Origin of the sequence: uncultured Aquimarina sp., assembly GCF_947500065.1 — a bacterium.
Lineage (GTDB): Bacteria > Bacteroidota > Bacteroidia > Flavobacteriales > Flavobacteriaceae > Aquimarina.
On the sequence record NZ_CANMQT010000004.1, the window covers coordinates 115,343 to 173,013 of the forward strand.

Consider the following 57,671-nt stretch of genomic DNA (forward strand, 5'->3'; position numbering starts at 1 on the left):
TTCACTAGGATCTCCATCGAACATAGGCTCACAAATATCAACACCTTCTGCGGCCAAGGCAATCTCAAAACTATCCGTAGCACTACACATAGCAAACATAAATCCACCTCCTACTACGTAATCTCTAATCTTTAACGCAACTCCTAATTTTTCTTGGGAAACTTTTTGATATCCTAAATCATTAGCTAGTTTTTCCGCATTCGCTTTTTCTCTTATATACCAAGGAGCTGCTCTATAGGAAGCATAAAACTTACCATACTGCCCTGTGAAATCTTCATGATGAAGGTGTAACCAGTCAAATAATATTAAATTATCTTCTAATACTTCCTTATCGTATATCGTTTCATATGGAATCTCAGCAAAAGTAAGAACCATTGTTACGGCATCATCCCACGGTTGATTCCCTTTTGGAGAATATACGGCAATTTTTGGAGCTTTTTCCAAAACAACAGCTTCCATATTCTTAGATGGGCTACTAATTTCTGCTAGAATTTCTTCTGTTTTAGCATTGCTTAATAATTCATAAGAAACGCCTCTTATAGTACATTCTTTCCTAATATTTTCTGTATCAGGTAAAAGAAAAGAGCCTCCTCTATAATTAAGTAACCACTTTACTTTAAGATCCTTACTAAGTGTCCAATACGTAATCCCATAGGCCTTTAAATGATTTTGCTGACCTTCAGCATCCATAGGTATTAATACATAGGAAGCATAGGATTGAAAAGAAAGAAAAAATAATAAACTATAAACTATAAACTTATACTTTATTTTAGAAAGGAACGTCGTCATCATCATTAGAATCATTTATGCTACTCCCGAAAGCCTCATCTGCACTAGGAAGATGTTTTGTACTAAAAGGATCTTCTTCTTCTTTACCGTCATTCATTTTAGAATGAAACTCAAAAGGAGTACTAAAGTCATCTAAGTTATCAAATTTACCTAAGTGACCAATGAATTTTAACCTTATATTTTCTAAACCACCATTACGGTGCTTAGCTACAATAAATTCTCCTTGACCTTGGGTAGGTGATCTTTCTTCATCATCCCATTCATCAATCTTATAATATTCAGGTCTAAATATAAATGCTACAATATCCGCATCTTGCTCAATCGCTCCAGATTCCCTTAGATCACTCAATAATGGACGTTTACTTCCTCCACGCGTTTCTACAGCACGCGATAGCTGCGATAATGCAATAACTGGTATATTTAATTCTTTTGCTAATGCCTTAAGGTTACGAGAGATTGTCGAGATTTCCTGTTCACGATTTCCGTTCTTACCACTTCCACCTGCAGTCATCAACTGTAAATAATCTATTACAATCATTCGTATTCCGTGCTGAGAAGCCAAACGTCTTGCTTTAGCTCTTAAATCAAATATAGAAAGAGAAGGTGTGTCATCTATAAAAAGTGGTGCTTTTTCTAAATCTTTTACTTTTACGTTAAGTTGTTCCCATTCGTGTTTTTCTAGCTTACCAGTACGTAATTTTTCTGAAGAAAGACCAGTTTCAGAAGAAATCAAACGTGTAATTAATTGTACAGAGGACATCTCTAATGAGAAGAATGCAACAGGAATATTAGCACCAACAGACATATTTCTTGCCATTGATAATGTCAAAGCTGTTTTACCCATACCTGGACGTGCCGCAACAATAATTAAATCACTGGGTTGCCAACCTGAGGTCAATTTATCTAACTTATCAAAACCAGAAGGCACACCACTCATTCCTTCTTTATTTGATATTTCCTGAATCTTTTTCTTAGCTTGAATTACTAAATTCTGAGCACTCTCTGTTGATCTTTTAATATTACCCTGAGTTACTTCATACAATCTCGACTCGGCCATATCCAAAAGATCGAAAACATCTGCAGTCTCATCATAAGACTCTTCAATAATTTCGTTAGATATTTTAATTAAGCTACGCTGAATATATTTCTGCAAAATTATACGCGCATGAAACTCAATATGTGCTGAAGATGCTACCTTTTGAGTTAGTTGTATAAGATAATATTCCCCACCTGCTAATTCTAATTTTGCATCTTTCTTAAGCTGACTGGAAACCGTTAATAAGTCAATTGGTTCTGAATTTTCGAAGAGTTTGAATATTGCTTCAAAAATGTATTTATGAGATTCTCTATAGAATACATCAGGATTAAGGATGTCGATAATTTCATCTACACCCTTCTTATCAATCATCATTGCTCCAAGCACAACTTCCTCTAAATCAGTTGCTTGAGGAGGTATTTTTCCTTTTTCCAGCGAAATTACGTTCCCCCGACCGTAATTAGATTGCTGAGTTTGCTGTACTTTTTCCATAACCACGAATGTAAAAAAATTGTAAAGAGGCGGACCTTATACAAAGGTAATGAATGTTCACCGGTCTTCAACAAATGGACTGTTGATAACTTAATTATATTGTTAATAAGCATAAAAAAATCTGAAGTCAAAAACTTCAGATTTTTGTGTCAAGTGATTTATTAGGGGTTAGCCTTTAAAGACTCCCATATTAGCATATTTATCCATACGCTTTTCAACCAATTCTTCTGGTGATAAGTTTTTCATCTCATCAAAAGAAGATAAAATTGTATCTCGTACGGTTTTGAATGTTTTTTCACGATCACTATGTGCCCCACCAAGTGGTTCTCTTACGATTTCATCAACTACTTTGAGTTTGGCACTGTCTTTTGCTGTTAGTTTTAATGCTTCTGCCGCAATTTCTTTTTGCTCCCAACTTCTCCATAGGATAGAAGAACAATTTTCTGGAGAGATCACAGAATACCATGCATTCTCTAACATTAATACTTTATCACCTACTCCTATTCCTAAAGCTCCACCACTAGCACCTTCTCCAATGATAATAACAATTATAGGCACCTTAAGACGAGTCATTTCCAGGATATTTCTAGCAATAGCTTCTCCTTGGCCTCTTTCTTCAGCTTCTAAGCCTGGATAAGCACCAGGAGTATCTATAAAACTAACTACAGGAATACCAAATTTTTCCGCACTTTTCATTAAACGAAGTGCTTTTCTATATCCTTCAGGATTAGCCATACCAAAATTACGATATTGTCTTGTTTTGGTATTATATCCTTTTTGTTGTCCTATAAACATGAAGCTTTGGTCTCCAATTTTGCCAAGACCTCCTATCATAGCTTTATCATCCTTAACATTACGATCTCCATGTAATTCTAAGAAAGAATCTCCACAGATTGCATTAATGTAATCTAAGGTATATGGTCTAGATGGATGTCTGGATAACTGGACACGTTGCCAAGCTGTAAGGTTCTTATATATTTCCTTTTTAGTCTCGTTCAACTTCTTTTCGATTTGCTTGCAGGTGTCAGTAACATCAACGTCACTTTCCGCTCCTATAGCGCAAGCTTTCTCAAATTGTTCCTCGAGTTCTTTTATGGGGAGTTCAAATTCTAAATATTCCATATCAAGAATATATTTATTTTATTTTAACTAGGGTTAGCGGACAAATATAAAACAATACTTGTTAAACTAGTATTAAGACCTTTGTCTTTTTATTTTTTTAATGTTTTTAAATATTCCATTTAGCACAACAGTGCCTAATATAATAAGGGCTCCGTAATAAAACCCAGGGTTCATTTTTTCTGAATCACCAAAAATAAAAAAAGCCAGTACTATTCCATAAACTGGTTCTAAATTAATTGTTAGCATCACTGTATAAGGACTTAAGTATTTCATTACCTGAACAGAACCAATAAAAGCATAGGCTGTACAAAAAGATGCCAAAATAATAAGGTATATCCAATCGGATGTTGACAATTGAAAGAAAGAAACAGAAAAACCATCATTCTCGTTTCCAAAAAAGGAAATCCCTATTAAATAGATGGTCACAAAACCTACTCCACTTAATAGTTCGTAAAAAGAAATCATCGACGGCGAATATTGTTGTGCTATTTTTCCGTTTATCAAAGAAAAAACTGAAGACAAAAATGCAGAACATATCGCATAAATAATCCCTAAAAAATAATCTCCTTCTACATTAAAAATAATGTATAAACCAGAAATCACCATAAGACCAAATACAACTTCATACCAAATTAATTTCCTTTTATAGAAAATTGGTTCTAAAATTGAAGTAAAAAATGCTCCGGTAGAAAGAACAGCTAAAGTTATAGAAACATTAGATACTTTTATTGCTGCAAAAAAAGTAATCCAATGCAATGCAATGATTGCTCCAGCTACACATAAAGTAACTAAAAGCTTTTTAGAAATGTTTATGGAAATTTTTCTGAAATAGATGTAGATATAAATAAACCCTGAAGCCATTAACATTCTATACCAAACTAAAGGCAATGCATCAATAGAGATCAATTCTCCTAGTATCGCTGTAAAACCCCATACAAATACGATAAAATGAAAGTGCAGATAGTTCTGAAGCTTAACGTTTGGCATTATACAATAGATAAATTGCTAAAATTCCAAAAGAAACATTCGGAAACCATACCGCTACTAATGGTGGAAAATCAGATTGGTTAGCCATAGTACCTAATACTTTATCAAAAAAGATGAAAATAAAGGCTAACGAAATACCTACAGCTAAGTTAATCCCCATTCCTCCTCTTCTTTTCATAGAAGAAACTGCCACACCTATTACTGTAAGAATAAATGCTGAAATAGGAATACTCCATCTTTTATAAGCTACCACTTTATAACGATTAATATCTGAAGACCCTCTTTTGCTTTCTTTTTCGATAAACTTACTTAATTGCATATAATTAAGTGTTTCCGCAACATAGGTTACTGGTGTAAATTCATCAATATTAAATGGCAAAACTGTATCCTTCTTTCTAGCTTTTTCTATAATATCCCCATCTTCCAATATAGTACGTTTTACAAAATCTCTTAATTCATAAATACTGTCCTTAGAGGTAATTGTTCTTGCTGAAATTTTAGTCACTAACTTATTTCCATCAAAGTATTCTAATGTAAAATTAGTTGCCTTTTTTTGAAGTGGTTTAAAATCATTAGCATACAAAAAAATACTATCGTTTAATTGTCTATATACATTTCTGGTTTCCTGAACTTTTTTACCCTTTTTTAGATAAGAATATTTAAATTCATTAAATCCCTGACTTGCCTTAGGTGCTAAAAACAATCCCATTGCTAACGCTCCTAAACAAATAATAATCGCTCCTATTATATAAGGTCTAAGGAATCTCCAAAACGAAACTCCAGAACTTAAGAAAGCAATAATTTCGGTTTTATTAGCTAATTTAGAAGTAAACCAAATCACTGAAAGAAAAACAAACAATGGGAACAATAGGTTTGCAAAATAGACCGTAAAATCAAGATAATAAGATACAACCGCAGTAAAAGGAACTTTGTGTTCCAACATATTATCAATCTTTTCCGAAAGATCTACTATGATACCAATAGGAATAAATAAAAGAATCATTGCGAAAAATGTTCCTAGATATCTTTTGAGTATGTACCAATCTAATATTTTCAAATTATAATCTTTTATCCATTTGTTTAACCATCATATTTTTCCAGGAATAAAAATCACCCGCCAAGATATGTTTTCTAGCTTCTCGAGTCAACCATAAATAGAAGCCTAAATTATGTATTGTTGCTATTTGTTTTCCTAATAATTCATTTACCGAAAAAAGATGTTTCAAGTATGCCTTAGAATACTCTGTGTCTACATATGTAATTCCCATTTCATCTATAGGCGAAAAATCATCTTCCCATTTTTTATTCTTCATATTCATTGTACCATGAGCAGTAAAAAGCATTCCATTACGAGCATTACGAGTAGGCATAACACAATCGAACATATCAATTCCCAATGCAATATTCTCTAATATATTAATAGGTGTTCCTACGCCCATTAAATATCTCGGTTTATCTTCCGGTAAAATTTCTGTTACTACTTCTGTCATTGCATACATTTCTTCAGCCGGTTCTCCAACAGACAATCCCCCTATTGCATTGCCTTGGGCTCCAGCATTAGCAATATACTCTGCAGACTGTTTTCTAAGGTCTTTATAAGTACTTCCTTGTACAATCGGAAAAAAAGTCTGATCATATCCATATTTAACCGGAATTTTTTCGAGATGTTGCATACATCTGTCTAACCACCTGTGCGTCATATGCATACTTCTTTTAGCATATCCATAATCACAAGGATATGGCGTACATTCATCAAAAGCCATGATAATATCTGCTCCTATAGTACGCTGTATTTCCATCACATTTTCTGGAGTAAACACATGATAAGAACCATCAATATGAGATTTAAATTTAACACCTTCTTCCTTAATTTTACGATTTGCAGATAAAGAATATACCTGATATCCTCCACTATCGGTAAGAATATTTCGATCCCAATTCATAAACTTATGCAATCCTCCTGCCTTTTCCAAAATCGGCGTCTGCGGCCTGAGATACAGATGATATGTATTTCCCAAAATAATATCAGGGTTAATATCATTTTTCAGTTCTCTCTGATGCACTCCCTTTACGGTACCAACAGTACCAACAGGCATAAAGATTGGAGTTTCAATAACTCCGTGATCAGTTGTTATTTTTCCAGCTCTTGCCTTGCTTTGAGGATCAGTAGATAATAGGTCGAATTGCATAATTTTTATTTCGTAGAGCGCAAAGATAACTAACTAAAACTACTTTGATAAAGTGAAGATTGCGAAAACTTTTCGTTATTAACAATAGTATCTTGATTAAAAGGTGATCAGACATTTTGCCACGGTTATCAAAACCTTTATTTTTGCGCCTTAATCATTAAGCCAATTAGCATAGCAATGCCAAAAACACAACAATTAGAAGATTTTGTAACTCAGGTTCGTAGAGATATTCTGCGACAAGTTCACAAAGTAAACTCAGGGCATCCAGGTGGTTCTCTGGGATGCACAGAATTTTTTGTAGCTCTTTATCAAGAAATTCTAGAAAGAAAAGATGGTTTCGATATGGATGGAAAAGAAGAAGATCTTTTTTTCTTATCTAACGGACATATCTCTCCAGTTTTTTATAGTGTATTAGCGAGAAGTGGGTATTTTCCGGTGGAAGAGTTAAACACATTCAGATTAATTAACAGTAGACTTCAGGGACACCCTACCACACATGAAGGTCTTCCGGGTATCCGAATTGCTTCAGGATCTCTTGGACAAGGAATGTCTGTAGCTATCGGAGCTGCGCAAGCAAAAAAACTGAACAATGACAACCATATTGTATACAGTCTTCATGGAGATGGAGAGTTACAAGAAGGACAGGTTTGGGAAGCAGCTATGTATGCTTCTGGAAAAAAAGTGGACAATCTTATCTCTACTATCGACCTTAACGGACAACAAATTGACGGATCAACGGATGATGTATTGCCTTTAGGTAGTCTTAGAGCTAAATTTGAGGCTTTTGGTTGGGATGTTATGGAAATTAAAGAAGGAAATAACATTACAGCTGTAATCGAAGGCTTAAAGGAAGCAAAAAGCAGAACTGGAAAAGGAAAACCAGTTTGTATATTAATGCATACTGTAATGGGTAATGGAGTAGATTTTATGATGCACACACATGCTTGGCACGGTAAAGCTCCAAATGACGAACAATTAGAAATAGGTTTAGCACAAAACCCTGAGACTTTAGGAGACTATTAAGGCATACAAAAGAGATTTCTGTAAAACAGAAATTACTTAAAAAAAATATTCATGAAAAAATATATAGATACAGGAAAAAAAGATACTCGCTCTGGTTTTGGAGTTGGTCTTGAAGTACTTGGAAAAACAAACGAAAATGTTGTAGCACTTTGTGCGGATCTTATAGGTTCTCTAAAAATGGATGCATTTATAGCAAACAATCCGGATCGTTTTTTTCAGATAGGAATTGCTGAAGCTAATATGATGGGAATTGCAGCTGGATTAACTATTGGAGGCAAAATACCTTTTACTGGAACATTTGCTAATTTTTCTACTGGTCGAGTTTATGATCAGATTCGTCAATCCATTGCTTACAGCGGGAAAAACGTGAAAATATGTGCATCTCATGCTGGTTTAACACTGGGAGAAGATGGTGCAACACACCAGATTTTAGAAGATATTGGGTTGATGAAAATGTTACCAGGAATGGTAGTAATAAATCCTTGTGACTTTAATCAAACCAAAGCTGCTACTATTGCAATAGCAGAATATGAAGGTCCTGTATACTTACGTTTCGGAAGACCTAAAGTAGCTAATTTCACTCCTGAAGATCAAAAATTCGAAATAGGAAAAGCTGTTCATTTACAAGATGGTTCTGATGTAACAATTGTAGCTACAGGTCACCTTGTATGGGAAGCATTAATAGCTGCTGAAGCTCTACATGCAAAAGGAATTAGCGCTGAAGTGATTAACATCCATACTATAAAACCACTTGATAACGAAGCTATCTTAAATTCGGTTAAAAAGACAGGTTGTATTGTTACTGCAGAAGAGCATAACTTCTTAGGAGGTCTTGGAGAAAGTGTATCTAGAGTACTAGCTCAAAACTACCCAGTTCCACAAGAGTTTATTGCTACTAATGATACTTTTGGTGAAAGCGGAACTCCAGATCAACTTATGGAAAAATACGGATTAAACGCTGAAGCTATAACAAACGCTGTAGAAAAAGTTATAAAGAGAAAATAACATTCAGCATTTAAACACAATTAATTCTTAGAGCCTTCCATAAAAAAATGGAAGGCTTTTTTATTGGTTATTAGAATAATCTGATGCTATTGTCGTTATAAAAGAAACACTGACCTCTACCAAAAAATAGTTAATTATTTTATTCATCTTTTAAAACTCATTTAAAATGAAAAATGTATTAGTGTTTTTAATTCTTTTCAACTCCTTCGGACTTATCGCACAAGAAAAAGGAATTAACTTCGGTGTAAAAGCTGGTCTTAATTATGGAGATAATGGTAAAATTGAATTCAATGATGTCACCAATGCTGGTAGTAATTTACTATCAGAAAATGCTGATGATCGCGTAGGTTATCACATTGGTCTTTTTTTAAGAGGAGATATTACCGAAAATTTTTATCTAAAACCTGAATTACAGTATACCCAGAACAGTAGTTCTTACTCTTTTAACAACAGAAAATTAGACTATAATCTAAAAAAGTTGGATCTACCTATTTTAGCAGGAATATACCTCCTAGGACCTTTACATGTTTTTGGTGGTCCTTCTTTACAGTACATTGTAGATAACGACTTAGAAGATGTACGATTAAGTGAAGTTAAAAACGAGTTCACTGTGGGTGTTCAATTTGGAGTAGGACTACAGATAAGACGTCTTAATATCGATCTAAGATACGAAAGAGGAATTAGCAAAAACCAAGCTCAGGCAATTGACGAAAATACTGGTCAGGCCATCAGAGTGGATTCCAGACCAAATCAATTTATACTAAGTGTAGCTTTAGATTTGTAATTTCCTAAAAATAATATTTAAAAAAGCCCGGTAAATTTACCGGGCTTTTTTAAATATTATTTTTAGTTTTTTTCATCAGAATCATCCGCATCTAGATGATTTTTTATTCCATCACCATCATCATCATAAAATGTTATTTCATCCAATTCAATAAAACCATCTCCATTAGCGTCATTAACTGTTATTTCATCTCTGGTTAATGTTCCATCATTATCATCATCTGCATCCAAATAATCTGGAACTGTATCAGCATCTGTATCATCGTCTTGATCAAAAACCAATCTATCACCATCAATATCTTCTAGATAAGAAGGTATTCCATCATTATCATGATCGGATTGATTAACTCCATATAACTGGATGTTAAAAATAAGTGGTGAATATAACGGAACTTCTCCACCAGGTGCAGAGGAAGAAAAATATCCTAAACCAGAAGGGAAAAAGACTGTGAAATTACCAAAATCCATATTATAAGTTGCCGTTCCATCTCCATTAGGATCTGGCATAATAAAATTAGAAGCTCCTTTAAAATCTACAATAGATTCTCTCCACCCTTCGATAAGTGCTAATTGATCAAACCATAATGGTGTAACAGCATTGTCAAATACTTTTCTGTCAAGATCATTATTATCTACTGGATCTTTCTGATCAATAATACCATCACCATCAGAATCGGTTTTCCCAGAATCCGTACCTGGTACATCATCATCATCTGCATCACTATCATCTGCAATTCCATCTCCATCTCTATCCGTTCTAACCTCATCATCAATTGAATCCGCTTGTCCATCACCATCCGCATCAACATCTGCTTCGTCTGGGATACCATCACCATCCTCATCTTGATTATCATAAAACAATTCACCTCTATATGTTACAAAGGTAGAATCTGCAAATGTAGGTTGACGTTCAGTTGCAGCACCACTATTTAAATTCAAAACATATATAGTATAATCTACATCTTGTTCTGTAGCAGTATCTTCTCTAGTAATCGTTTTAGTTTCAAGAAACCCTGAATCCCATATTGACGTTTCGCTACTATTGGCTCCAGCTATAGTGTCAAATTTTGTTACAGTATACTCAGGAATATTATCATTGTTTAAATCTACCCCAACTTCAGTATAAAAATGAGTTTTCAAATAGCTTTGAATTATTGGATCTTCATCTGCTTGTTGTTCTGCCCTGTCTCTAGGCGGAACACTCTCAATACCATTATCATCATCACCGCTACAGGCATAAAAGCCCGCCACAACAACACCTATGGCAAAAATATATCTTCTTATATTCATCTGATTGCTTTTTTGAAGGCGCAAGATACAATTTTCTTGTACTTTTGCTTAACTATTATTAGAGATAAAACGTATTTTTTAATCATTTTTTATGCGAGTTGATAAATATTTATGGTGCATCAGATATTTCAAGACACGTAGTATTGCTACAAAGGCTTGCAAAGAAGGTAAAGTTCGCGTTAATGGAGATATTATAAAACCCTCACGAGAAGTATACCCTACAGATAAAATAACCGTTCGCAAAAACCAGATCCACTATGAACTCGTTGTACTAGACACACCAAAAAGCCGACTTGGCGCTAAGCTAGTCGACATATATCGTAAAGACGTTACTCCAACAGAAACGTTGCAAAAACTTGATCTTTTAAAATACTCCAAGGAATACCACAGAACAAAAGGTTTAGGTAGACCTACTAAAAAAGACAGAAGAGATATTGATGATTGGTTTGAAGAACCTACTGATAAGGATAGTGAAGAATGAATTTAGATTCACATTTCTGGAGTAAAAAATACAAGCAACATCAAACTGGATGGGATATCGGATATGCAGCTCCTCCGATTATTTCATATTTTAACCAAGTAGAGAATAAAAATATTAAAATATTAATTCCCGGATGCGGAAATGCTTATGAAGCAATATATTTATTTGAAAAAGGGTTTAGAAATATATACATATTAGATTTTGTAAAAGAAACACTCAATAAGTTTGAAGAAAAGGTTCCTGATTTTCCCAAATCTCAGATACTACATACCGATTTTTTTAATTTAGAAGATCAATTTGATGTCATTGTAGAGCAAACATTTTTCTGCGCATTATTACCTGATCAAAGAAACGAGTATGTTACTAAGATGAAATCTTTATTAAACCCAAAAGGAAAACTAATCGGTGTATTTTTTGATATTAAATTTGAAAAACTAGGCCCTCCATTTGGAGGTAATAAAGAAGAATATCAAGAGTTGTTCTCCTCTCATTTCAAAATTAAAAGATTAGAAAAATGTTATAATTCTATTCCTCCACGTATGGGTAACGAACTGTTTTTTATATTTGAAGTCAATTGAAGAAATTAATACTATAATTACTTATGCAAGCTAAAAACAATATTATCCTAACTCACGAACAAATTCAGCATAAGATTAAGCGGATTGCCTATCAAATTTACGAGACGAATGTAAATGAAAATGAGATCATTATTGCTGGTATTGCTGAAAACGGTTTCATTTTTGCGCAACGCCTAAAAACTATTTTAGAAGACATTTCTGATATTGCTATTACTCTATGTAAGGTCACAATGGATAAATCTTCTCCTCAGAATACTGTTGAAACTTCGATTTCGGCATCAGCATATGAGAACAAATCACTTGTTTTAGCTGATGATGTTCTAAATTCTGGTACTGCTTTGGTTTATGGTGTAAAACATTTTCTAGATGTTCCATTAACCAGATTCAAAACAGCGGTTTTAGTAAATCGTAATCATAAAAAATATCCAATTAAGGCAGATTTTAAAGGTATTTCCTTATCCACTTCATTGCATGAGCATGTAAACGTCACCTTTGGAGAAAATGATCTTGCGATACTAGAATAAAGCTTTTTGCGCTTCCACTACAATTTCTTCGACTGTTTTATCGTCAGTAGAAATCACAAACTCTGCCTGATTATAGTAAAATGATCGTTCAAAAAGATGTTTCCGAATAAAATCCTTAAGATCATCTTTAGAAGTTATATGTGCTATTAATGGCCGTTTTTCCTTTTCCAAGAATAATCTATTAACTAATTCCTGTAAAGAAGTTTTTAGATAAACACTCTTAGCGCTTTTATTATTTTTGATTAATTCTAGATTCCCTGCAAAACAAGGAGTCCCTCCACCTAAAGAAATTATAGAATTGTTTTTGGTTTCTAGAACCTCTTTTAGATATAAATTTTCTTTTTTTCTGAAATATATCTCTCCTTTATCTTGAAAAATTTGATTTATTGATTTTTTTTCTTGAGTTTCAATATAATCATCCAGGTCAAGACAATTCATTTTCAATTTAAAAGCTAAATCCCTGCCAATGGATGATTTACCAGATCCCATATACCCCAATAAAATGATGTTCATAAATTAAAATTTAAATTATTTATGCCTAAAAAAAAGGGCATTTAAAATAAAATGTAAATTTATATTAAATTCTTCTTGAAAAATAAATTAATGATAGTATATTTGCACCCGCATTCAAGGAAAAAAGAATGTATGACCTGGTAGCTCAGTTGGTAGAGCATCTCCCTTTTAAGGAGAGGGTCCTGGGTTCGAGCCCCAGCCCGGTCACAAACAAATGAATAATGATTAAGTTTTAATGATTATTTATTAAAAAGTTCTTTTAAAATATTTGATAATTAATTTATCAATGACCTGGTAGCTCAGTTGGTAGAGCATCTCCCTTTTAAGGAGAGGGTCCTGGGTTCGAGCCCCAGCCCGGTCACTAAAAAAAGTATCACATTTCCCTGTGGTACTTTTTTAGTTTTATAGTATATTATAATTATGCATCTAGTTTTGCCCAGGTGCTGGAATTGGTAGACAGGCATGGTTGAGGGCCATGTGTCCATTAGGGCGTGTGGGTTCGACTCCCATTCTGGGCACTTTTATTTTTATTCCTCAAAATAAATACACGTCGTTTGGTCATTTTCTTTATTCTAAACGTTTATCAAGAATACAAATTTTTCAATTTTGAATTAAAAACCCCTGAATTTTTAGGGTAATTGACTTTTATAGTATTAGCTAAAACATCCGTCTGATAAATTCATAAAAACATTCCCGCTATTAAGATTTGTTCTAAATAAATTTGCCGTTTTAAGTGAGAGCACTACTTTTGCAAAAAAAATCCTTTAAATAATAAAATTAAACATATTTATTATTCACCTCATGCTATTTTGGTTGGCTGGTGATGACGGATTATGCAAAACCTTACTATTTTCTAACACGAATTACTATACTATTAAATATCATAACAAATGAAATACATTTATCTACTAATAACATTACTTATCGTATCGTCTTCATGCAAGAACGATAAAAAAGGTCAAGATTCTCAAGAAAAAACAATCGCAAAAAAAGAGGTTGTTAATGTATATACGCATAGACACTATCCGGCTGATCAAGAATTATTTGCCAATTTTGAAAATCAAACAGGCATCAAGGTGAATGTAGTAAATGCTAAAGCAGATGAATTAATTCAGAAAATGTCTGAAGAAGGAGAGCAATCACCTGCAGATGTTTTAATCACTGTAGATGCAGGAAGATTAGTAAGGGCAAAGGATAAAGATTTATTACAATCTATTGACTCTAAAAAATTAAATGAAATTATTCCAACTAATCTGAAAGATGAAAATAATCAATGGTTTGGCTTAACAAAACGAGCACGTGTTATTGTATATGCAAAAGATAGAATTAAACCAGAACAATTATCAACCTATGAAAACCTAGCTTCATCAACATGGAATAAAAAAATATTAATCCGATCTTCCGGAAATATTTATAATCAATCTTTACTAGCTTCTATAATAGCAAATAATGGAGAAGAATCTGCAAAAGACTGGGCTACCAAAATAGTAGCAAACATGTCTAGATCTCCAAAAGGAAATGACAGAGATCAAGTAAAAGCTGTCGTAGCTGGAGAAGGTGACATTGCAGTAGTAAATACTTACTATATTGGTAAATTACTAAATTCCAAAAATCCTGAAGAAGTTAAGGCAGGTAATGGGGTTGGAGTCTTTTTTCCTAATCAAGAAGATCGTGGCACGCACATTAATATAAGTGGTGCTGGAGTAGCTAAATATGCCCCAAATAAAGATAATGCAATCAAGTTTATTGAGTTTTTAGCTAGTGCTGAAGCTCAAGAAGTATTTGCAAAAGCCAATTATGAATACCCTGTAAACAAAAAAGTAAAACCTTCAGAATTGCTTCAATCTTGGGGATCATTCAAAGAAGATACATTAGCACTATCTTTATTGGGTAAAAACAACAAGAAAGCTGTCATTCTTTTTGATGAAGCTGGTTGGAAATAAATTTTGAAATTACTTAAGGATATATATTTAAAAAGAGATACTAACAAATGGTCAATATTTACATTGGCCATTGTTGTTTGTATTGCCATACCTATTCTCACTATATTTTTTAAATTATTTTCTGGACCAGGTGAAACCTGGTCACATCTAGTAAAGCATGTGCTAGCTGATTATATTCTTAATTCAATATGGTTAGTTATAGGGTGCTCCATATTGACTTTGTTTTTTGGCGTTTCTTCTGCTTGGATAGTTAGTAGATATGAAATCCCTTATCGAAAGTTTTTAGAGTGGATGTTAATTCTACCTTTAGCTATTCCATCATATATAACAGCCTATGCATATGCCGGAATATTTGATTATGGAGGCTCCCTGGAAATACTAATGAAAACAATCGGTATTTCTTCATTCAAGTTAGATGTCATGAATATTTTTGGGCTTATACTTATTTTAAGTCTTTCTTTATTTCCATACATATATGTAAGCGCCAGAGCCATATTTCTATATCAATCAGGAAGACTTATAGAAGCCTCAAAGCTATTAGGTGCAACTGAGCGAGGTACATTTTTTAAAATTGTTTTACCTGTAGCCAGACCTGCTATTGTAGGCGGATTAATACTAGTTTTAATGGAAGTGCTAAATGATTATGGCGCTGCAAAATATTTTGGCGTTAGCACATTCACTACTGGTATTTTCAGATCTTGGTTTTCTCTAGGAGAACCATCAACAGCAGTATATCTATCTGCGATACTTCTTTTTGTAGTATTTATCCTTATTTACCTGGAACGTCTTCAGCGTGGAGCTAAAAGTTATTACAATTCTTATAAAAGTAATAACATACTAAAGAAAAAAACTGTCACTACAAAAAGACAGTTATTGTTATTATGTATTGTTAGTATTCCGATAGTATTTGGTTTTATAATTCCTCTTTCGCAATTAATTTATTGGTCATTCTTAACCTATAAAGATGTTATATCATCTTCATTTTTCATTATTGCGCTTCAAAGTTTAGGTATTTCTTTTTTAACCGCTTTTTTTACGGTATTCACAGCATTAATGATATTATATTTCCCTAAATGGAACCGATTAAAAGCATTAAAAAAGGTTTCTAGAATAACAATCTTAGGGTATGCAATACCGGGCGCAGTTATTGCAGTTGGAGTAATGATTCCTTCCCTTACGCTAGATAAGTGGTTCATAAAAATCGTAAAAGATTTATGGAATATCAAGATAGGATTACTAATCAATGGTACCATTTTAGTTCTTTTATATGCCTACGTTATTCGGTTTCTAGCTGTTGCGTATAATCCAATAGAAGCGAATCAATTAAAAATAGGAAAATCACTATCAGAGTCTTCTAAATTATTAGGAAAAGGAAACATTAGAACATTTTTTAATATAGAATTACCTTTATTAAAATCAGGTGTGATTGGTGCTTTTATTTTAGTTTTTGTTGATGTAATGAAAGAACTACCATTGACACTCATCTTAAAACCTTACCACATAAACACCTTAGCTGTTAAAGCATACGAGTATGCCAGTGATGAGCTTATTATGGAATCAGCCTTACCTTCGTTATGTATTATAGCTACCGGTATCGTCCCCATAATAATACTAAATCGATTGATATTAAACGAAAAATAAAACTGGGTGAGTAACATTTTAAAAATAAAACAATTATCAAAATCTTTCAATAATGGAAAAGATTTGGTTATCAACGATATCAATTTATCAGTTAAAAAAGGTGATACAATTGCTATTGTAGGCGAAAGTGGTAGTGGAAAAACTACACTCACTCGATTAATCTCTGGGTTAGAAACTCCTGATAGTGGTACAATTAGTATCAATAATACTGAAGTTGCTTCTGAGCATAGTTTTATTCCTCCTGAGAAACGAAATGTTGGACTTGTTTTTCAAGATTATGCATTGTTTCCTCATCTAACTGTTTTTAAAAATATTGCTTACGGCCTTTCTAAATCAGAGAACAAGAAAACAAGAGTCTCTGAAATGTTAACATTAGTAAACTTAACTGGCTATGAAAATCGATATCCACACCAATTATCTGGAGGACAGCAACAAAGGGTCGCTCTTGCACGAGCATTAGCACCAAAACCTAAACTACTATTACTTGACGAACCATTTAGCAATCTAGATGTAATGCTGCGAGTTCAACTTAGAAATGAGATTTTTGATATTATAAAAAAAACCGGAGTTACTGCCATATTTGTAACACATGACACACAAGATGCTATAGCTATTGCTGACAAAATTATAATATTACAAGAAGGAAAAAAAATACAAAAAGGGTCTATCAAAAAACTATACAAAAAACCTAAAGATTATTATGTCGCCTCTCTTTTTAGTACAATTTCGCAATTATCAGAAGAGGATTTAGCCTGTTTCGGATACAATACAAAAGAAGAAAACAAAAAATACGCAATTCGAGTTAATCAATTTAAAATCAACATCCCATCAGATTTCAACCTGAGTATAAAAATTAACAAGACTGTTTTTATGGGAGATCATTTTATGCACACCACTACGCTACCCAACAATACTGTACTAAACTTTACATCCGAAGATAAATTAATAGATCAAGTAACTATTGGGTTTGACACAGATACAATTTTATCCTTTACTAAAAAAGATTATTAATCTCCATCATTATCTGTAGAAGTAATGATTATAGACAAAACACTTCTTACATCCACACTAAATAATATTCCAAGTTCATCTAATTTTTTGTGTAATACCTCCACTTCATTTGGATTAGTTGTAATTGCTTCAAATAATGACACTGGTATTCCGTCTATAGATTCATAGATCTCATCAATCTTATTTTTAATAGCATTGTTCAACTCATTATTCTTAATAACCGAAAAGACATAATCAGAGATTCCTAATCCATTGGTTTTAAAATAAACCCGTTCTACACTTTGTATATTTTCTCTCAAAATCTCTAGAGAAGAGTTACTAAAATATGCTTGGGTAAGTTCTGGGTTAGTGTTTTCTGAATTCTCTAACCCTGCTGGTTTTCCAATTTTTGTAACTTTACCCGTATCTATAAGATTAAATAAACCATTGTAAAGTCTATTAAAAGAACCATCAATTGCTGTAGCTTGACTATTAACAAACACGCTTGCATAATCTTCTCCAGATTCTTCCCACACATTTAATAATCGACTTGCTTGATTTTTTAATTCTAAAGCTATAAATCTTAAATAATTCTGTCTATTATCTGATAGTGTAAATTCCTGGTTTGTATTCCCCAAAGAATCTTTAAAAACCAAATATTCTAATCCTGATAACGTTTTAGCTTGAGGACTAATAGATGTTATTAGTTCTTCATTAATTTCTGTATTGTCAACAATAAAACTTTCTATCGCGTTAGGTAGCGTTGGCCAATTGTATAACGCTTGATGAAAAAATCGATCTCGTACTTCCCCTATATTGAAAGCGTAAATAGAAGCATATGCAAGTGCAGTGCTTTTCCATTGATTTCTTACCGTTACCAAATTAGTTTCATTAATATCGTTAAGATATACCTCAACAGCCAAATTAAGAGCATCAGTTTGATTCTTAAATTCGTTTACAGAAAGTAGAATATTATTTGTAGCTACATCGTCTAAAAACTCTCTTACTTCAAAATTATTTGTATTCGTTTCTGGATCGTCCTCATTACAAGAAATTATACAACCGATAAGTACTAAAAATATGATTTGTATTTTTTTCATTTTAATAGCTATTGTTTCAATCTAATTATAAAGAGTTTATAAAATCAATCAATTGTTCTCTTTCTTCTTGAGCAAGATTTACAAAATCTTGTTTACTCTGTCCTGCTTCTCCTCCATGCCAAAGTATGGCTTCTTCGACATTTCTTGCTCTACCATCATGTAATAAAAATGTATGATCATTTACTGTAGCAATTAGTCCTATTCCCCAAAGAGGTTGGGTTCGCCATTCTCGGCCATCCGCCTTAAAATCTGATCTATTATCTGTCAATTCTTCGCCCATATCATGTAATAAGAAATCAGAGTATGGTTTTATTGCAATGCCTCCTAATAAAGGACTAAAAGGAAAGCTAGTGGTTTTCTGATTAATAGCATGACATCCTATACAGTTCAATTCTTCAAAAATTTTCTTTCCTTTAAGCACTGACTCGTCTTTAAAATTTCTTCTATTAGGCACCGCAAGGTTAGCTTGATAAAATTGCACATTTTCTAATTGCGTATCCGTTACCTCTGGTTCTCCTCCATTAGGCGCTTGCATACAATCTAATTGTGGAGACGGACAGTTATTCTCTGGAAACATAGATGTAGTCAATCCCATATCACCATGAAAAGCAGAAGTAATCTGTTGTTTTAATGTTGGAGAGTTCGCTTTCCAACCATATCGCCCCAATTGCAGACTATTAGCTTCAACATCCCAAACATAATTTGCTTTACCCGATATACCATCATCATCTGCATCAAACTCATCTTCAAATTTAGTAATCTCAGTATCAGGTAATGCACTTATAAAACCCAAACCGATTGTCTGTTGAGCAACTCTAGGAGACATCAGCACATTGTTTAATGCACCGAATTGCGCATCTACAATAGTATAAATCGGTTTTTGAAGTTCATATGAAGTACCATCAGAATAAGTCCCCGATATCGTTTCATAACTAACATTTACTTTTGCTTCGTAAGGGATTCCATTATTAGCTCTATCCTGTATTTGTAACCCATATTCCGGTACTGGATTCGCAAAACCCAAAGCACCCTGTCCAGCCAAGCTAATACGCATTAAAAAACCTCTAGATGTAGCTCCATTTTCTAATGGACGACCTCTTCCGTCTTTAAAATGACAAGCAGCACAAGCACGTGCATTAAATGTGGGACCTAATCCATCTCTTGCCGTAGTAGATGCTGGAGACGAAACCCAAGATTGATTAAACAAAGAATTACCAGTTGCAAATTTAGCTTGATCCTGAAATGATAATCCTTCAATTTCAAAACCAAAAGCATTACCACTTGTAGAATTCACACCCAATACTCCAGTTAATAACTCTTCACCTTCCTCGTACAAAACCTCTGAAACATCTATGTAATCATCATCTCCTGAACAAGCTATACTTAATACAACAATTAATAGCAAAAAATACTTTTTCATCCTTAAAATATAAAAACCAACAAGTCCTAAATATGATATTTAGGACTCATTAGCGAAAACTAATTTTCAATATAAAACTATAGGCTAATTCCTATTGTTGTTGCCGACGCACTAATAATATCTGCCCATTCTTGTAATGCTATAACACTTTGTAAAACAACTCCTGGAGTTGTATCGGTAGTATTCTCCTGTGTTATTAAGAAATCAAAAGGCTGTGCATTATTAGCAACTGCATTTACCTTTTCTATAGCATTATCAGATGCGTCTTTTAATACTTGCGCTTGATTCTCATCTGCTTGTTTTACTAAATCATAAAATGAAGCTCCAGAAATAGTCGCATATTGACCAAAGATCACATTATAAACTCCTTGTGCGTTAGCGAATATGTCTCGATCTGTATTGTCAGAAAAACAAGAATGTTCATCTTCCTGACCAGAAGCATCAATACCATCAACAGAATTTAAAGGAGCGATAATTCTTTCTGAACTTAATTCATCTCCTGCAATAAAAAATGCGCCATTAATTAACTGCTTTAATGCGACATCCTCATCTAATGCTAAGAAAACCTCGTTATAAGTTCCTCCGACATTCCAAGTATCCACAAGCTTTTTAAGGTCATTCACTAAAAGGCTTGTTACCACTTTAAGGTATTCTCCTCTTCTATCAGCATCATCTGCTGTTGTATAATCTGTAAACAATCTCAAACCTGCTTGATTTTCACTCGGGTTTGTATTATCCTGTCCCCATAGTAGAAATTCAATAGCATGCCAGCCAGTACTTATAGATTTATCACTATCTTCTTCGTTTAATGAAATAAGAGTAGCTTCATCGATAGTTATACTTGTATTACTAATGATACTTGTATATGTACCCGCAAATGGTTCAGTTCCAGCTTCAATATAATCTACATAGCCTTCATCTATTGGCCAAGCATTTAGTTGTCCTTCATTTCCAATTCCCCAAGGTGCGGATGCAGATTCGTCGGTATCAATAGGGCCATTAGCTTCCCTATATGCTTCTGTCTGGCCATACGCTTCTCGAACATTTAGCCAAGCTGTTTTTGCTAATTCAAAATTAACTTCTGATGGTGTATCTACAAAAGTATTAATAGCTGTTTCCATTGTTACAGCCCCGTTATAACTATCAAGGTAAGATTGATATACTAGATTACTATAATTTGCTATTACAGCTGATTTTGTAACTGGATTAACCGTTGTTCCTTGATCATCATCATTAGAACAAGAAAATATACTTGCCAAGATTGTAGCTGAAAAGAATAGGTTAGTTAGTGAGTTTTTCATTACTTATTATTATTTAGACTTAATTTAAATAGAGTGCAAATATATTCAGCTAAACATATAAAACAAATTTATTTAGATTAAATATAAATAACAAAGTGTTAAATTTTAAATTAAGAAACAAATACCAAAAACACATAATTATCTTAAAACCAATAACATAAAATAAAATATGTTTAAATATTACTAGAAAGCTAGTATTATTACTATATTTATAGTTTTATTACTAAAAACATAGTTATATTTGCAATATGAAAGACCTAACTAAGGCAGAAGAACAGATTATGAGATATCTATGGAAGCTCGAAAAAGCATTCTTAAAGGATATTGTTGAACAGTTCCCTGAACCTAAACCCGCTTATACGACTATATCAACAGTTATTAGAACTTTGGTAACCAAAAATTTTATAAGTTTTACAACATACGGAAGAATAAAAGAGTATTATCCTCTTGTTTCTAAGGAGGTATATTTCAAAAATCATTTTAAAGGAGTAGTAAAAAATTTCTTCAGTGGCTCTATAAGTAAGTTCGCCATGTTTTTTACTAATGATGAGGATTTAAATGTATCGGAATTAGAAAAAATGAAACTTCATATTCAAGAAAAAATAGATGAACTAAAAAAAGAGGATGAATAATTTTTTAATATATCTAATTCAAGTAAGTTGTTGCTTAGGTGTATTATACACTGCGTACTACTTACTCTTCAGAAAGTTAACTTTTCATAAAATCAATAGAGTTTTATTGCTTCTTTTATTACCAATTTCTCTATGTTTTCCGTTTCTAAACCAAATGGAGATTCCCATTACCAACCAATCGATAGTAATACCAGATTTTGATGAGTTTTTAGAGTTGAGTCAAATAATAAATGAAGATGTTCAGACAGATATTGAATATCTTGAAAAGGAATGGGATCCAATTCATTTGCTGTCTTTAGTTTATGGTGTGGGTATGTTTATTTGCCTGCTAAGATTACTACTGCCTATTTCACAATTATACAAATTAAAGAAAAGATCTAAAACTTTCGTTAAAGATGGGTTTTGTTTTATTGCTGCAGACACGCCCACTATATTCTCCTGTTTTCGTTGGATTTTCATCCCAAAAGATAAAATAAATGCAATTGATCAGGCAATACTTGAACATGAGAAGGTTCATGTAAAACTTGGACACACTATCGATCTCATGCTAACCGAAATATATTTAGTTGTATTCTGGTTTAATCCTTTTTCATATTTATTTAAGAAATCTATTAGGTCCATTCATGAGTTTCAGGCAGATAAATTAGTTATCAATAATCAAATCAAAAAATCACATTATTTGGAACTCTTGATTAAAAATCTGGGAGCAAAACAAAACGTACAATTACATAGTTATTTCAATCATTCATTAATCAAAAAACGAATAGACATGATCACAAAAACCAATTCCAATCAAAAGAATATTATCAGGTATGCCTTCCTACTCCCGATACTGGCAATACTTTTTATGGCATTTATGAAACCTGAACTTAGTACTACCCATATTACAGAATCGGTAATAACTGAAGAAATCATAATCAACATTCCTCCATCTATCTTTCCTATTCAAAATGGATCTGTAGATGACATTACTGCTATTTATGGTCCTGGATTTAATCATCCCATAAAGAAAAAGAAAGTATTTCATCATGGAATTGATATTAGAGCTAAAGTAGGAACTCCTATTCTAGCTACTGGAGATGGTACTATTGCCACTGCAAAAAACAAGGGGAATTGGGGGAATCTAATAATTATTTCTCACGCAGACGGTTATCAAACCTGGTACGCACACCTGCAAGGTTTTAATATTGAAGAAAACCAGCAAGTCAAAAAAGGACAAATCATAGGTTATAGTGGAAATACCGGATTATCTACTGGACCTCATCTTCATTATGAAGTACAGCGTAATGGAAAAAGATTAAATCCTATGGATTTTCTTAAATAAGAAAAATAAAATAAGAAAAACAGGCAAGTATAAAAAATACCCTTGCCTGTTTTAACATATAAAACTAACTCAACTATAGACTAAAATTAACTCTTGCAAATAAAAATCTTCCAGAATATCCAAACTGCGAAGTTCTTCTAGAATATACAAACTGATCACCTGCAGTTCCTCCTGCTCTGTTCTCATCAGGATACACATCTAATAAGTTATTGGCACCAATAGTAATATTCAGGTTTTCTAAAACCTTTGCAGAAAAAGAAAGATCTGTAACGACTTTTCCTCCATATACAGCATCATCACTTACTACAGCACCATCTACTCTTGGATCCCCATTAAAATCATCTGGATCCGTTACTTCACCAAAGAATACATTTCTAAGTAAAACATCGTATTTCCCAAAAGATAAAACATTTGTCAAACTCAGTTTGGTTCTTGGTTGAGCAAGGGTTAAAAATGCTTCTTCTTGCCCATCAAAGAAACTTCCACTTTCTCCTGCATTAGCAATTCGCCGGGGAACTCTTATTTCTTCTACTTCGGTCTTCGCAAATGTGGCTGACAAATCATTCTTAAGCACCATATCCTCTCCAAAATTTGCTTTATGAGAAATTACCACATCTACTCCCTGAGATTTGGTATCAATAGCGTTCACAAAAAAACGTGCACTGGTTGCTCCTGAATTTTCAAATATCTGGGTTAATTCAGCATCTCCTCCATTTCCGAAACTTCCGCTATATACAATTCTATCATCTATATTGATTAAATAAGCATCTGCAGTAACAGTGAAATTCTGAACTTTAGCAGTAAAACCTAAACTAAAACTACTTGATGTTTCTTCTTTCAGTTTTGCTATCCCAATTAATGCTGCTGCTCTACTATCATTAGTAAAAGTTCCTTGTTCAAAAGGTTGATTGTCTACAAAAACTGTACTGGTTCTACTAAAGAATTGTTGGTGCAACGATGGGGCTCTAAAACCTGTACTATTCGCTCCTCGAACTGAGAAGTTTTCAGTTATTTTATAGCGAGTCGCTATTTTATAATTAAACGTATCACCAAAATCAGAGAAATTCTCATATCTAGCTGCCAGACTTACCAGCCATTGCTCTGTAAAATCAGCTTCCAGATCAATATAACCAGCAATACTATTTCTGTATTTGTCAGTTTCATTATTAGGATCATATCCCCTAAAAACTTGCGATCCACCACCAAGTACTGCTCCTGTAAAATTATTACGTACTAAATCTGCATCGGGAGTTGTACCTGTTACAATATTACCATTAACATCATAACTTGTATAAGAAGCTTCTTCTCCAGCAGTAATTGTATAATTTTCTACTTTATATTCCGCACCCATTGCGACATTCAATCCGCTAAAAATTTCTTCATAAAACCTGCCAATATCCAGATTAGTAGTGTTCTGCATAAAACTTAAGGCTCCTGCATCAAAACTTCTAGGTGTTGCTACTCCTAAGGTTCCGTTACTAGAGTTACCAACAGTAATATCAAAGATGTTAATACCATACGTATTAGAGAAATCTACACTCCACTCTTTTACTTTTCCTTTGATTCCTACAGCAATAGATTTATCTACAATATCTGTTCCTATATTTGGTAAAAAACCATTTGGAAATGCTGGGGTATTTGCTCTACCATCACCTTGTGCTGGTCTTCTATAAAACCCAGATGCCAAACCTTCTCTATAACTAATTCCACCAAAACTGTAGAATTCTGCATCTTCTCCAAGAGGAATTGCCATGTTAGCAAAGAATTTTCCTTCTCGTAATTTGGCAGTACCTACTTTAAACCTAAAATCTGTACGCGTCAATCCTCGAGCCGCCAATTCATCTTCATCCGCATCAAAATCTAATAACCCTCTAAAAGTATCTATGTCTGTTGCATCTGTAACATCTAATGCTGCAATCTGATCTCTAGTCGTCTGATCCAAATAAGAAATATTTTGAGAAGCTGTTTGATAATCTGCTAAGGTCATTTCTGCTACATTTCCCCCACTAGCAGCAAATACTCGTTCTGCTCCATGAAACCCCCTAAAAATATCACCTTGATAATCCCGATTACGCAATGCAGGTTCTCTTGTAGATAAGGATCCTGTAAAATTAATATATCCACCATTCTCTCCTATTGGCAACCCATAATTGACATCCAACACCACTTTTTCACCATCACTTCCACCATCAAACTGATTAGAATTTTTGCTAAAATTAGCTCCTGTAGTTAGTGTAACATCTAATTTGTTTGTTCCTTTCTTTAAAACAATATTGATCACCCCTGCAATAGCATCAGAACCATATTGTGCAGCTGCACCATCTCTTAATACTTCAATACGTTGGATTGCTGCTGTTGGGATCGCATTTAAATCTGTACCAACACTACCAGCTCCTACGGTTCCGTTTACATTTACCAATGCTGTATTATGTCTTCTTTTTCCATTAATTAAAACTAATACCTGATCAGGCCCTAATCCTCTTAATGAGGCTGGATCAATATGATCTGTTCCATCAGAAACTGTTTGGGTTTGCGAAGTAAATGATGGTGCTACATAATTAAGAATCTCATTAACTGAGGTCTGTGGACCTTGTGTAGCAATTTGCGTAATATCAATAACATCTATTGGCACTGCTGTTTCTGTTGCAGTACGGCTAGGATTTCTAGATCCTACAATCACTACATCGTCCAATTTGGCGGATGCATCTTTTAAAGTGACCGAAACAAAATCTTTTCCTGTTGTATCTACTTCTGCTGTTTCAAAACCAACATAAGATATCACCAGAATAACATCATCATCCGATAAATTAATAGTGAAATTCCCTTCAAAATCAGTTTGCGCACCAATGGTAGTTCCTTTTACCAAAACATTAGCTCCTGGTAGTGGACTTCCATTAGAATCTTTTACATTTCCTTTTACTTCCCGAATAATTTTTTCCTTTTCTTGTGTAAATGGTTTCTTTTTTAATATCACCTGTTTTCCCATAATGGAATATGAGATATTGGTATTATCAAAGAGTATTGACAACACTCTATCTATGGTTTCTTTCTTAACTTTAATCGAAGTCTTTTGATCTAAATTGACCTCATCATTAATATAGAAGAACTTATACGAAGTCTGACTTTTAATTTCTTCTAATACATTGGTAATTGCTGTTTGTTCTAAATCCAGTTCTATTTGACCCTGCGAAAAGCCAGAAGTTGCCATCATCTGAAAGATGGAGAAACTAAATAAAACTAGTGTAAGCCTCATTTTTAATACGATTGATTTGTGCGCTAAGTGTGAAAATAGCGTACGGTTACCCTTTTTTTTCATAATTTTGAAAAGTTTGGTTGTTAGTACTCATTTAAATAATAATCAGACCGTAAGGGGAAGTGTTGCAGCACTTCCTTTTTTTTTACGATTGATATAACATTAATGTCAAATCTAGCCTGCTGAAAACTTTTTATAATTAGGCATTAACACTATTCAGCAGACTAATCTTGACCATTGTCTCTTACTTAGGGGGCGATAACAATTCGTTTATTCTCTATAGTGTAGGTAAAATCTATAGTTTCTGAAAACACGTTTAGAATCTGTCTTACATTTTCTACATCAAATTCTCCTGTAAATCGTGTGTTATTTAATCTCTCATTCGTGCTAACGATTTCTACGTCATAAGTTCTTTCTAATCTTTTTATTACTGAAGTAAAAGATTCATCCTGTATGATCATTTTTCTATACATCCAAGCAGTGTATACTTCTGTATTCACCTTCTTTTTATCTAAATCTTTATTCTGTTTTGTATACACAGCCTGATCATTGGGAATTAGTGTTAAAAGCTTTTTATGATCATCTGAATTATTAATTGCTACAGACCCTTCTACTAATGTAGTTTTTACAGTAAGATCTTCTTGGTACGAAGAAACATTAAACTGTGTTCCTAATACTTCTACATCTACAGTTCCTGTGTTTACTATAAAAGGCTGCTCTTTATTAGTAGTAACATCAAAAAAAGCTTCTCCTTCTAGATATACCAACCTATTAGGTTGCGAAGCCGCAAAGTTTTTAGGAAACTTAAGTGTACTGGCTGCGTTTAACCAAACTTTAGTTCCATCAGATAAGCTTAGCTGAAATATTTTTCCTTTCGGAATGGATATTTCTAAATACTCTATTTCCTCACTATTTTCAGTATTAGATACTACTAGCTTATCTCTATCCTTTTTTCCTATGAGTTTGCCATCAGCATTAACTATATCTGTCTTATCATCAAAATCGATATACGTTACAGTGCCATCCTCTTGTACTATTTTGATTTTATCTTCTTCTAAAGATTCTGTGATGACCACATTATTGTCATTTGTTATAACTACAGGATTAGACTTGACTGCATAATATGTTATAACCAAAATACCTGCAAGTACAGCTGCGTATTGCATCACTTTTTTTAGTGAATGCAATGAACGAACTTTACCTTTTTCTTGCTCTCCTTTCTGGATATTCTTTACAAAACGATCATATGCTTTATTTGGATCTACCGAAATCTCTTCTTTAGCTACACTCCAATTAGCTACTTCTTTCTTAAAAATATTTTTATGTTCTTCATTTTCTTCTACCCATGATTTTAGTATTTCTCTATCTTCAGGAGAAATGGTATTCTCTAAATATTTTTCTATTAGCGTTAAGTAACTTTTCATCAATATATATTGCTTTTCAATCTTCTCTACTTATATGATGCAGGAAAAACAAAAATCCCTTAGTCAAAAATTAAAAAGTTTAAAAAACATGTATTAAAAAAATGAACTTTTATAAATTTCAACCCAAGCTGGGATAACAATAAATATGGAAAAACTAAAAGCATTTATACTATCGCTTAGCCATTTAAATTCATCGCTAAATTTTATTTTTTTACATTAGCAAGAGATTATAGATATGAAACACAAAGATGTACATATTGATCAGGAATTGATACAACGCCTTGCTAACGGGGAACATTTAGCATACAAGATTGTCTTTACCAATCATTATAATGAGCTCACTAATTATGTATACAAGCTCACTAATGATAGCACGTTAGCTGAAGATTTGACTCAAAACGTATTTATGCGATTATGGGATAAAAAAGCTACAATTACCATTACATCTTCTTTAAGAAGTTATCTTTTTAAAAGCTGCCATAATGAATTTTTAATGTATTTGAGACAGCAGAAAAAAGAAATTGATGCATTAGATGTCTTGAAATGGGAAACACTATTGGCTATTCATTCTTTACAAGAAAAAGAGCAACAAGAAGCTGATTGGCAAAAAATAGAAAAGGCAATCGAAAAATTACCTACCAAGTGTAGGCAAGTTTTTAAATTAAGTCGTCTAGAACGAAAAAAGCATAAAGAAATTGCTGAAATACTAGGGATTTCTCCTAAAACGGTTGAAGTTCATATTCGTAAGGCGATGCTTTTTTTAAAAACTAATGTTTCTAGTTTTTTTATATAATAAACTTCAGCCAGTTTGAGGTATACCGACCGAAGTTCAAAAAAACCTATTTGGTTTTAATTTCTAGTCTTAACCATTATCTAGGATATAGCTTTATAATAACTTGTTTATCAGTTCCCGGCATTAAACCAGTATTTCTAGTCCATACACTCCCATCTTTTTTGGTCATGGTATAGGTTCCTGGTTTTGCAAAAGCTCCAGGCCCATACATCATAAAAGATTTAAAATTAAAATCAGAAACCCTTCTTGGTTTTGGGGCTTTTCTGAAATTATGACTGTTTCTTGGATTCTTTAGGTTTTCTAAATGAAGATTGACAAAATCATCCCTTTTGGGGTGTGATTGTTCATGATACAATCCTAGGGCATGAAAAAGTTCATGAATAATTGTAGCTTGACTAAGACACCCTCTTCCCAAAGATAAATCCTGAGGACCGTGGTTAGTTACCCTACCCAGCCTAGACCAACATCCTTCTAAACTCTGTATAAAAATATAAGGTTCGTTAAAATCAGTTTGCCTAAAGGTTATGGAGCCTATATAATTTTCAATCCTATCCATAGCTTTACGAATATTATCTTTTTCAGCCTGCGTGAATTGTGTACTATAAATATGATAGGGCACAATAAACTTACCAGTACCATTCTTCTTTCTCCACCTTTTATTTAGCGAATGTACATCGGCACCAACTCCTTTTGCATCAGTATCTACATTTGTGTTTTTTATATCTTCGGGACTTAGCACCATATCCCCCATAATATAATTACCATTTACATAAGGGATTTCTACTTCAGATCCAAAAAGTTTTGTTTTTCTCATCTCTACGTTATCTGGTAATGGATATCCTTTTTCGATATCTGCCTGATCATAAAAAGAGTCTTCTATTACTATATTCTCATCTTCATTTATATTATTAATTTCTTCTATGATGGCTTGATCCACTTCTTCTTTTTGACAACTGATTACCAAAAAGATGATTACTAAATATAAAAAGCTTTTGTTTTTCATAATTTCTGTTTGTGTTCGTAAATGATTTAATTTCACAAATTATCTAATCTTAATGCTTATATTTATCTATCCCTGCTTTTAGATATTTTCAATAAGATTTACAAAATATACTCGATCAAAAACAACCCATTTCTTAAATTTGAAATATCCATTCCTCAAGCTCATTTTCATTATTTACAATCGCTCCCATTTCGATTTCATTATTTTTATTTAACAGATAAGTGGTAGGTGTACTTTGGATATGATAATCCATAAATACTTTTTCATTTCCTTTTAAAATTTCAAAATAATATTTTTTCTCATCTAAGGTTTTTTGAGTATCCTTTACATTTGAATCAAGTTTTATGACCACCACATCAAACGAAGTACTATATTTTTTTGCAAACTTGTTTAGTTCAGGATAATAATCCTCACAGTATGAGCAATCTTCTCTGGTAAAAACCAATAATTTCTTTTTTTCTTTTGTTAAATCGTCTAATCCTACGTTAGAATCTTTCTGATTTTTCAAAATGAATTTTGGAGCCATTATTAAAGAATCTGATTCTTTGTTTACTTTTTGTTCACTTTTATATTTTACAGATAAATCATTTTCTACTTTATTCAACTGTAAAAATACGTGGTCTATATTCTTTTCAATAATGTTTATTCTAACAATACATACAACACTAATTATTATTAAAATCAATGGCAGTAAATAAGGTTTAATTTTCATTTGGTATGTCATTTATTAAATAAAAAGTGATTTATATTCAAATCACTTTTTATTTTTATTTTGCTTAAATATTAATTTTAATAATTTCTACAATTCTTTCTTTCTATCCAAAATTCATAATACTCATCATCCCAATGTACAATATCATAAACTTTATTCCGTCTAATATCATTTGGCCAAAGATCATAGGTATGTTCTCCTTTCGCTAACCAATTACGCGTCCATTTTCCATTTTTATAATAATCAACCTTAAAGGCAGAATTCTGAATCTGTGTGTAAACTTTTACTTTAGTTCTTGTTGCCACTTTTTGGTACTTTAAATACATATCACATTTCTTACCTGCCGGAGAAAAAGCGCTAGCATCCCAAACAAAGTTTTGAGTATTCGTTGATGTTTTTCCTTCCGAAAATGTTGCAGTGCTAGAAGTAGACCCACCTACTGTGTAGTCGTGACTCATGTCCGTACCAATACCAAAGACTTTTGCGCTAATCTTAATACCAAATTTATAGTTCCAATTGCTAGCCGTGGTACTAGCCCTTGACAAAGATACGGTTGTCGCTTCAGCAGTTGTTCTAGATACAATTCTATCTAAAGAAAGTTCTTTGGTTGGATGACCAAATCCTAATCTAGACTCTGCAGTTCTTACAGGTCCCTTGGTTACTTGAGTCGTACTATTTTCACTTTCTTTGTATACAGCCTTTACCCAAAGTCTTGGTTTCCAGCAATAACCATTTTTTTCAGACGGTTTATATTTAAACACCTGGTACAACCCAGTATCTTCATACTTCCAAATTGAAGCACCTCTACAACCCGAATTTAAAGATTGTACATAATTACCTATACCTGCGGCCCATTTTTCCTCTGCTCTTCCAATAAAATCATGTCTTTCAAACAGTCGTTTATGATCATCAAGAGACATTGCTTTTTTTCCTAAAAATGTAAAACCGGATGACTTAGCATTATCATTATTGTCTTTAGTTGACCTTAAAAAGTCTAAATACTGATCACTTGTCATTAATTCTTCTGTACTACTACTAGGTTTTTTGACCATTACATACCGTTTTGATGTGTAAATGTCTTCATCTATATTTTCACTAACCTCATTTGCTTCAGGCATTTGATCAATTAGTTCCTCTTTCTGACAGGATGCTCCAATGAGTAAAACACTCATAGCTATTATTCTTATTCTATTATTTTTCATAATTTTAATGTTTAATGAATTAATGATTTTTTTTATTTGATTTTCGGAAACTTCCTATAAAATAAAACCAACGTTGTATGCTATTTTATACCCTTATGATGTACAACTTTTTAAAATCCCCTATCTTTTTTAGAAAAAAATTGATTATAATTGAACTTTCGTCTTAAAAAACAAATGTTTAATTAGTTTTTTAAAAAAGATTCTTTTAATTAATTTATTATTCTAATATCCTAAAATTCATACATTCTATTAAGGGATTTATTGCTAACCTATTTATGTAGTAAATGATTAAAAAAGCCTGCTCTCACTTAATTTGTATAATTTTCTTTAGTTCTCCAATTTTATTATTTGGTCATAAAATAATACTTGCCACCAGCACAAATTCAGCTGCAAATACTGAAGTTAAAAAAGAAGAATTAAAGTTTATTAACTCCAATATGTTGAAAAATGAGATTACACCCCAAGACACATTTATTAAATCAAGCATAAAAAACAACAGCCCTAAGAGCAATAATATTTCTACACAGGATTCTATAAATAGTTTCTTAAGTGATTACGGACGATTAATGTTTTATTATTATAATCACAAAAGCGAAGACAGCTGTCTATACTATGCGCAAAAAACTCATGATCTCATTATCAATCATAGCTCTAGTATTACTGCTCAACGAAAAGTAAAGGCCTATCATCATCAGGCCTATATTTTAGAAAAATATTACGGGTATAACCCAAAAATTATTAACCTCTATGAACAAGGGTATGAGTTAGCAACAAAAATAAATGATATAAGAGGTATTATGTACATTAGCTTGCAAAGGTTCGATCTTACTTTGCAAAATAATCCGAATAAAGAAGATCTGGATGTACTCCTTCATGAAATGCTAATATTTCAAGAAAAGTTTAAAGATCAGCCTCATTATGCTGATCGTATAAAAAGAATGATGGTATCGATTTATGTTGCACTTAAAGACTATAAGACGGCTCAACAATGGATTCATAAGACTAAATCGACAACAAAGCATTATGATAAAATACTTGCTAAAAAACTATATAGTTACTTTTTATACAAAACTGATAGTATTGACAAGGCGATACAAACAATTAAAACCCCCATCAAATTATTTAAAGATTCTATTGCCTATGGAGACGATTTAGCCCATAGTTATTATTATAATTTTTTGTTTTACAAAGAAATTAAACAAAATAACCTTGCATTACAGAGTTTAGAAGACGCAATAAACACTTCCTTATCTAGAGTATCTAAAGTTATCTATATAGATTCTCTAATTTCTTACTCAAAAAGAAACCAAACTACACAGAACCTAAATGAACTAATTGTACAAAAAAAAATATTATTAGATAAGATTAACAATCATGAATTAAACACTGGGAATGATTTTTTTATAACAAAAATCAAGGAAAAAGATCTAGAAACAAAAAACATAAAACTACAAGACTCCTCGGATGAAAAAACAAGATTGATCTACGTATTAGTAATTCTATTGTTAATAGCTTTTCTTTTTATACTGTATTATAAAAATATTCAACAATTAAAGAAAAAAAATCAAACTATTAGTGATCTAGAACATAGAGAAGCTGAACTATTAGCAAATCAAGTACAACAACGTGAAAATGAACTACAACTAGTAACGATCCAAATGGCAGGCAGAGTAGAAAAACTTAAGCAATTACAACAAGTTATTGATAAAATGGAAGGGACCCAAGCCGAAATCAGATCAACAAAAATAATGATTAAGGATTTGATTAAAACTGGAGAAGACATATCAGGAATAACAACTCGCCTTAAATCTCAATATCCAGGAATATACAGTAACCTAAAAAAATTACATTCCGAACTATCAGAAACCGAAATTAAATATTGTTTACTTACCAAACTTGGTTTATCCATGAAAGAAACTGGAAGCATATTAAATGTATCACCAAACACTGTAAAAAATGCGCGTAATCGTATTAAAAAGAAAATAAACGTTACATCAGAAATGTCACTTAATGAATATCTAAATACTTTAAACAACCGCAAAAGAAATAAGTAAAACCATATTTTACGGAAGTAAGTTAATCCTCCTTAAAGTCATTTTTATTGCTAGAATTAAATTTACAAATTGCACATAAGTCTAGGTATACTCTTGTCTACAAAATTTTCATATCATAGCTGTAATCCTTATACTTATCAAAAGAATTATCCCTCCCATCCTTAAAGAATTTTACAACTTGCATACCTTTTGATAACCTCTTTTTAATAATCTGCATACCCTTTGATAACTATGATTATCAATAAGAATGTTAACGAAATCATAATTTGGAGCAAACAAAAAAAGTTTCTTCATGGAAAAGATTAATTCAGACAGTTATTTGCTAGAAAGATTACAACAAGGGGATCAACAATCTTTTCAACAATTATTTGATCTTTATTATAGTAAATTACATGCTTATCTTAGAAAACTTTCTAATGACAGCAATCTATCAGATGATCTACTACAAAATGTCATGATTCGTTTATGGGAAAAAAGAAAGTCCATAAGGATAAAAAGTTCCTTGAAAAGTTATTTGTATCGGTCATGCCATAACGAATTTTTAATGCATATCCGTAAACAAAAAAAAGAAGTCGATTTGTTAGACACCTTAAAATGGGAAGCATTATCTCAAAATCACATTGAAGAAAAAGAGGATCAAAATAAAGCAAATTGGCAAAAAATAGAACACGCCATAGAACTACTTCCCAGAAAATGTAAAAAAGTTTTTAAACTAAGTCGTTTGGAACAAAAAAAACATAAAGAAATAGCCACACTATTAGGTATCTCTACTAAAACTATAGAAAACCAGATTACAAAGGCAGTTAAATTTATCAAAACCAATGTTTCTAGTTTTCTATTTTGACCGAAAAAACAAACAATCAATTAAAAACTACTTGTTTTAAAAGTTTTAACTCCTCTTTTCGAAATCTTTTTAACAATTATGGTTAATAATTTAACAAGTAATATCTCTCAAATACCTACTTTTTTATTTAAATTTGTTTAACCTTTATTAAAAAAGAGTGAACAACATTAGACAAAATTTTAGTATTAAAGATTTAGAGAACTTATGTGGCGTAAAAGCACATACGATCAGAATATGGGAAAAAAGATATAATCTTTTATCTCCCGATCGTACGCAAACCAATATACGAACTTATAGTCTACAAAGTTTGCAGAAGTTACTAAATGTTACTTATCTTGTTAATAGTGGTTATAAAATATCCAGAGTTTCTAAACTCAATAATGAAGAAATTGATGAATATGTAAGACGAATAGTATCTGATAACAGCACTAAGAATCAAGCTATTAATTCATTAAAAATTTCTATGCTCAATTACGATTTACAATTGTTTTTAGGCACCTATGAACAGTTATCAGAAAAAAGAACATTCCGACAAATATTTACTGATGTATTTATTCCGCTATTGACAGAAATCGGATTATTGTGGCAAACCAATACTATTAGCCCTTCTCATGAGCATTTTATCACAAACCTGATTAAACAAAAATTATTAATTAATATAGAAAAACTTCAATATTCAAAATCTACGAAAACCGACAAAGCATTTATCTTATATTTGCCAGAAAATGAAATACACGAATTGGGTTTACTATATATAAATTATGAAATTTTATTAAAAGGGTACAAAGCTATATATTTAGGTCCTAGCATTCCTTTAGATAGCTTACCCAATATGTTATCATTTCATGAGAATACCACTTTTCTATCCTATTTTACAGTTAGACCTGAAAAGGATAAAATAGGTGAATATGTTCGGAAATTTAATGAAATAGTATGCTCCAAAAGAGAAAGTGAGTTCTGGATGCTTGGTAAACAAACTATGCATATTTCTCATAACAGCGCTCCCAATCATCGCTATTTTTCATCCATAATAGACCTCATTAAAGAATTATAATACATTTATAAATCAACCACTATGTCACAAAAAGTAGTAATCATTGGTTCTGGCTTTTCATCCCTTTCTGCCTCATGTTATCTAGCAAAATTAGGGTATGATGTGGCTATATATGAAAAAAATGATACTGTTGGTGGTAGAGCAAGACAATTAAAAAAAGAAGGTTTCACATTTGATATAGGCCCTTCTTGGTATTGGATGCCAGATGTATTTGAAAAATTTTTTAATGATTTTGATACATCTCCTTCGGAGTTTTATACACTAGAAAAATTAAATCCAGCATATAAAGTATTCTTTGAAAACAAAGAAAATATCATTATAGAGGATACCTTAGAAAAAATCTATGCAGCTTTTGAAAAGGAAGAAGAAGGAAGTTCAGATAAACTAAAGAAGTTTATTACTGCTGCGAAAAATAATTATGATATAGCTATAAAGGAAATAGTTTATAGACCTGGAGTTTCACCAATGGAATTGGTAACCAAAGAAACTATCAAAAAAATAGGGCAATTCTTTAGTACTATTTCCAAAGAAGTAAGAAAAGAGTTTAAGAACAAAAAATTAATTCAGATTCTTGAATTTCCAGTATTATTTCTAGGAGCAAAACCAAGCGATACTCCTGCTTTTTATAGTTTTATGAATTATGCAGATTTTGGATTAGGAACTTGGCACCCCAAAGGAGGAATGTATCAGGTAATTTTGGGAATGAAAAAATTAGCCGAATCATTAGGAGTTCAGTTTTTCACTAACGCTCCGGTTGACAAAATTTTGGTTGAGAATGGTGTTGCCGAAGGAGTTGTTGTAAATAATTCGGAAATCAAAGCAGATATTGTATTGTGCGGAGCAGACTATCATCATGGTGAGACTTTACTAGATCCTAAGTATCGACAGTATTCCGAAAAATACTGGGATCGTAAAACATTTGCACCTTCTTCTCTACTCTTTTATGTAGGATTTGATAAAAAACTGAAAAATATACATCACCATAATTTATTCTTTGATACAGATTTTGATCTACATGCCAAAGACATTTATGATGATCCTAAATGGCCTGAAGAACCTCTTTTTTATGCCAATTTCACATCTGTAACGGATTCTGGATCAGCTCCTAAAGGAAAAGAAAATGGTTTTTTCCTTATACCCTTAGCTCCGGGAATAGAAGATACTCCAGATTTAAGAGACACTTATTTTGATAAAATAATCACTCGTTTTGAAAATTTAACTGAGCAAAGTGTTCAAAATAATATTATATTTAAAGAATCCTTTTGTGTTCAAGACTTTATAAAAGAATACAATTCATATAAAGGAAATGCTTATGGAATGGCCAATACGTTATTACAGACTGCATTTCTTAGGCCTAAGTTGAAAAGTAAAAAAGTACAGCATCTTTTTTTTACAGGTCAACTAACTGTTCCTGGACCAGGAGTGCCGCCATCACTAATTTCTGGTAAATTGGTAGCAGGATTAATAGAATCACAATGTAATCTATCAAGTAAACCAAAACTGCAAATTGTTTGATGTGATAATCATTATACAATATTGTTTAATAGACCTAATCTTAATTTACGGATTATATCCTAAAATTAAATAAAACCTAAAATCTCACTGATGAAAGCTTTATTTGACACCGTTTCTTATAGTTGTAGTAAACTTGTTACTAATTCTTACAGTACTTCTTTTTCTCTAGCATCTAAAATGTTATCGGACTCTATTCGTCAAGATATCTACAATATCTATGGATTTGTAAGATTAGCAGATGAAATTGTAGATAGCTTTCACGATTATGATAAAGAAGTGTTATTTAATGATTTTGAAATCGAAATGTACAAAGCCATTAAGAATAAGATTAGTCTGAATCCAATTCTTAATTCATTTCAGCAAACGGTACATCGATATAATATAGAACCTGCATTATATGAAGCTTTTATGAAAAGTATGCGATTAGATCTTCATAAAACCAACTATTTAACCAATATTGAGTATAAAGAGTACATTTATGGTTCTGCAGATGTAGTTGGACTTATGTGTCTTAAAGTATTTGTTAAAGGAGATGATCAAAAATATAATGAATTAAAAGAAAGTGCAATGCATTTGGGTTCCGCTTTTCAAAAAGTGAATTTTTTACGTGATCTAAAAGCAGATTTCGAAGACCTAAGTCGTACCTACTTTCCTGACACAGATCTTAATCAACTGGATGAAGCTTCTAAACTAAGAATCATAGAAGAAATTCAGAAGGATTTCGATAAGGGTTTTGAAGGTATTATGAAATTACCTGTTGAAGCAAAGTTTGGAGTATACACCGCATATATATATTATAAAAAATTACTCAATAAATTAAAAGCTACTCCTTCTGTAGAAATAAAAAACACCAGAATCAGAGTACCTAATTATCAGAAATTTGGACTACTAGCTAAATCGTATTTTGATTACAGATTGAACCTAATTTAATAATACATTTAAAGAAATTTATCTAAGATGAATATTCTGATTTGGATATCAATTTTTATAGCTACTTTCTGCTTTATGGAATTCATGGCATGGTTCACCCATAAATATGTCATGCACGGGTTTTTATGGTCATTACATAAAGACCACCATCACAAGGATCACAGTAGTTGGTGGGAACGCAATGACCTTTTCTTTGTGTTTTATGCAGTAATCAGTATGTCCTGTATTATGCTTCATGATCCTATCACGTTTTGGGTTGGAGAACCTATAGGTTTTGGAATTTTAGCCTACGGTATTGCCTATTTTTTAGTGCACGATATTTTCATTCATCAACGATTTAAACTATTCCGAAAAGCAAATCATTGGTATGCAAAAGGTGTAAGAAGAGCTCATAAAATGCACCATAAACATTTAGGTAAAAACAAAGGAGAATGCTTCGGGATGTTATTTGTTCCTTTTAAGTATTTTAGAAATTAAAATTATTCCTTTAATAGCTGATCTATAGTACTCCTTACTTTATCGGTATTCCAGTCTGCAGCTCCTATTTTGTGAATAACAATGTTGCCATTTTTGTCCATCAAGTAGGTTCCAGGAATAGGTTTATGAACAAAAGGTTTAGGATGCGCTGATAGGGCTCTATAAATTGGATAATTATAGCTTTTATCACTCATAAATTTATTTAGCTCGGGATCATCATCTTCCGTTAAAAAAACAAAAACCACTTTATCCTTATAATCATTATACAACGCTTGCAACGAAGGCATTTCTGCTATACAAGGAGGACACCAGGTTGCCCAATAGTTTAACAATACCACTTTACCCTCAGCGGTATTAAAATTCATTGATTCTGTATTTACTCCGTGAAGTTTCCAATCGTAAGAAGCTACATGTGCTCGTTCTTCTACAGCTACAAGGCTTGGACTAAACGAAAAAATTCTGGTAAGAAAAATTTGCATCATCCCTCTAGTATTCGGAATAAAAAATAATAATAAAATGATTACAAAAATAAGGTTTGATATATTCTTTTTATTGAATTTCATAGAGGATCAGGTATATATTACCACTTCTGTTTGTCACTAAAAAATGGCTTCCTTACAAAAATATATAAATAAATAAAGCGCAATCATAGATTGCGCTTTAAAACTAACAAAAAAACAATAATGAACTATTGTGTTAAGCTTTCTAAGAGAAGAAAAGCAACGTTAAGTTCACATTATCTTCAATGACAATTATTTCTTTTTCACTTTTAATATTATTAATTTCTTGTTACTTGAATAGAATTTGATAAGCTAAAACAACCTTTCAGGTCGCTTGTATTCATATCCATTGCTAACCCTTCTACTCCATTCTCATATCTTAAGTACCAGATAAAACACACTCCAGCTCCAGCTCCATCAAAATCAACTGTTTCTACCATAGCTAACGTTGGAGGTAATCCCAAAATCTTTCCTTGATCATCCGTAATAACCCAAGTACTATTAGGTCCAACTGCATTCGAACTATCCAATGTTATCCCACTTACCATATCGGGTGTTCCATCTACCATAAAAGTAAAAGGACCTCCAGATAATACTCCTGCACTTGTGTTACAGTTTCTAGTTACTGTAATAGAATTAGAAAGATCAAACATACCAGTAACATCATTGGCATTCATTCCCATTTCCAGTCCAGTAACAGTTCCATTATATCGTGCATACCATATCAAGCAAACGCCTGGTCCTGCTGCATCAAAATTCACTCCTTCTACAGCTGCCAAGGTAGGTGGTAATCCAAGAATATTCCCTTGATCATCAGTTACGATCCAAGTACCATTATCACCAAAAGCATTGGCATCATCTAATGTAATCCCTGATACCATATCTGCGGTTCCATCTACATCAAATTCGAAAGGACCTCCAGAAATAACTCCAGCATTTACAACTTGGTTACGAACTACAGTAATTGAATTAGAAAGATCAAAATCTCCAGTAACACTGTTAGCGTTCATACCCATTTCTAATCCGGTAACTGTACCATTGTATCTAGCATACCAAATAAAACAAGTTCCTACACCTGCGCCATCAAAATTCACACCTTCTACCGCTGTTATTGTAGGTGGTAATCCTAAAATATTCCCTTGATCATCAGTTATGATCCAAGTACTATTCTCTCCAGATGCACCTGCGGCATCTAATGTGATTCCTGATACCATATCAGCATCTCCATCTACGTCAAATTCGAAAGGGCCACCAGAAATTTCACCGGCATTAGCGACAACCACACTATCATCATCGTCACTACAGGAAACTGCGATTAATCCTATCGCTAAGATTCCTATCATTAATTTTTTAAACATTGCTTTTTGTTTTATGATTATTATTACTGTAAAAATAATTCCATAAAACTTTTTAAAATGTTAGGTAGCTAACACTAAGCAACATTTTTCAAACGAATCTCTTTTCTATTGAAATCAATTTGTTTAGATTCTTTTAATTCATTCATAATGATATTTAGTGTAGGTCGAGATGTTCCGATTAGATTCGCAATATCTCTTTGCGTATATGGATGTAGTATTACTGTATCTCCGGTATTAGGACAGCAATATCCAAAATCTTCTTTGAGTTCATCAAAGAATTCTAATAATCTCGTTTTGGTATCCTTAAACAAAAGAAGTTGTAATCTTCTTTCTAGACGCTTAAAACGCATACCAATAAATTTATAGATTTTGAGACTAAAAGTCTGATTATCCCTCATTAGATCATGCATTGTTTGCACTCCAATTGGGCAAATAGAAGTAGTGTTATCCACAGATTGAGCAAATTCAGTTCTTCTATCTTCACCCAAAATTGCTTTTTCTCCAAAAAGCTCTCCACGTGTAAGGATTGCCTTTACTACTTCATTACCATCTTCAGAATAATAACCAATTTTCACTTTTCCCTTTTCGATAAGATATACCTTGTTAGCAGAGTCTTTTTCGAAATAGATGTAATCGCTTTTTTTGTAAGCGTCAAAGTCGTGATCTTTCTTATACTTTTTAAACTTATGAGGACATAATACCTTGAAGAGATTGGCATCCTCAAAAAACCAGATTGCACTCATGATGATTGTGTTTTTTTATAAGTTAGTTAGATATCAAATAATTGATATCAAAGAATATGTCGTTATTAAAACACGATCCTTACAGAAAAATTCGTGAGATTTTGTTTTCATACAAAAACGAATATTCTTCTATTATAATAACAACTTCTTCAAAGGAAACCCTAAATATCCAGGCATAAAAAAACTCCCAAGAGATATCTTTTGGGAGTTTTTATTATTATGTATTTTAACTTATGTTAAAATTCGTTTTCGGATAACAGATAAACTTTCATTAATCATCAATTTACCATCTTTAAAAACTGTCTGAAACAATCCCTGAGTTTCTTCTTTTACCGTACATTGATCTTTAAGAACAATTGCTCCATTAGACCGGAAAAGTTGCATCAACCCTTTTGCTGATTTTTTGGTTCCATCGTCGGTAATAGGGTCTTTAAAAATCTCTCTTCCTTCTCCGTCCACTTCAACATAGGTTGCCTTCATAGCAAACCCAAAAGTATCTCTGGTATTATATTGATAGGTAAAACTTCCGATTCCCAATACTACATTAGTAGATGCAAATCCTTTTTGTTTAAGGCGTTCACAAATCTCGGTTGCTCTATCAATAGTAATACTATCTCCATAAATAGCTCCAATTTTAGGATTTAGCACTTTATACCCTTGCTCATTAGTAGTCCCGCCAAATTCATCCCAAAGTAACCCAATAACTCCTTTAGCGATTACCGGGTCCTTATGTTCGCAACCACAGATGATATCCACAGGATCACCAGAATCTGGTCTGATCACCAGTTTACCATCACGTTCCAAAATTTCATTTTTTAACTTAGGGAGATATTCTGTTAGTACTTTCCAAAGATCCCATGTATCAGATACTACAGATAAAATGCCAGTAGGGTACGTTTCTAATAATCTTCTGAAGGTACCAATCTCATCATCTTTACTACCAGCACACATCACACTATGCTCTGTAGCATTCACACTCCCAATTACTAACTCTTTGGTAACATCGGCATTATAATACATCTCATATGCTTTTGCTACTGGTAATGTGTCACTACCTGAAAAAGAAAGCGCGTGTCCCATACCACTAAGAATTGCAGATTCTGTACCAGACATTCCTCTCATAGAGAAATCGTGACCTTGCCAGGTTATAAACTCTAGGTTTTCTTTATCTGTTTCTGAAGCATACTTACTAAGAATTTTTTGATATTGTTTTGCAATAGTAGCAGAGGTACATGGTTGCCATATAATACTAGAAAGCAGAGTTTCTAGATAATTTGTCAACCAAAAGAATTCTGGTTTTGTATTTACCAATGTAAACATCGGTACTCTAATCGGTACTTCTGTACCTTCAGGTAATCCTTTTATTTCAATAGGTAGATATCCTAAATCGTGCAACGCAGAAATATGTTTAACATCATAGTCAATACCTAAATAATGATCAACATATTTTTTATATTCTAAAACAACCTCCTCTTTTGGAAGATTAAAGAAACTATCGTTAAATCTTTTTATTAAATATTCTTTTACAAAATATTGCAATCCAAAGAACACTACATGATTAATCCCATCTATCCTACTCTTTCTTGGAGTCCAATTAGAATACACTAAGGTAGTTCCATCTGGATATTGTTCTTTATGACCTAATTTGTAACCGTCTGTTAATAGTAGTGGATTCATATAGCTATTTATTTTGCGTTAATTATACGCAAATATAGTTTTTATTTTTAATTTGATAAAATTTTATAAGAATTTTCTTTTAGATGATTCCAGCAGCTAATTCGAAAAATAAGCTAATCCTCACGTATGTTATTCAGATACTCCTTAAAAACTTCCTGAAATTTAATAAGATTTACTTTTTCTTTTTTAAGTTTCTTTCCATTTTTATATTCTTCATAATAGGAGTCGTTTTCCTTCTCAAAGAAACGTACACCAGTGGTTATATCTCCATTATTTCCAATTATAAGATATCCTCTATATATCTCTGGTTCCTTTGAGCGAATATCTTCTTCTCGCTTCATCTCAATTATAGAAGCATCTACTAAAGCTTTAAAAAAAGCTTGTACATTTTCGGAAGTAAATGTATTAGGTTGTTCAAAATAAATATTTGATATATTTATTAAATCTAACCTAGAAGGGTATTCTTCAAAACCACTAGTACCATAACCATATATGTCATTATTTTGATCATATAAGAATAGTGTACTGTTTACTGGTAGGTTTTTGCTTTCGCCTTTTATAAAATATTTAGATCCTATATGCTTTCCATTTATATCATAATCAGCAACCCAACCACTCTCCTTTCTTGATAATCGAACTTGCAATTTCTCTCCTGCAGCGTCTAATGTAGGTGATCCTATAAGAATAGTATCTGCTATTAAAACCATAGAAGTTCTTTGATAATAATGCATTGCAAATACATCAACATGTAATTCTGTTATATTATAATTCTCTATTTTCTTAGAGAACATTACAGAAGATGCTTCTTCGTATTCATATCCATTTATTATTTGACCATTTTCATAAACGGACTTGATGTTTAATTTTGGTTTGTATAGATTCTTTTCATATTCATTATATTCTTCCTCACTCATCTCAATTTCTACCATCTCCGATGATTCATCTATCTCACCTTCTCCTCCTAAAGCCATTTGATAAATATCTAAGGAATATTGAAATTTAGCTTCTCCGTTCTCATAATAATCAACTCTTGGAAATTCATCATTTCCTTTTGAAAAATATCCATTAAAGGGCTGACCATCTTTATAATAACCTTGATATACTTTCTGAGGTTTATCTACAATTACAAAAGAATCATACTCAATAAAATCTTCCATATTTTGAGAATTTATAGTATTAAAAAAGAAAATATACCATACTAAAAGAAAAGGAATCTTACTATTGAAATTGCTTATGTGTCCTAATGAAAATTTCACAGTTTTTATTTTTAGTATTTCGAATGATAAAAATCGCTACTATTTTCTATAAAAACCACCCTGTTTTCAGGTAAAATTAAACGGATTAGTTTCGTCCTTTTTCATCTGGATACAACGAAGGTAATGGATCACTTTGCCAAAATTCTTTAGTATCAATATCGAGTATAGTGACTTTACCCTTAAAAGCAGCTCCTGTATCGATATTCCATAGATTGTATGCTTTTATTGGTGTTTCTATTTTATAATCAGTAGTAGGTGTATGTCCAATATAAATTTCTTTGTAATGATTAAATCGTTTGGGAGAAGTAAGCATCTCTTCTAACGTTTTTTCTTCTACTTTATCGGCTAGTAAGGCTGCTTCCCAAAGCGTTCTATCCCAATAATAATTAGATTCGTACTCTTCTTTACCGACACCATGCATCGAGGTAAATCCAGCGTGGATGAAAAGTCTATTTTCTGCGTCTATATGATAATTCTGTAAATCTTCAAAAAACCGTTTATGCGAATTATTGGCTAACAAACCTGATTGGATATAACTGTTCATTGTCTCTTTTCCTCCGTGAGCCAACCAAACTGGATTGGTAGCTCCTTTATCTAGCCATAAACCGCACCATAAATCATGATTCCCTCTAATAAAAACACATTCATTGGATACTGAAAGATCTATTAATTTCTGTATGGTTTCTGCAGATTCACTCCATCCATCGACATAATCTCCTAAGAAAATCAACTTGTCTTCTGGCGTAAGTTCTGCTCTTTCCAAAACCTGTATTAATGCTTTATAACCTCCATGAATATCTCCAATTACTAGTGTTCTCATTCTATTACATTGTTTTAGCACCTAATTCCTCTACACGACAACTTAACCAATCATATTCAGGTAATTTCTTTAATTTTTCTTTGAATAACAGAGGCACCTTATTTATTCCTAAATAAGTTCCACAGATTTGCCCTGTAATAGAACAATTAGTATCCGTATCTCCTTCAGATTCTATGATCTCGTCAAAAATAAAACTGATATGATTATTTTTTATCTTACTAGCAGCAAAAATGCAAAAGGGAATTGAATTCACTACATAACCATCATTTCCATATTTTTTTGCAACTTCTTGTATTGAAATACTATTTTCTAAATCACTTAATTCTAAAATTCGTTCACGAACATTTGAAGAAGGAAGTTGATCCGCTACTAGTTTGAGTAAGCTGATATCATTTAACCAATTTCCATTTAGAATTGTTCTTATAGAAATAACAACCGCAAGCGCTCCAATATATGCTTCTGAGTTCTTATGTGTAATTGAACAGATGTCCTCAATTCTATTTCTTTTTATCTTATCAATAAAAGCTAAAGGCGCAATCCGCATAGCCGCTCCATTTCCTGCAGCATACTCGCCTCTTCTTCCTGTTTGACTCCAGTCTATACCTATCTGGAGTTCTTGAAAAGCTTTTAAAGTAGAAGCTCCTATTCCTCGAATTATTCCCTTTGAAAAATAATTCACAAAATACTTAGATAGTACTTCTGGTTTTAATTCCAAATCTTCTAACAACGCTTCACAAGTTATTATCGTTAATTGTGTATCATCAGTTATTCTCCATTCTGGTAATTTAAACTTTGGTTTCCCAAACGGATAGAAAGTTTTGTCATCCAATGGCTTTTTTGAAATATTTTCAAACCCACTTCCCATAGCATCACCAATTACGCCCAAAAACATAGAACCTAGAAACTTTTCTTTTTTAGTAATCATACTTTAATCTAGACGATACATTATATCAGTTCTTAATACATATTTTGTTCCTGATAAGATAGGTTTTCCTTCGTGACGCAATGGATGGTGAAACAATAGTGCTTCTCCTAATTTTGGTATAATTGTAACTCCTTCTTCAAAATAGGTTTCACCTCCTACAAAATCGTCATTTAAGTATATAAGAAATGAGAAGAAACTACATTCCTTCTCATTTCGTTTATAACTACCGTCTCGATGCATTTTAAATCGTTGCCCGTCTTCATACTTATAAATGCGAAACATTTCATTAAGGCCATTCGCTTTATAAACCCCAAAATTCTGTACCACATAAGGTTCTAATTGTTTCCATATCTTATCCGCTAACAATTGATCTTTGAACATAATTCGCTGATTGTTGCGAACTCCTTTTACCATCACTTGTCTACCATCAATAGAGACTTTAGCCTCTTCGAATGAAACCTGTTCTCCTTTCTCTATGAAATGATCACACATTTCTTTTGAAAGAAAATCTTCAATTAAAAATATTTCAGGATGTAGTACTTTCTTGGTCATTACTTTTACTTTTTAAACTCGATATACTCTGGAGCAACTGTATCGGTTAACCAGACTCCATTATCGGATTGATAAAATTCAATACCGTTACGATGCATATCTCCCGATCGAACCGTTAGTATGATCGGTACTCCTCTTCTGGAACCTACCTTCATTGCTGTTTCTAGTTCTTCGCTAAGATGTACATGATGTCGGCTCATTTTTAGTAAGCCTTTTCTTCGTATATCTTCTCTGAATTTCCCTACTGTTCCGTGATATAAAAATTCTGGTGGCTGAACAGTTGTATACTCCAAATCAACTTCTATAGAATGTCCCTGATTTGCTCTGATTTTCGTTTCGTCATCATTGAATGCAAAACGTTTTTTGTCATTGGTAGCAACAACTTCTTTTAGCGTTTCTATATTCAGTTTATTACGATATTTATTCGCTTTGCTTATTAATTCGCTTACATCTGCCCAACCGTTTTCATCTAATTGCAATCCTATTTTTCCTGGATTGTGCCTTAGGATAAGGCTTAAAAATTTACTTATTTGTTTAGTATTTGTTTTCATTTTTGTTTCTTTTGGCACTCTGAACTTTTCGAAGGGCCCAGCGTGACACTTTAACTCAATTCCTGAGTTTTATTTATTATTCTTTTTAATTCTTCATTTCCAGGAGGAGTATATTTCTTTCCAAAATATACTTTTGTCATCCTGATTTCTCCAACAATATGGTTATTAAAATCTTCTAATTCTTCTGCCGGAATCCATAGCTCATTATGAGTTGGGCCTCCTACATTTTCCACTTTATATTTTTTAACAAACGATTCTTCTATATCGAAAGCGGTTACAAAACCTGAATATCCAGATCCTTCATCATCCAAGTTCCATTTGGTTGCTATTTCTATCGCATATGCTTCATTCATCACAGGATAGAAAATAGGTTGCCAACTCAATCGCGGAGGAAAATATGTCCATCCACCTGCATGAATTAACTCTAGTTCTTTTAATCCTACAGGTCTATATAATGTTGTTGTTTTCATTTCTAAATTGGTATCTGTCTCTTTTCTCTATAATCATCTAAATTTGCTCTATATTCAGACAATTTAGCCGTAAACTCTACTACCGTATTTGTATTTTTTATATTGTCATAATATTTATTCTTCTTCATAACCTTTTCTAGTTCAAAACACCAATAGATGGTCATTAATGGATTAATCCATAACTCACTCCCTTTTGTTCTATTGGTTCTATGATAGTTACCGTAATTCCCTTCTAAAGCACTAATGATAGAATTAGAGACAATACTTTCCATTCCTTTCATTTTACTGTCTACAAAATCGATGGCTTCTTTATATTTCTGTCCTTCGGGCATTGTGTTTAGTACTTGAAAAGATCCTAAATATGCTTTCTCTTGATCCAATTCTGCCAAGTTTTCTAAAAATCTATAATGTGAAACTCCATGAAAATGATCTACTCCAAACCCAACACTTACTAAAAGTTTCTTATCTACATTCGTCTGAAAAGCTGCCGCCATAGAACAAATATCTTCTTGCGGAGTTCCTAGGCCTTCCTCATCACCAAACATTAAACAATCAGTTCCACCATCCACTAAGACCAATGTATCTATTTCGTGTTTATCTACTAAAAACTGATATGCATCTTTAAGTGGTTGGACCGCTATTCTTTCAAAAGCGTAAATATCCACTAAAACTCCTTGAGATTGAAACCATAACTTAAGATACTTCTCTGGAAAATATGCTGGTATCGTATACACCTGATCTCCAGATCTTATTTTGTAACAAAAAGGAAATACGGATTCTGAATTAGTATCATTTAATCTCGTAAACGAATAATTAGCTATAGTTACTTTTTTACCTTGCTTTATCAAACTAAAATACAATGGCAAAGCAGCGTAAATGTCAAAGCCTCCACCCATTCCTGCCAACAATACATTATTGCTTTCTTCTACTTCCTGAAAAAAAGGTATTTTATCTAGTGTATACATAGTTTTATTATTTTATCCTTAACAATTTATCATATAGCTTATAATTCTCCTCATCAAAGCAAACAAAAATCACCTCTTCTATTTCATCTGAATTAAAGTCATTAACCGTTTCAATAGCAATTTTGGCGGCTAGCTCTTTAGGGAACTTATAGATTCCTGTACTGATGTTGGGAAAAGCAATTGTTCTTACTCCATTATCCATCGCTAATTGCAATGAATTGACATAACAACTTCTCAATAGCTCTTCTTTTATTTTTCCTCCAGTATTCCATACAGGTCCAACGGTGTGGATTACATATTCAGCAGGAAGATTTCCTGCAGTAGTAATCACCGCTTCATCTGGATTACATTTTCCTTGAGCAACTCTAACTTTTCTACAAGCTTCTAAAATTTCAGAACCGCCTTTTCTATGAATTGCTCCATCCACTCCTCCTCCACCTAACAAAGAAGTATTAGCCGCATTGACAATAGCTTCTACTTTTATAGTAGTAATATCAGATTGAAGTAGTTTTAGTTTCATTTTCTACAGAAATTTATATTTACACGCTTCGCAATTTGCTTCTAACTTTCATTAAAATTTTACCTAATTTATTTTTTCCTTTACCATCGCCACCATCTCCCCAATAAGTATCATTCTCAGTATGTTCAATGATTTTAGCATGATTAGTCTTAATCAGTAAATCTGTTAATTCAGAATATTGAGTAAACTTGGCAAAAACAGCATCATACATGATATTATCTTTAATACGATCCCAGTTCTTTTTTATTTTCATCTTTCTTGATCTCCCTAGTTCAGCTGCTTTCATTGGCGAACGACTCTTTCTAATTTTATCTTTATAGGAATTGTTCTCAAACTTTTGTGCTTGAAAGTAATGTTCCGTAGTTGGCCAAATTTCACCATCTATCCTTATTGGATATAATGCGAAATTCGAAAACTCACCCCAATTACCTTTTTCACTATAAAACTTAATTTCTTCCATTTCTTATATCAATAATTTCTAATTGTACATAGCCTTTCTTATTAAAAAAACTCAATCAAAATCATATACATAAACATCCAAATCCTCAGTCAATAAAGTCTGTTCTATCAAAGGTTCTATTTCCGTCCATTTCCCTCCAGCTAATCCACAACCTATTCTTGGCATATGAATACTAGCATCTAATCGTTGAGCTTCTATAGCTATTTTTTCTAAACAAGTTTTTACCGCTTCATATCTAATAGGTACACCTTTGCTTCCTGTTTTTATTCCTTGTTGAGCAATCATATTTCCCACATATTTATCATTAGAAACTTGTATTACCTGAGTTGCTCCAAGCTCAAAATCATTTTTAGCACGATTTCGATGCCATTCTCTATATGCTTTTTCAGGTTCCGGCCATCTTTTAGATATTGCTACCACAAAACCTTTTCCCCAGCCTCCGATATTATTGCATATATGCACAATGATCTTAGTACCTTTGGCTTGCGGTACTGTAGCATCTCCTTTTATATAAGTTATTTGTTTCATCTTTGTTTCGTTTACCTAATCCCTATTCTTCGTTTTGTATCATCCGGAACTTCATATATTTTTTCTCCAGGCACTAATCTTTTAGCTTCCTTATATTTCCCTTCTTTTAGTAATAATCGAATTTTCTTTGTCAATGGAGTTAAGTCGGTTATTTCCTGTATCCATTCTTCATTATATTCTTTTATTAAATCTCTACCAATACCCACCTGAATAGATCTTACTTGCATCTTAGCTCCTTTTAAAGTTCTTTCTGGATCCCATTGAATATGAACTTTTGCATTCTGAAATTCCTTATTCCATAAAGCTCCGCTTTTATAAATTGCTTTATCCGGATCTGTTAGTACTCCTATTGATAAAGCTTTTTCCCAATGGGCTCTCTTTATTTTTATTCCAAGGATATACTCTTGATTGGATTTTGTTCCCCAATTACTTCGCTCCATTAACCATAAATACGATGGTTTAATCCAAGTCATTCGATTAAAAGAAAAAGGTGATTCGAACTTATTATTCTTGATAGCAGGCAACGCAATGGATTTGCCATATGCTTGATATACAGTAACTGTCTCTCTATTATAATCTGCTCTTATTTCTTGAATCATTCCCATTCCTACAAAATTCTTTTAATTTCATTTCTCAAATTCATTTTGAAAAGCTTCTATATACTTTTTACTTTTTGCATAAATTGCAAAAACTACTTTCTCAAATACTCCTCTATACTTTCCTTTTAATAACTCTGAAAACAGTCTCGCTATCATTTTAGGATCATTCTGAAATACTCCACATCCCCAAGCTCCTAAAATCAAAGTTTTATGATTATTTGCCGCAGAAAGTATTAACAGCTTATCAATTCTTACTCTCATTATATCTTCAATCTCGGAAACTTTATCAGCCTCAAATCTTTTAACTACTCCCATATTAACAGCTGCAGCTGTAATTATTGAACTTACTATTGGTTCATCAAATAACGCTCCTTTATCATTTCGTAGAATCGGAACTTTAGGGCTATAAATCATGCCATCTGTATAAATACATGATTTCATTGCTCTATGCGTTTCATAAAATTCTATGGCTGATAGTTGACATGGATATAATCCCGAAGATCTAGCTATACTTTCTTCCTGAGCTTGTGCTCCATTAAAAAAACCTCCTCCAGGATTTTTAGCAGAAGCAAAATTTAAACACATAGGATTTGTGTATCCCGCTGATATTAATCTTTGAATACTGCTAATGGTTGTTTCTTCTACAACTTCAAAAATTGTTTTGTGTATCGACTTTAATTGAAGAGAATACAAAATATCATCCAGTTCACCCGAAGAATGATACATTGTTCCATTTACAGCTTCCTCTTGTATCTTACGAATATATATTTTTTCGTTATTTTGATTAATATATAGTCCTTTATTTACGATTTTTAAAGTTTCCTTTGCTGTTATTTTACGTAATGTCTTTTGCATTTTTTTTAATCTTTAAGCGTCCTTTATGGACTTAGCATATCCCTCACTTCCATCAAAGCAAAACCTAATAGGTTCTGCCCTCTCCATAAATTTGGGTTTTGTGCTTTTTCGTTAGCTTGTCCCATTCCGATTCCCCATATGCGATATCTTGGACTAGCTTCTACAATAATTCTTTTCTTTGTATTCAACAAAAACTGTTTCTGTTCTTCATGCTGAGAGAACTTATGATAGTTTCCTTGTTTTACAATCTCATATTTATGAGTATCCCATATTTTAGGGTCAAAGTTTTTAACCTTTCTACCTAGCTGCTTAGCTTCCATTGGTTGATTACAGTCAATAATCTCTTTCAAAATTAGAGAGTCTTCAAACAATCTGGCTTTTTCAGCCATCATCCAATGCTCTGCTGTTTTGTAGATAATTCCTTCCACTTCGAAGGATTGATTCCACTATTGACTAAAACAGCTTTTACCAATACTTCCATCTTTATTAGGAGTATGTCCCCAGAAGAATAAGTATTTTAAACTTTTTCCTCTATTGAATTGTTCCTGTATATATTGTAATGTATATTTCATTATTTCTTTTATTCATCAATTACCTTGTTCTCGATACATTTTGTATTCATTTCATTACTACAAAACACTCGAACAGACGTATAATTAGATTAAACTTTCATTAAACCTTTCCGTCAAATCATCTATATCTTCAAATCTTGTTAACTGTAGTTTCCAAGTTTCAGGAATTGCATCATATCCATAATACAATCCTGTTAAGCCACCTGTCACTGCAGCTGTAGTATCCGTATCTTCACCCAGATTCACTGCTTTCAGTACAGCTTCTTCATAAGATTCTGAATTAAGTAAACACCAAAATGAGGCTTCTAAAGTTCTCAATACATATCCGGTTCCTTTGATATTAAATCTATCTTGTTTTGAGATATCTTCTTCTAAAATTCTAGAAAACAAAGTAATTTCTTTTGGATTAAATTCGTTTTCAATGGCAAAATCTAGTATTGGTTTTTTAATAGCTTCATAGGCTTCAAATTTATCTCTGCCATTTAGAAGCAATAAGGCATATTCTACATAAATAAAACAGGAAAAAACAGATCTCAAATGCCCGTGTGTAATAGATGAAACTCTTTTGATAATATCATACCTTATATTAATATTACTTTCATCTTTTAGAAAATATACCAATGGTAATATCCGCATCAGAGAACCATTGCCATTAGAATATTCATCTAGTCCGCCACATAGATCAGGTGTCATACCTCTTTTATATTGATAGATTGCATTTTTAGTTGTTATACCAATATCAAAAACGAATCCTCTAGGTGTCCAAAGATTTTCATAAAACCAAGCTGAAAATTTTGAAGCTATATCATTTAAATCGTATCCATTACATAAACTATCCATCAGACAAAAAGTTAATGAACTATCATCAGACCAAGTTCCTTCTGGTTGATTATGTGTACCATACCCGATCATGTCACGAGCAGGTCTTTTATCCATTTGATCTCTATCCAAGAACTCATAAGGTACTCCTAATGCATCACCAACGGCTACTCCAAATATTCCTCCTTTTATTTGTTCTAATAAATTTTTCATTTCACTCTCTTCTTTACTTCATTAATCAATTCTTCTAAACCACTAACTTGTGGCACCTCATGTCGTTCACAAACAATATCTACATTTCCTTTTCTCCAAAATCCATCTGGGCAACAAACAATTAGTTTTCCGCTTCTAGCAAATAACCCCAATTCTAAAAGCGTAATTGGTGACTTGGTATTTTTATCAAAGTACATTATGATCATATCAGACTTTTCTAACGCTTCTAATTCCCAACTTACTTGTTCTTTAAAAACAGGATTGTCTATTTCTTGTTTCCAACTAGCATCCCAACTTGCTCTTCTGGGATTTAACAAGGTTACATTTTCTTTTGACAGCTTCTTGATAACTATATCCTGCCACCTTTCTGCAACACCTACTTCGATACTTCCTGCTAGAAAAACACTAAGATTTTTACCTAGTTCTATTTTTGTTGGTGCTGTGATTACTTTCATGATTATCTAGTATTATTGCCTTTCTTTTTTGCATTGCCCAAAAAAGAAACAAAAAAGTCTAGTCTTATGAAATTTCTACTAAAAATATTGCTCTCTCCACTAAATTAAATTAAAACGTCTTTGAATTATTTAAGCTTTTGTTTTCAAAGGAAAACGTAACTTCAAATAACCTTTTTCACTCTTCATAAATTTAATTTTACGTTTCGTTCACTTCATTTTTTACGTTGAAATTTCAATAGGACGTTTTACATTAATTGAGCTTTTAAAAAATCTTTCATTCCTACTATATTTATTTTTATTTTACCATTAAAATACTCGTGATAATCATCTCTTATTATTTTCTGACTTTTCACCATAGCTAAAGATTCTTTCTTAAGGATATCTATTAAGATTCTCTCCATGTTATTTTTATTGGAATCAATATCTATTACATTAGATAATGATGGATCTACAAAATTCAATACTAATTTTTCATTGTGAACTACAGCATTTTTAATACTAGTATTTATGTGTGCATCTCCAAACGAATACCCTATGATGTACATCTCATTAGTTAACATACAGTCTCTATCAAAAGTTGACTGCATCTGTCTAAAAGGTGATAGGAAAGATTTTTGTGTCTTATGATATCCTGTTACAATATTAGACATCAAAATATTCTTTCCTTTCTCCATTTGTAGCATGGGTAAATCAGTACTATTTATTGGTAAACCTGGATAAGGTTTCAATATAACTTGGGGATCAATTTCAAAACCATTTTCTCTAGTTTTAATTCTCCAAAAAACGGAACCGTGCAAACTATAATGTACATTGCAATCAAAGTCTGATAAAATCTTCTTGAGATCTATATTAACATTCTCTTGAGGTACAAATTCACCTGTATCAAATCCTTCGAAAACTTTAATTCCAACTCTCTCAGAAAGAATTTTAAATACTCGATCATAATTTAAAGTATACATTCTTAGAATTGAATTTTTCGATATTTGCTTCATCCAATTTTGGAAATTTTCATTCAATTCTTTCTTTTCATCTGTCACAACTAATGAATGTCCTTTCGTATGATATGTATACTTAGAAATTCTATTACTAATATCTGTAAGCAGGTTTACTAATAAATGTTGCAAAAAGAACTGCTTTGGAGATTCATTTGAATAAGAATTCTTAATAAAATCTTGGGGAACCTTAGGGATATTAATAGTATAACCATGCTTCTCTTCTCCACCTCTAATTGAAAAATTCAGCAGCTCATCTTCAAATTTAGAATCCAAAAAGACTTTACTAAATGAATTAGTTTTCTTTCTATCTGCATACGAATAATAAATTATGAAATCCTCTATAATGTTTATTATTGTCTCAAAATTAATTTCAGTTTCATCGTATCCTTCTTTACTTAAAACCTCATATATAAATTTGGTAATTCTAGTTTCATTGTCTTTACAATAAAAACCATAATCTTTTATCGACTCTGTAAGCTCCCAAGTTGTAGGTCCGCCAAAATCTATTACTGCTCCTGCACCAAATAAAATAACTGTTCTTTTTTTGTCTTCATCCATCATGTTTCCTTCTTTTAATTCCTTATACATATTCTTTTTACATTCCTCACCATTCGATCTTCTCCGTTTAACAAAACTGATTATATGACAGAAAACTGCACCACTTTCTCCTCTTCTATATCTCTAAAAGAATTGGTAGTAAAAACAGTATCAAATGACTTGTTTAATTCCTCAAAGCCTTTGCTAAAAATCCCGTGACTCACTATCAAGCTTAGCTTTCCTGCATTTTTTTCTTTTAACGCTGTTGCCAACCCTAAAAAAGTTCCTCCTCCATCACAGATATCATCCACGATTACACAATGTTTCCCTTTCAGATCTTCTTCATATACTCTAAACCCAGATAGTTTGCCTGTTTTTACATCTCTTTTCTTAGAACATTCTACTACTTCTATTCCTCCTAAATACGCTGATACTTTATAGATCTTTTTTAAAGCTCCACCATCTGGAGATATCAACACCACCTCTTCATTAATCTGATCCAAACATTCTTTTACATAACCATAATTCTCAATCACTTTTACATTATTCAGCAAAGCTGAAGTTACTTCAGAATGCGGGTCAAAAACCATCACCTGGTTATAGTTTTGCGCATTTATAATATCCGCATATACTTTTACACTTAGTGACTCACCGCTAACCATTACTCTATCTTGTCTTGCTGCAGGAAAATAAGGTATTAGCACATTAATCAATTTCACATCCATTCTCCTCAACGCATCTGTAGCAACTAATAGCAAACCAACATCATTAAAAGAATTCAATCGATGTGTAATTGTCACTTCTTTTCCTAAGGACTCTTCAGAAATTTTGATGTGTGGCTCACCTCCATTAAAAACAAAAGAGGTAAATGCTATGGACTTATTAAAAGGAGTAAATGACGGATCTAAATGTAAATACTGCATAATTGTGTTATTTTTACGCAAATATAAAACAGATCAATCTACTGACAAAATATTTTGCGTAAAAAACACAATAAAAGATTAGTTTGATAGGATACTATTTGGGTCCTAGCCTATATTTCGGCAAGTATAGTACGACACACTGGAATAATAAAGAAAGATAAAAGAAAGGTGTTTTTATCACTTCTCGACTCTGCTCGAAGTACAACAAGAACTTACTTAATATCGAAAAGGAAACCTTCTTCTTTAAGTTTGAAGTATTGTTTATGATTGAATTTGAAAAGAGTCGCTGGCCTTCCTCTTCCCTCAGAAATTTTTTCTTTTAGCTCTTCTAAAATACCAAAACTTAGAATTTTCTTTCTAAAATTTCTTCGGTCGATTTGTTTATCCAGAATTGTCATATACAGCTTCTCCAAATCTGAAAATAGAAACTTATCTGCCAATAAATCAAAACCTATAGGTTCATAGGTTAATTTATCACGTAATCTTTTCTTCGCTATATCTAGTATGGTAGCATGATCGAAAGCTAACTCAGGAAGCTCGTTAATATCAAACCAAGCTACATCATTTGCATCTGTATCTGCTTTTATACTATGGTGTTCTGGTTTTACCAAACCAAAATAAGTAATACTCACTACTCTATTTCTTGGATCTCTACCAGGTTTACCAAAAGAATACAACTGCTCCAAATAATCCACGGTAACGTTAGTCTCTTCTTTCAGTTCTCGTTCTACAGCATCTTCTAGGCTTTCATTTTCTAATACCAAACCACCTGGTAAGGCCCACGAATCTTTAAACGGCTCTATATCTCTTTTGATTAAAAGCACATGCAATGCTTTATCTTTGTATCCAAAGACTACTGCATCTACCGCTACTTTAATATTTTGGCGTACCATATACGCAAAATTAAGAATAATTTAAAAAATATTACTCTATAATTAATTCTATTCGTGTTTTTTCTAATCGTCTAGCATCTTTACCTTCTATATTAATAATTACCTCTCTTTGAGTATTAATATTTGTAGCAACTCCAGGAAAATAAAAATACTGATACATATTGGTATCGTTTATGTCAAATTTTGCCTTGCTCATTGCTTCCCTCATTTTTTCACCTTTCAATCCCATTCTTTTAAACAAGCCCAAAACTACCGATTTCATATCGTCCGCATTAATTTTGGATTCTTGTCTAATGGTACAGTATTCATTTTCAAAATCAACATCTTCAAAGAATAGTTTTGCATTTGCTTTTATAGGGTCTCCACCTAGCATATTTGGGAACTCATCTTCATACTCTAATACTTCGCGTATATCATATTCTAATCCAAAAGGAAAGTGTATATACTGTAATTCTTTCAAGACAACTCCTTCAATACCTTCTTTAGAACTATATATGTCAACAAAAGGCTTCATAAACTCCACCATTTTATTATATTTATCTGGATCCTCCTTCTTAAACGTTTCTATTACATCAACAAATACACCTTTTGTTATATCACGAATTTCCTCCCAATTTTCAATTCCAACAAACTCTCCCATTTCAGTAGTTGTATAAATCACTTCTGTAAATTTATATTTAGAAAACTTCCCTACTAATTCCTTAGGAAGTCGATATGTATCACTAAAGTTATTCTTATATTTCCAACTAATCTTATAATGCTTGTCACTAGAATCTATTACCTTAAAACTTGCTATATATTGAGATGAGTCTTTCTTTTTGAGTATTTTCTCTTTCCATTCTTCTTTAATTTTAGTAACCTTATAATCATAGACGTCACCTATAGACCAATATGCTACAAAGGCAACTTTTGTAGTATCCACCTGACTAAACGATTGTTCACATACGAGCATAATCAAGCCTATTAACAAACAACAGGCGATCTTATTTTTTCTCAAATTCATATTTCACGTTTAAAAAAAACTCCCGAAGAATAGTCTTCAGGAGTTTTCTAATAATTTA

The 57,671-nt window shown here is 32.4% G+C and carries 58 protein-coding genes and 3 tRNA genes (1 of these 61 cut by a window edge); 21 read left to right on the top strand and 40 right to left on the bottom strand.

Annotated features, from left to right (window positions below; genetic code table 11):
* The 6 genes from Q0975_RS13310 to tgt form a co-directional block, all read right to left on the bottom strand.
* Positions 1 to 804, bottom strand: the 5' portion of a protein-coding gene (locus tag Q0975_RS13310; protein ID WP_299437418.1) for an asparagine synthetase B. 495 nt of this gene lie to the left of the window's left edge; 804 of the gene's 1,299 nt are visible here — the first part of the coding sequence; the start codon lies at positions 802 to 804; its stop codon lies beyond the left edge, outside the window.
* Positions 770 to 2,317 carry a replicative DNA helicase gene (dnaB, locus tag Q0975_RS13315; RefSeq protein ID WP_299437420.1) on the bottom strand — a complete coding sequence of 516 codons (1,548 nt, stop codon included), beginning with the start codon at positions 2,315 to 2,317 and terminating at the stop codon, positions 770 to 772. Before dnaB ends, Q0975_RS13310 begins: the two co-directional genes overlap by 35 nt.
* Positions 2,318 to 2,485: 168 nt before the next feature.
* Entirely contained in the window at positions 2,486 to 3,439 is a 954-nt protein-coding gene (locus Q0975_RS13320) for an acetyl-CoA carboxylase carboxyltransferase subunit alpha (RefSeq protein ID WP_299437422.1), read from the bottom strand.
* A 72-nt stretch (positions 3,440 to 3,511) separates the two neighbouring features.
* Positions 3,512 to 4,426 carry a DMT family transporter gene (locus tag Q0975_RS13325; protein ID WP_299437424.1) on the bottom strand — a complete coding sequence of 305 codons (915 nt, stop codon included), beginning with the start codon at positions 4,424 to 4,426 and terminating at the stop codon, positions 3,512 to 3,514.
* Positions 4,413 to 5,483, bottom strand: coding sequence for an LptF/LptG family permease (locus Q0975_RS13330; protein ID WP_299437426.1), 1,071 nt, complete (start codon positions 5,481 to 5,483; stop codon positions 4,413 to 4,415). Before Q0975_RS13330 ends, Q0975_RS13325 begins: the two co-directional genes overlap by 14 nt.
* Position 5,484: 1 nt before the next feature.
* Positions 5,485 to 6,615: a tRNA guanosine(34) transglycosylase Tgt gene (tgt, locus tag Q0975_RS13335; protein ID WP_299437428.1), complete on the bottom strand. Its 1,131-nt coding sequence runs from the start codon at positions 6,613 to 6,615 to the stop codon at positions 5,485 to 5,487.
* Positions 6,616 to 6,792: 177 nt separating this feature from the next.
* Here tgt and Q0975_RS13340 point away from each other — a divergent pair, with 177 nt between their 5' ends.
* The 3 genes from Q0975_RS13340 to Q0975_RS13350 all read left to right on the top strand — a co-directional run bounded on the left by Q0975_RS13340 (position 6,793) and on the right by Q0975_RS13350 (position 9,427).
* Positions 6,793 to 7,638 (top strand): transketolase, encoded by an 846-nt coding sequence (locus tag Q0975_RS13340; RefSeq protein ID WP_299437430.1) that lies wholly within the window; start codon positions 6,793 to 6,795, stop codon positions 7,636 to 7,638.
* Positions 7,639 to 7,689: 51 nt separating this feature from the next.
* Positions 7,690 to 8,643, top strand: coding sequence for a transketolase C-terminal domain-containing protein (locus Q0975_RS13345; protein WP_299437432.1), 954 nt, complete (start codon positions 7,690 to 7,692; stop codon positions 8,641 to 8,643).
* Positions 8,644 to 8,809: 166 nt separating this feature from the next.
* Positions 8,810 to 9,427 (top strand): porin family protein, encoded by a 618-nt coding sequence (locus Q0975_RS13350; protein ID WP_299437434.1) that lies wholly within the window; start codon positions 8,810 to 8,812, stop codon positions 9,425 to 9,427.
* Between the two features lie 62 nt (positions 9,428 to 9,489).
* On the opposite strand, the gene Q0975_RS13355 is transcribed toward Q0975_RS13350, so the two are convergent.
* On the bottom strand, positions 9,490 to 10,716 hold the full coding sequence (locus tag Q0975_RS13355; RefSeq protein WP_299437436.1) for a hypothetical protein: 1,227 nt from the start codon (positions 10,714 to 10,716) through the stop codon (positions 9,490 to 9,492).
* Between the two features lie 91 nt (positions 10,717 to 10,807).
* Here Q0975_RS13355 and Q0975_RS13360 point away from each other — a divergent pair, with 91 nt between their 5' ends.
* The 3 genes from Q0975_RS13360 to Q0975_RS13370 are packed head-to-tail and all read left to right on the top strand — an operon-like array spanning position 10,808 to position 12,299.
* Positions 10,808 to 11,197 (top strand): RNA-binding S4 domain-containing protein, encoded by a 390-nt coding sequence (locus Q0975_RS13360; protein WP_299437438.1) that lies wholly within the window; start codon positions 10,808 to 10,810, stop codon positions 11,195 to 11,197.
* Positions 11,194 to 11,775, top strand: a complete 582-nt coding sequence (locus tag Q0975_RS13365; protein WP_299437440.1) for a methyltransferase domain-containing protein — start codon at positions 11,194 to 11,196, stop codon at positions 11,773 to 11,775. Before Q0975_RS13360 ends, Q0975_RS13365 begins: the two co-directional genes overlap by 4 nt.
* A 23-nt stretch (positions 11,776 to 11,798) precedes the next feature.
* Positions 11,799 to 12,299, top strand: coding sequence for a phosphoribosyltransferase family protein (locus tag Q0975_RS13370; protein WP_299437442.1), 501 nt, complete (start codon positions 11,799 to 11,801; stop codon positions 12,297 to 12,299).
* On the opposite strand, the gene Q0975_RS13375 is transcribed toward Q0975_RS13370, so the two are convergent.
* Positions 12,291 to 12,812 (bottom strand): shikimate kinase, encoded by a 522-nt coding sequence (locus tag Q0975_RS13375; protein ID WP_299437444.1) that lies wholly within the window; start codon positions 12,810 to 12,812, stop codon positions 12,291 to 12,293. The two genes, Q0975_RS13370 and Q0975_RS13375, sit on opposite strands and share 9 nt — an antisense overlap.
* Positions 12,813 to 12,946: 134 nt before the next feature.
* Between Q0975_RS13375 and Q0975_RS13380 the strand changes: the two genes are divergently transcribed.
* The 6 genes from Q0975_RS13380 (at position 12,947) to Q0975_RS13405 (ending at position 17,407) form a co-directional block, all read left to right on the top strand.
* Positions 12,947 to 13,019: transfer RNA gene (locus Q0975_RS13380), tRNA-Lys, on the top strand.
* An 81-nt stretch (positions 13,020 to 13,100) separates the two neighbouring features.
* Positions 13,101 to 13,173: transfer RNA gene (locus Q0975_RS13385), tRNA-Lys, on the top strand.
* 73 nt (positions 13,174 to 13,246) lie between these two features.
* A tRNA-Leu gene (locus Q0975_RS13390) sits at positions 13,247 to 13,330 on the top strand.
* 372 nt (positions 13,331 to 13,702) lie between these two features.
* Positions 13,703 to 14,755 (top strand): Fe(3+) ABC transporter substrate-binding protein, encoded by a 1,053-nt coding sequence (locus Q0975_RS13395; protein ID WP_299437446.1) that lies wholly within the window; start codon positions 13,703 to 13,705, stop codon positions 14,753 to 14,755.
* Between the two features lie 3 nt (positions 14,756 to 14,758).
* Entirely contained in the window at positions 14,759 to 16,396 is a 1,638-nt protein-coding gene (locus Q0975_RS13400; protein WP_299437448.1) for an iron ABC transporter permease, read from the top strand.
* Positions 16,397 to 16,402: 6 nt separating this feature from the next.
* Entirely contained in the window at positions 16,403 to 17,407 is a 1,005-nt protein-coding gene (locus tag Q0975_RS13405) for an ABC transporter ATP-binding protein (RefSeq protein ID WP_299437450.1), read from the top strand.
* Here the strand turns inward: Q0975_RS13405 and Q0975_RS13410 are convergent.
* From Q0975_RS13410 to Q0975_RS13420, 3 genes are all read right to left on the bottom strand, one after another.
* Entirely contained in the window at positions 17,404 to 18,486 is a 1,083-nt protein-coding gene (locus tag Q0975_RS13410) for an imelysin family protein (protein WP_299437452.1), read from the bottom strand. The two genes, Q0975_RS13405 and Q0975_RS13410, sit on opposite strands and share 4 nt — an antisense overlap.
* 25 nt (positions 18,487 to 18,511) lie before the next feature.
* Positions 18,512 to 19,906 (bottom strand): di-heme oxidoredictase family protein, encoded by a 1,395-nt coding sequence (locus Q0975_RS13415; RefSeq protein WP_299437454.1) that lies wholly within the window; start codon positions 19,904 to 19,906, stop codon positions 18,512 to 18,514.
* Between the two features lie 77 nt (positions 19,907 to 19,983).
* A complete protein-coding gene (locus Q0975_RS13420; RefSeq protein WP_299437456.1) occupies positions 19,984 to 21,207 on the bottom strand; it encodes an imelysin family protein in 1,224 nt (407 codons plus the stop codon).
* A gap of 248 nt (positions 21,208 to 21,455) precedes the next feature.
* On the opposite strand from Q0975_RS13420, the gene Q0975_RS13425 reads away from it, so the two are divergent.
* Both Q0975_RS13425 and Q0975_RS13430 read left to right on the top strand, forming a co-directional pair.
* Positions 21,456 to 21,839, top strand: a complete 384-nt coding sequence (locus Q0975_RS13425; RefSeq protein ID WP_299437458.1) for a BlaI/MecI/CopY family transcriptional regulator — start codon at positions 21,456 to 21,458, stop codon at positions 21,837 to 21,839.
* A 154-nt stretch (positions 21,840 to 21,993) separates the two neighbouring features.
* On the top strand, positions 21,994 to 23,163 hold the full coding sequence (locus tag Q0975_RS13430; RefSeq protein ID WP_299437460.1) for a M23/M56 family metallopeptidase: 1,170 nt from the start codon (positions 21,994 to 21,996) through the stop codon (positions 23,161 to 23,163).
* A gap of 73 nt (positions 23,164 to 23,236) precedes the next feature.
* On the opposite strand, the gene Q0975_RS13435 is transcribed toward Q0975_RS13430, so the two are convergent.
* Positions 23,237 to 26,416 (bottom strand): TonB-dependent receptor, encoded by a 3,180-nt coding sequence (locus Q0975_RS13435; RefSeq protein WP_299437462.1) that lies wholly within the window; start codon positions 26,414 to 26,416, stop codon positions 23,237 to 23,239.
* 248 nt (positions 26,417 to 26,664) lie between these two features.
* Positions 26,665 to 27,840: a FecR domain-containing protein gene (locus Q0975_RS13440; protein WP_299437464.1), complete on the bottom strand. Its 1,176-nt coding sequence runs from the start codon at positions 27,838 to 27,840 to the stop codon at positions 26,665 to 26,667.
* Between the two features lie 235 nt (positions 27,841 to 28,075).
* Between Q0975_RS13440 and Q0975_RS13445 the strand changes: the two genes are divergently transcribed.
* Entirely contained in the window at positions 28,076 to 28,633 is a 558-nt protein-coding gene (locus Q0975_RS13445) for an RNA polymerase sigma factor (protein ID WP_299437466.1), read from the top strand.
* A 76-nt stretch (positions 28,634 to 28,709) separates the two neighbouring features.
* Here the strand turns inward: Q0975_RS13445 and Q0975_RS13450 are convergent, their stop codons facing one another.
* The 3 genes from Q0975_RS13450 to Q0975_RS13460 all read right to left on the bottom strand — a co-directional run bounded on the left by Q0975_RS13450 (position 28,710) and on the right by Q0975_RS13460 (position 31,550).
* On the bottom strand, positions 28,710 to 29,636 hold the full coding sequence (locus Q0975_RS13450) for a M12 family metallopeptidase (protein WP_299437468.1): 927 nt from the start codon (positions 29,634 to 29,636) through the stop codon (positions 28,710 to 28,712).
* A 133-nt stretch (positions 29,637 to 29,769) separates the two neighbouring features.
* A complete protein-coding gene (locus tag Q0975_RS13455; RefSeq protein ID WP_299437470.1) occupies positions 29,770 to 30,348 on the bottom strand; it encodes a TlpA disulfide reductase family protein in 579 nt (192 codons plus the stop codon).
* 77 nt (positions 30,349 to 30,425) lie between these two features.
* On the bottom strand, positions 30,426 to 31,550 hold the full coding sequence (locus Q0975_RS13460; RefSeq protein WP_299437472.1) for a hypothetical protein: 1,125 nt from the start codon (positions 31,548 to 31,550) through the stop codon (positions 30,426 to 30,428).
* 284 nt (positions 31,551 to 31,834) lie between these two features.
* Here Q0975_RS13460 and Q0975_RS13465 point away from each other — a divergent pair, with 284 nt between their 5' ends.
* From Q0975_RS13465 to Q0975_RS13490, 6 genes are all read left to right on the top strand, one after another.
* Complete coding sequence (locus Q0975_RS13465; protein ID WP_299437474.1) at positions 31,835 to 33,604, top strand: helix-turn-helix transcriptional regulator; 1,770 nt, start codon at positions 31,835 to 31,837, stop codon at positions 33,602 to 33,604.
* Positions 33,605 to 33,896: 292 nt separating this feature from the next.
* Positions 33,897 to 34,448: an RNA polymerase sigma factor gene (locus Q0975_RS13470; protein ID WP_299437476.1), complete on the top strand. Its 552-nt coding sequence runs from the start codon at positions 33,897 to 33,899 to the stop codon at positions 34,446 to 34,448.
* Between the two features lie 157 nt (positions 34,449 to 34,605).
* The gene (locus Q0975_RS13475; RefSeq protein ID WP_299437478.1) at positions 34,606 to 35,502 is read left to right on the top strand and encodes a MerR family transcriptional regulator; all 897 of its coding nucleotides are present in this window, start codon (positions 34,606 to 34,608) and stop codon (positions 35,500 to 35,502) included.
* Positions 35,503 to 35,523: 21 nt separating this feature from the next.
* On the top strand, positions 35,524 to 37,017 hold the full coding sequence (crtI, locus tag Q0975_RS13480) for an NAD(P)/FAD-dependent oxidoreductase (protein ID WP_299437480.1): 1,494 nt from the start codon (positions 35,524 to 35,526) through the stop codon (positions 37,015 to 37,017).
* 90 nt (positions 37,018 to 37,107) lie between these two features.
* Entirely contained in the window at positions 37,108 to 37,947 is an 840-nt protein-coding gene (locus tag Q0975_RS13485) for a phytoene/squalene synthase family protein (protein ID WP_299437482.1), read from the top strand.
* A 27-nt stretch (positions 37,948 to 37,974) separates the two neighbouring features.
* A complete protein-coding gene (locus Q0975_RS13490; protein WP_299437484.1) occupies positions 37,975 to 38,424 on the top strand; it encodes a sterol desaturase family protein in 450 nt (149 codons plus the stop codon).
* Positions 38,425 to 38,426: 2 nt separating this feature from the next.
* On the opposite strand, the gene Q0975_RS13495 is transcribed toward Q0975_RS13490, so the two are convergent.
* From Q0975_RS13495 to Q0975_RS13605, 24 genes are all read right to left on the bottom strand, one after another.
* Positions 38,427 to 38,987, bottom strand: coding sequence for a redoxin domain-containing protein (locus tag Q0975_RS13495; RefSeq protein ID WP_299437486.1), 561 nt, complete (start codon positions 38,985 to 38,987; stop codon positions 38,427 to 38,429).
* 215 nt (positions 38,988 to 39,202) lie between these two features.
* Entirely contained in the window at positions 39,203 to 40,282 is a 1,080-nt protein-coding gene (locus Q0975_RS13500; protein ID WP_299437488.1) for a hypothetical protein, read from the bottom strand.
* A gap of 74 nt (positions 40,283 to 40,356) precedes the next feature.
* Complete coding sequence (locus Q0975_RS13505) at positions 40,357 to 41,025, bottom strand: Crp/Fnr family transcriptional regulator (RefSeq protein ID WP_299437490.1); 669 nt, start codon at positions 41,023 to 41,025, stop codon at positions 40,357 to 40,359.
* Between the two features lie 231 nt (positions 41,026 to 41,256).
* The gene (locus Q0975_RS13510; RefSeq protein ID WP_299437492.1) at positions 41,257 to 42,702 is read right to left on the bottom strand and encodes a nicotinate phosphoribosyltransferase; all 1,446 of its coding nucleotides are present in this window, start codon (positions 42,700 to 42,702) and stop codon (positions 41,257 to 41,259) included.
* Positions 42,703 to 42,815: 113 nt separating this feature from the next.
* Positions 42,816 to 43,958: a hypothetical protein gene (locus tag Q0975_RS13515; protein ID WP_299437494.1), complete on the bottom strand. Its 1,143-nt coding sequence runs from the start codon at positions 43,956 to 43,958 to the stop codon at positions 42,816 to 42,818.
* Positions 43,959 to 44,043: 85 nt separating this feature from the next.
* The gene (locus Q0975_RS13520) at positions 44,044 to 44,778 is read right to left on the bottom strand and encodes a metallophosphoesterase family protein (protein ID WP_299437496.1); all 735 of its coding nucleotides are present in this window, start codon (positions 44,776 to 44,778) and stop codon (positions 44,044 to 44,046) included.
* 4 nt (positions 44,779 to 44,782) lie between these two features.
* Entirely contained in the window at positions 44,783 to 45,703 is a 921-nt protein-coding gene (locus Q0975_RS13525; RefSeq protein WP_299437498.1) for an ADP-ribosylglycohydrolase family protein, read from the bottom strand.
* A gap of 3 nt (positions 45,704 to 45,706) precedes the next feature.
* Positions 45,707 to 46,255 carry a 2OG-Fe(II) oxygenase gene (locus Q0975_RS13530; RefSeq protein WP_299437500.1) on the bottom strand — a complete coding sequence of 183 codons (549 nt, stop codon included), beginning with the start codon at positions 46,253 to 46,255 and terminating at the stop codon, positions 45,707 to 45,709.
* 5 nt (positions 46,256 to 46,260) lie between these two features.
* Entirely contained in the window at positions 46,261 to 46,806 is a 546-nt protein-coding gene (locus Q0975_RS13535; RefSeq protein WP_299437502.1) for an RNA 2'-phosphotransferase, read from the bottom strand.
* Positions 46,807 to 46,856: 50 nt separating this feature from the next.
* On the bottom strand, positions 46,857 to 47,276 hold the full coding sequence (locus Q0975_RS13540; protein ID WP_299437504.1) for an ADP-ribosylation/crystallin J1: 420 nt from the start codon (positions 47,274 to 47,276) through the stop codon (positions 46,857 to 46,859).
* A gap of 2 nt (positions 47,277 to 47,278) precedes the next feature.
* Positions 47,279 to 48,241: a DUF1152 domain-containing protein gene (locus tag Q0975_RS13545; RefSeq protein ID WP_299437506.1), complete on the bottom strand. Its 963-nt coding sequence runs from the start codon at positions 48,239 to 48,241 to the stop codon at positions 47,279 to 47,281.
* 7 nt (positions 48,242 to 48,248) lie between these two features.
* Positions 48,249 to 48,761 carry an O-acetyl-ADP-ribose deacetylase gene (locus Q0975_RS13550; RefSeq protein ID WP_299437507.1) on the bottom strand — a complete coding sequence of 171 codons (513 nt, stop codon included), beginning with the start codon at positions 48,759 to 48,761 and terminating at the stop codon, positions 48,249 to 48,251.
* Between the two features lie 19 nt (positions 48,762 to 48,780).
* Positions 48,781 to 49,221, bottom strand: coding sequence for an NADAR family protein (locus Q0975_RS13555; protein ID WP_299437509.1), 441 nt, complete (start codon positions 49,219 to 49,221; stop codon positions 48,781 to 48,783).
* Positions 49,222 to 49,272: 51 nt separating this feature from the next.
* Positions 49,273 to 49,749 (bottom strand): macro domain-containing protein, encoded by a 477-nt coding sequence (locus tag Q0975_RS13560; protein WP_299437511.1) that lies wholly within the window; start codon positions 49,747 to 49,749, stop codon positions 49,273 to 49,275.
* A gap of 11 nt (positions 49,750 to 49,760) precedes the next feature.
* A complete protein-coding gene (locus Q0975_RS13565) occupies positions 49,761 to 50,354 on the bottom strand; it encodes a DUF4291 domain-containing protein (RefSeq protein ID WP_299437513.1) in 594 nt (197 codons plus the stop codon).
* Positions 50,355 to 50,375: 21 nt separating this feature from the next.
* Positions 50,376 to 51,203: a TIGR02452 family protein gene (locus tag Q0975_RS13570; protein WP_299437515.1), complete on the bottom strand. Its 828-nt coding sequence runs from the start codon at positions 51,201 to 51,203 to the stop codon at positions 50,376 to 50,378.
* A gap of 23 nt (positions 51,204 to 51,226) precedes the next feature.
* The gene (locus tag Q0975_RS13575) at positions 51,227 to 51,631 is read right to left on the bottom strand and encodes an NADAR family protein (protein ID WP_366888777.1); all 405 of its coding nucleotides are present in this window, start codon (positions 51,629 to 51,631) and stop codon (positions 51,227 to 51,229) included.
* Between the two features lie 18 nt (positions 51,632 to 51,649).
* On the bottom strand, positions 51,650 to 51,775 hold the full coding sequence (locus tag Q0975_RS28515; protein WP_366888779.1) for a hypothetical protein: 126 nt from the start codon (positions 51,773 to 51,775) through the stop codon (positions 51,650 to 51,652).
* 84 nt (positions 51,776 to 51,859) lie between these two features.
* The gene (locus Q0975_RS13580) at positions 51,860 to 52,807 is read right to left on the bottom strand and encodes an ADP-ribosylglycohydrolase family protein (RefSeq protein WP_299437517.1); all 948 of its coding nucleotides are present in this window, start codon (positions 52,805 to 52,807) and stop codon (positions 51,860 to 51,862) included.
* Complete coding sequence (locus Q0975_RS13585; RefSeq protein ID WP_299437519.1) at positions 52,804 to 53,262, bottom strand: nucleoside 2-deoxyribosyltransferase domain-containing protein; 459 nt, start codon at positions 53,260 to 53,262, stop codon at positions 52,804 to 52,806. The genes Q0975_RS13580 and Q0975_RS13585 overlap by 4 nt, the downstream gene beginning before the upstream one ends.
* Before the next feature lie 245 nt (positions 53,263 to 53,507).
* Positions 53,508 to 54,845, bottom strand: a complete 1,338-nt coding sequence (locus tag Q0975_RS13590; RefSeq protein WP_299437522.1) for an SIR2 family protein — start codon at positions 54,843 to 54,845, stop codon at positions 53,508 to 53,510.
* A gap of 50 nt (positions 54,846 to 54,895) precedes the next feature.
* A complete protein-coding gene (gene prs / locus Q0975_RS13595; protein ID WP_299437524.1) occupies positions 54,896 to 55,717 on the bottom strand; it encodes a ribose-phosphate diphosphokinase in 822 nt (273 codons plus the stop codon).
* 212 nt (positions 55,718 to 55,929) lie between these two features.
* Complete coding sequence (locus Q0975_RS13600) at positions 55,930 to 56,610, bottom strand: NUDIX domain-containing protein (RefSeq protein ID WP_299437526.1); 681 nt, start codon at positions 56,608 to 56,610, stop codon at positions 55,930 to 55,932.
* Positions 56,611 to 56,641: 31 nt separating this feature from the next.
* Positions 56,642 to 57,613, bottom strand: a complete 972-nt coding sequence (locus Q0975_RS13605) for a hypothetical protein (protein WP_299437527.1) — start codon at positions 57,611 to 57,613, stop codon at positions 56,642 to 56,644.
* Positions 57,614 to 57,671: the final 58 nt, after the last annotated feature.

What these genes read in the sequence shown, in the direction of transcription:
- Q0975_RS13365 (WP_299437440.1), top strand. Translation starts at nt 11,194, where the DNA reads ATGAATTTAGATTCACATTTCTGGAGTAAAAAATACAAGCAACATCAA.
- Q0975_RS13415 (WP_299437454.1), bottom strand. Translation starts at nt 19,906, where the DNA reads ATGAAAAAGTATTTTTTGCTATTAATTGTTGTATTAAGTATAGCTTGT.
- Q0975_RS13425 (WP_299437458.1), top strand. Translation starts at nt 21,456, where the DNA reads ATGAAAGACCTAACTAAGGCAGAAGAACAGATTATGAGATATCTATGG.
- Q0975_RS13440 (WP_299437464.1), bottom strand. Translation starts at nt 27,840, where the DNA reads ATGAAAAGTTACTTAACGCTAATAGAAAAATATTTAGAGAATACCATT.
- Q0975_RS13375 (WP_299437444.1), bottom strand. Translation starts at nt 12,812, where the DNA reads ATGAACATCATTTTATTGGGGTATATGGGATCTGGTAAATCATCCATT.
- Q0975_RS13520 (WP_299437496.1), bottom strand. Translation starts at nt 44,778, where the DNA reads ATGAGAACACTAGTAATTGGAGATATTCATGGAGGTTATAAAGCATTA.
- prs (WP_299437524.1), bottom strand. Translation starts at nt 55,717, where the DNA reads ATGCAGTATTTACATTTAGATCCGTCATTTACTCCTTTTAATAAGTCC.
- Q0975_RS13550 (WP_299437507.1), bottom strand. Translation starts at nt 48,761, where the DNA reads ATGAAACTAAAACTACTTCAATCTGATATTACTACTATAAAAGTAGAA.
- Q0975_RS13460 (WP_299437472.1), bottom strand. Translation starts at nt 31,550, where the DNA reads ATGAAAAATAATAGAATAAGAATAATAGCTATGAGTGTTTTACTCATT.
- Q0975_RS13370 (WP_299437442.1), top strand. Translation starts at nt 11,799, where the DNA reads ATGCAAGCTAAAAACAATATTATCCTAACTCACGAACAAATTCAGCAT.
- dnaB (WP_299437420.1), bottom strand. Translation starts at nt 2,317, where the DNA reads ATGGAAAAAGTACAGCAAACTCAGCAATCTAATTACGGTCGGGGGAAC.
- Q0975_RS13570 (WP_299437515.1), bottom strand. Translation starts at nt 51,203, where the DNA reads ATGCAAAAGACATTACGTAAAATAACAGCAAAGGAAACTTTAAAAATC.
- Q0975_RS13470 (WP_299437476.1), top strand. Translation starts at nt 33,897, where the DNA reads ATGGAAAAGATTAATTCAGACAGTTATTTGCTAGAAAGATTACAACAA.
- Q0975_RS13350 (WP_299437434.1), top strand. Translation starts at nt 8,810, where the DNA reads ATGAAAAATGTATTAGTGTTTTTAATTCTTTTCAACTCCTTCGGACTT.
- Q0975_RS13410 (WP_299437452.1), bottom strand. Translation starts at nt 18,486, where the DNA reads ATGAAAAAAATACAAATCATATTTTTAGTACTTATCGGTTGTATAATT.
- Q0975_RS13525 (WP_299437498.1), bottom strand. Translation starts at nt 45,703, where the DNA reads ATGATTACTAAAAAAGAAAAGTTTCTAGGTTCTATGTTTTTGGGCGTA.
- Q0975_RS13535 (WP_299437502.1), bottom strand. Translation starts at nt 46,806, where the DNA reads ATGAAAACAAATACTAAACAAATAAGTAAATTTTTAAGCCTTATCCTA.
- Q0975_RS13540 (WP_299437504.1), bottom strand. Translation starts at nt 47,276, where the DNA reads ATGAAAACAACAACATTATATAGACCTGTAGGATTAAAAGAACTAGAG.
- Q0975_RS13555 (WP_299437509.1), bottom strand. Translation starts at nt 49,221, where the DNA reads ATGGAAGAAATTAAGTTTTATAGTGAAAAAGGTAATTGGGGTGAGTTT.
- Q0975_RS13530 (WP_299437500.1), bottom strand. Translation starts at nt 46,255, where the DNA reads ATGACCAAGAAAGTACTACATCCTGAAATATTTTTAATTGAAGATTTT.
- Q0975_RS13435 (WP_299437462.1), bottom strand. Translation starts at nt 26,416, where the DNA reads ATGAGGCTTACACTAGTTTTATTTAGTTTCTCCATCTTTCAGATGATG.
- Q0975_RS13605 (WP_299437527.1), bottom strand. Translation starts at nt 57,613, where the DNA reads ATGAATTTGAGAAAAAATAAGATCGCCTGTTGTTTGTTAATAGGCTTG.
- crtI (WP_299437480.1), top strand. Translation starts at nt 35,524, where the DNA reads ATGTCACAAAAAGTAGTAATCATTGGTTCTGGCTTTTCATCCCTTTCT.
- Q0975_RS13455 (WP_299437470.1), bottom strand. Translation starts at nt 30,348, where the DNA reads ATGAAAATTAAACCTTATTTACTGCCATTGATTTTAATAATAATTAGT.
- Q0975_RS13360 (WP_299437438.1), top strand. Translation starts at nt 10,808, where the DNA reads ATGCGAGTTGATAAATATTTATGGTGCATCAGATATTTCAAGACACGT.
- Q0975_RS13510 (WP_299437492.1), bottom strand. Translation starts at nt 42,702, where the DNA reads ATGAATCCACTACTATTAACAGACGGTTACAAATTAGGTCATAAAGAA.
- Q0975_RS13325 (WP_299437424.1), bottom strand. Translation starts at nt 4,426, where the DNA reads ATGCCAAACGTTAAGCTTCAGAACTATCTGCACTTTCATTTTATCGTA.
- Q0975_RS13340 (WP_299437430.1), top strand. Translation starts at nt 6,793, where the DNA reads ATGCCAAAAACACAACAATTAGAAGATTTTGTAACTCAGGTTCGTAGA.
- Q0975_RS13580 (WP_299437517.1), bottom strand. Translation starts at nt 52,807, where the DNA reads ATGAAAAATTTATTAGAACAAATAAAAGGAGGAATATTTGGAGTAGCC.
- Q0975_RS13420 (WP_299437456.1), bottom strand. Translation starts at nt 21,207, where the DNA reads ATGAAAAACTCACTAACTAACCTATTCTTTTCAGCTACAATCTTGGCA.
- Q0975_RS13450 (WP_299437468.1), bottom strand. Translation starts at nt 29,636, where the DNA reads ATGAAAAACAAAAGCTTTTTATATTTAGTAATCATCTTTTTGGTAATC.
- Q0975_RS13500 (WP_299437488.1), bottom strand. Translation starts at nt 40,282, where the DNA reads ATGTTTAAAAAATTAATGATAGGAATCTTAGCGATAGGATTAATCGCA.
- tgt (WP_299437428.1), bottom strand. Translation starts at nt 6,615, where the DNA reads ATGCAATTCGACCTATTATCTACTGATCCTCAAAGCAAGGCAAGAGCT.
- Q0975_RS13445 (WP_299437466.1), top strand. Translation starts at nt 28,076, where the DNA reads ATGAAACACAAAGATGTACATATTGATCAGGAATTGATACAACGCCTT.
- Q0975_RS13590 (WP_299437522.1), bottom strand. Translation starts at nt 54,845, where the DNA reads ATGTATAAGGAATTAAAAGAAGGAAACATGATGGATGAAGACAAAAAA.
- Q0975_RS13485 (WP_299437482.1), top strand. Translation starts at nt 37,108, where the DNA reads ATGAAAGCTTTATTTGACACCGTTTCTTATAGTTGTAGTAAACTTGTT.
- Q0975_RS13345 (WP_299437432.1), top strand. Translation starts at nt 7,690, where the DNA reads ATGAAAAAATATATAGATACAGGAAAAAAAGATACTCGCTCTGGTTTT.
- Q0975_RS13465 (WP_299437474.1), top strand. Translation starts at nt 31,835, where the DNA reads ATGATTAAAAAAGCCTGCTCTCACTTAATTTGTATAATTTTCTTTAGT.
- Q0975_RS13495 (WP_299437486.1), bottom strand. Translation starts at nt 38,987, where the DNA reads ATGAAATTCAATAAAAAGAATATATCAAACCTTATTTTTGTAATCATT.
- Q0975_RS28515 (WP_366888779.1), bottom strand. Translation starts at nt 51,775, where the DNA reads ATGAAATATACATTACAATATATACAGGAACAATTCAATAGAGGAAAA.
- Q0975_RS13600 (WP_299437526.1), bottom strand. Translation starts at nt 56,610, where the DNA reads ATGGTACGCCAAAATATTAAAGTAGCGGTAGATGCAGTAGTCTTTGGA.
- Q0975_RS13395 (WP_299437446.1), top strand. Translation starts at nt 13,703, where the DNA reads ATGAAATACATTTATCTACTAATAACATTACTTATCGTATCGTCTTCA.
- Q0975_RS13320 (WP_299437422.1), bottom strand. Translation starts at nt 3,439, where the DNA reads ATGGAATATTTAGAATTTGAACTCCCCATAAAAGAACTCGAGGAACAA.
- Q0975_RS13560 (WP_299437511.1), bottom strand. Translation starts at nt 49,749, where the DNA reads ATGAAACAAATAACTTATATAAAAGGAGATGCTACAGTACCGCAAGCC.
- Q0975_RS13585 (WP_299437519.1), bottom strand. Translation starts at nt 53,262, where the DNA reads ATGAAAGTAATCACAGCACCAACAAAAATAGAACTAGGTAAAAATCTT.
- Q0975_RS13565 (WP_299437513.1), bottom strand. Translation starts at nt 50,354, where the DNA reads ATGGGAATGATTCAAGAAATAAGAGCAGATTATAATAGAGAGACAGTT.
- Q0975_RS13490 (WP_299437484.1), top strand. Translation starts at nt 37,975, where the DNA reads ATGAATATTCTGATTTGGATATCAATTTTTATAGCTACTTTCTGCTTT.
- Q0975_RS13355 (WP_299437436.1), bottom strand. Translation starts at nt 10,716, where the DNA reads ATGAATATAAGAAGATATATTTTTGCCATAGGTGTTGTTGTGGCGGGC.
- Q0975_RS13505 (WP_299437490.1), bottom strand. Translation starts at nt 41,025, where the DNA reads ATGAGTGCAATCTGGTTTTTTGAGGATGCCAATCTCTTCAAGGTATTA.
- Q0975_RS13430 (WP_299437460.1), top strand. Translation starts at nt 21,994, where the DNA reads ATGGAGATTCCCATTACCAACCAATCGATAGTAATACCAGATTTTGAT.
- Q0975_RS13545 (WP_299437506.1), bottom strand. Translation starts at nt 48,241, where the DNA reads ATGTATACACTAGATAAAATACCTTTTTTTCAGGAAGTAGAAGAAAGC.